The organism is Polymorphobacter multimanifer, assembly GCF_014205635.1.
In the GTDB taxonomy this organism is placed as follows: domain Bacteria; phylum Pseudomonadota; class Alphaproteobacteria; order Sphingomonadales; family Sphingomonadaceae; genus Sandarakinorhabdus; species Sandarakinorhabdus multimanifer.
On record NZ_JACIIV010000007.1, the window covers coordinates 123052 to 163732 of the forward strand.

General features: G+C 64.8%; 34 protein-coding genes. 15 read left to right on the forward strand and 19 right to left on the reverse strand.

Features of this window, described 5'->3' with window-relative positions; all coding sequences use genetic code 11:
• From FHS79_RS06010 to serB, 9 genes are all read right to left on the reverse strand, one after another.
• Positions 1-9879: autotransporter-associated beta strand repeat-containing protein (locus tag FHS79_RS06010; RefSeq protein WP_184196876.1), on the reverse strand; the 9879-nt coding region annotated here is incomplete at its 3' end.
• A gap of 262 nt (positions 9880-10141) precedes the next feature.
• A complete protein-coding gene (der, locus tag FHS79_RS06015; protein WP_184196879.1) occupies positions 10142-11581 on the reverse strand; it encodes a ribosome biogenesis GTPase Der in 1440 nt (479 codons plus the stop codon).
• Between the two features lie 16 nt (positions 11582-11597).
• Positions 11598-12926 carry an outer membrane protein assembly factor BamB family protein gene (locus FHS79_RS06020; RefSeq protein ID WP_184196882.1) on the reverse strand — a complete coding sequence of 443 codons (1329 nt, stop codon included), beginning with the start codon at positions 12924-12926 and terminating at the stop codon, positions 11598-11600.
• A 3-nt stretch (positions 12927-12929) separates the two neighbouring features.
• Positions 12930-13703, reverse strand: a complete 774-nt coding sequence (locus FHS79_RS06025) for a tetratricopeptide repeat protein (RefSeq protein WP_184196885.1) — start codon at positions 13701-13703, stop codon at positions 12930-12932.
• A 73-nt stretch (positions 13704-13776) separates the two neighbouring features.
• Entirely contained in the window at positions 13777-14628 is an 852-nt protein-coding gene (gene panB, locus FHS79_RS06030) for a 3-methyl-2-oxobutanoate hydroxymethyltransferase (RefSeq protein ID WP_184196888.1), read from the reverse strand.
• Positions 14628-15872 (reverse strand): acyltransferase family protein, encoded by a 1245-nt coding sequence (locus FHS79_RS06035; protein WP_184196891.1) that lies wholly within the window; start codon positions 15870-15872, stop codon positions 14628-14630. Before FHS79_RS06035 ends, panB begins: the two co-directional genes overlap by 1 nt.
• 52 nt (positions 15873-15924) lie before the next feature.
• On the reverse strand, positions 15925-17067 hold the full coding sequence (locus FHS79_RS06040) for an acyltransferase family protein (RefSeq protein ID WP_279380426.1): 1143 nt from the start codon (positions 17065-17067) through the stop codon (positions 15925-15927).
• A gap of 154 nt (positions 17068-17221) precedes the next feature.
• Complete coding sequence (locus FHS79_RS06045) at positions 17222-17581, reverse strand: arsenate reductase (protein WP_207792235.1); 360 nt, start codon at positions 17579-17581, stop codon at positions 17222-17224.
• Positions 17575-18459, reverse strand: coding sequence for a phosphoserine phosphatase SerB (gene serB / locus FHS79_RS06050; protein WP_243452700.1), 885 nt, complete (start codon positions 18457-18459; stop codon positions 17575-17577). Before serB ends, FHS79_RS06045 begins: the two co-directional genes overlap by 7 nt.
• Here serB and miaA point away from each other — a divergent pair.
• The 5 genes from miaA to ilvC all read left to right on the forward strand — a co-directional run bounded on the left by miaA (position 18458) and on the right by ilvC (position 24012).
• Positions 18458-19348, forward strand: coding sequence for a tRNA (adenosine(37)-N6)-dimethylallyltransferase MiaA (gene miaA / locus FHS79_RS06055; RefSeq protein ID WP_243452701.1), 891 nt, complete (start codon positions 18458-18460; stop codon positions 19346-19348). The genes serB and miaA overlap by 2 nt on opposite strands.
• A gap of 94 nt (positions 19349-19442) precedes the next feature.
• Positions 19443-20204 carry a PEPxxWA-CTERM sorting domain-containing protein gene (locus tag FHS79_RS06060; protein WP_243452702.1) on the forward strand — a complete coding sequence of 254 codons (762 nt, stop codon included), beginning with the start codon at positions 19443-19445 and terminating at the stop codon, positions 20202-20204.
• Positions 20205-20388: 184 nt separating this feature from the next.
• Positions 20389-22164, forward strand: a complete 1776-nt coding sequence (locus FHS79_RS06065) for an acetolactate synthase 3 large subunit (protein WP_184196903.1) — start codon at positions 20389-20391, stop codon at positions 22162-22164.
• 286 nt (positions 22165-22450) lie between these two features.
• Positions 22451-22960: an acetolactate synthase small subunit gene (gene ilvN, locus FHS79_RS06070; protein ID WP_184196906.1), complete on the forward strand. Its 510-nt coding sequence runs from the start codon at positions 22451-22453 to the stop codon at positions 22958-22960.
• Positions 22961-22992: 32 nt separating this feature from the next.
• Positions 22993-24012, forward strand: a complete 1020-nt coding sequence (gene ilvC / locus FHS79_RS06075; protein ID WP_184196909.1) for a ketol-acid reductoisomerase — start codon at positions 22993-22995, stop codon at positions 24010-24012.
• A 117-nt stretch (positions 24013-24129) separates the two neighbouring features.
• Here the strand turns inward: ilvC and FHS79_RS06080 are convergent, their stop codons facing one another.
• The 3 genes from FHS79_RS06080 to FHS79_RS06090 form a co-directional block, all read right to left on the reverse strand.
• Positions 24130-24600, reverse strand: a complete 471-nt coding sequence (locus FHS79_RS06080) for a TspO/MBR family protein (protein WP_341534420.1) — start codon at positions 24598-24600, stop codon at positions 24130-24132.
• 77 nt (positions 24601-24677) lie between these two features.
• Complete coding sequence (locus FHS79_RS06085) at positions 24678-25172, reverse strand: DUF2721 domain-containing protein (RefSeq protein ID WP_184196912.1); 495 nt, start codon at positions 25170-25172, stop codon at positions 24678-24680.
• Complete coding sequence (locus FHS79_RS06090; RefSeq protein WP_184196915.1) at positions 25172-26323, reverse strand: aromatic ring-hydroxylating oxygenase subunit alpha; 1152 nt, start codon at positions 26321-26323, stop codon at positions 25172-25174. The genes FHS79_RS06085 and FHS79_RS06090 overlap by 1 nt, the downstream gene beginning before the upstream one ends.
• A gap of 77 nt (positions 26324-26400) precedes the next feature.
• Between FHS79_RS06090 and FHS79_RS06095 the strand changes: the two genes are divergently transcribed.
• From FHS79_RS06095 to crtI, 4 genes are all read left to right on the forward strand, one after another.
• Positions 26401-27711, forward strand: coding sequence for an AmpG family muropeptide MFS transporter (locus tag FHS79_RS06095; RefSeq protein ID WP_184196918.1), 1311 nt, complete (start codon positions 26401-26403; stop codon positions 27709-27711).
• 50 nt (positions 27712-27761) lie between these two features.
• A complete protein-coding gene (locus tag FHS79_RS06100; RefSeq protein WP_184196921.1) occupies positions 27762-28607 on the forward strand; it encodes a GNAT family N-acetyltransferase in 846 nt (281 codons plus the stop codon).
• 10 nt (positions 28608-28617) lie between these two features.
• The gene (locus FHS79_RS06105) at positions 28618-29268 is read left to right on the forward strand and encodes a DsbA family oxidoreductase (RefSeq protein ID WP_184196924.1); all 651 of its coding nucleotides are present in this window, start codon (positions 28618-28620) and stop codon (positions 29266-29268) included.
• 99 nt (positions 29269-29367) lie between these two features.
• Complete coding sequence (gene crtI / locus FHS79_RS06110) at positions 29368-30993, forward strand: phytoene desaturase family protein (protein ID WP_184196927.1); 1626 nt, start codon at positions 29368-29370, stop codon at positions 30991-30993.
• Position 30994: 1 nt separating this feature from the next.
• Here the strand turns inward: crtI and FHS79_RS06115 are convergent, their stop codons facing one another.
• Positions 30995-31933, reverse strand: a complete 939-nt coding sequence (locus tag FHS79_RS06115; protein WP_184197006.1) for a GDP-L-fucose synthase family protein — start codon at positions 31931-31933, stop codon at positions 30995-30997.
• A gap of 48 nt (positions 31934-31981) precedes the next feature.
• Positions 31982-33223 carry an MFS transporter gene (locus FHS79_RS06120; RefSeq protein WP_243452704.1) on the reverse strand — a complete coding sequence of 414 codons (1242 nt, stop codon included), beginning with the start codon at positions 33221-33223 and terminating at the stop codon, positions 31982-31984.
• 97 nt (positions 33224-33320) lie between these two features.
• Here FHS79_RS06120 and FHS79_RS06125 point away from each other — a divergent pair, with 97 nt between their 5' ends.
• The gene (locus FHS79_RS06125) at positions 33321-33857 is read left to right on the forward strand and encodes a DnaJ domain-containing protein (protein WP_184196933.1); all 537 of its coding nucleotides are present in this window, start codon (positions 33321-33323) and stop codon (positions 33855-33857) included.
• Positions 33854-34927, forward strand: a complete 1074-nt coding sequence (locus FHS79_RS06130) for a DmpA family aminopeptidase (protein ID WP_184196936.1) — start codon at positions 33854-33856, stop codon at positions 34925-34927. Before FHS79_RS06125 ends, FHS79_RS06130 begins: the two co-directional genes overlap by 4 nt.
• Here FHS79_RS06130 and FHS79_RS06135 read toward each other — a convergent pair.
• The 5 genes from FHS79_RS06135 to FHS79_RS06155 all read right to left on the reverse strand — a co-directional run bounded on the left by FHS79_RS06135 (position 34924) and on the right by FHS79_RS06155 (position 37144).
• Positions 34924-35421, reverse strand: coding sequence for an NUDIX hydrolase (locus FHS79_RS06135; RefSeq protein ID WP_184196939.1), 498 nt, complete (start codon positions 35419-35421; stop codon positions 34924-34926). The genes FHS79_RS06130 and FHS79_RS06135 overlap by 4 nt on opposite strands.
• A gap of 265 nt (positions 35422-35686) precedes the next feature.
• Positions 35687-35992: a hypothetical protein gene (locus FHS79_RS06140; RefSeq protein ID WP_243452705.1), complete on the reverse strand. Its 306-nt coding sequence runs from the start codon at positions 35990-35992 to the stop codon at positions 35687-35689.
• A complete protein-coding gene (locus FHS79_RS06145; protein WP_184196942.1) occupies positions 35992-36363 on the reverse strand; it encodes a hypothetical protein in 372 nt (123 codons plus the stop codon). The genes FHS79_RS06140 and FHS79_RS06145 overlap by 1 nt, the downstream gene beginning before the upstream one ends.
• Positions 36364-36372: 9 nt before the next feature.
• On the reverse strand, positions 36373-36585 hold the full coding sequence (locus FHS79_RS06150; protein WP_184196945.1) for a hypothetical protein: 213 nt from the start codon (positions 36583-36585) through the stop codon (positions 36373-36375).
• 28 nt (positions 36586-36613) lie between these two features.
• Positions 36614-37144: a GNAT family N-acetyltransferase gene (locus FHS79_RS06155; protein WP_184196948.1), complete on the reverse strand. Its 531-nt coding sequence runs from the start codon at positions 37142-37144 to the stop codon at positions 36614-36616.
• 75 nt (positions 37145-37219) lie between these two features.
• Here FHS79_RS06155 and FHS79_RS06160 point away from each other — a divergent pair, with 75 nt between their 5' ends.
• From FHS79_RS06160 to tcmP, 4 genes are all read left to right on the forward strand, one after another.
• The gene (locus FHS79_RS06160; RefSeq protein WP_341534421.1) at positions 37220-38086 is read left to right on the forward strand and encodes a polysaccharide deacetylase family protein; all 867 of its coding nucleotides are present in this window, start codon (positions 37220-37222) and stop codon (positions 38084-38086) included.
• A gap of 483 nt (positions 38087-38569) precedes the next feature.
• Positions 38570-38782: a DUF5131 family protein gene (locus tag FHS79_RS19500; protein WP_274603667.1), complete on the forward strand. Its 213-nt coding sequence runs from the start codon at positions 38570-38572 to the stop codon at positions 38780-38782.
• Positions 38779-39306 (forward strand): DUF5131 family protein, encoded by a 528-nt coding sequence (locus FHS79_RS06165; RefSeq protein ID WP_274603668.1) that lies wholly within the window; start codon positions 38779-38781, stop codon positions 39304-39306. Before FHS79_RS19500 ends, FHS79_RS06165 begins: the two co-directional genes overlap by 4 nt.
• Positions 39306-40466 (forward strand): three-Cys-motif partner protein TcmP, encoded by a 1161-nt coding sequence (tcmP, locus tag FHS79_RS06170; protein ID WP_184196951.1) that lies wholly within the window; start codon positions 39306-39308, stop codon positions 40464-40466. Before FHS79_RS06165 ends, tcmP begins: the two co-directional genes overlap by 1 nt.
• The last annotated feature ends 215 nt before the right edge of the window (positions 40467-40681 follow it).

A 40681-nucleotide genomic window follows, 5' to 3' on the forward strand; every position in this document is an offset into this window, starting at 1 on the left:
GAAGACGTTGTTGCCGTTCAGCACCAGATTGCCGAGCGTGACATGGCTGATCGAGCCAGCGCCACCGACCTGGCCGTTGACCGTGAAGGTGCCGCCATTGGACGCGATCTTGCCGCCGTTTGTGGTTTCGATCCGGTTGGCAATGACCAGTCCGCTCACCCCCGAAGCAAGCGTGGCGTTGTCGTTGATGGTGATCTCGCCGACGCCGGCGGCGGTGTTGGTGCCCAGCGTCACGGTGCCGGCATTGATGCCGAGGCCGTTGAAGACGTTGTTGCCGTTCAGCACCAGATTGCCGAGCGTGACATGGCTGATCGAGCCAGCGCCACCGACCTGGCCGTTGACCGTGAAGGTGCCGCCGTTGGACGCGATCTTGCCGCCGTTGGTCGTCTCGATCCGGTTGGCAATGACCAGACCGCTCACCCCCGCTGCAAGCGTGGCGTTGTCGTTGATGGTGATCTCGCCGATACCGGCTGCGGTGTTGGTCCCCAGCGTCACGGTGCCGGCATTGATGCCGAGGCCGTTGAACTGGTTGTTGCCGTTCAGCACGAGGTTGCCGAGCGTGACATGACTGATCGAGCCAGCGCCACCGACCTGGCCGTTGACCGTGAAGGTGCCGCCGTTGGACGCGATCTTGCCGCCGTTGGTCGTCTCGATCCGGTTGGCAATGACCAGACCGCTCACCCCCGCTGCAAGCGTGGCGTTGTCGTTGATGGTGATCTCACCGACGCCGGCGGCAGTGTTGGTCCCCAGCGTCACGGTGCCGGCGTTGATGCCGAGGCCGTTGAAAACATTGTTGCCATTCAGCACGAGGTTGCCGAGCGTGATATGGCTGATCGAGCCTGCGCCACCGATCTGGCCGTTCAGCGTGAACGTCCCGCCATTGGAAGCGATGCGGCCACCATCGGTCGTTTCGATCCGATTGGTGATGATCAGGCCATCGATAACCGTAGCCAGCGTAGCACGGTCGTTGATGGTGATCTCGCCGATGCCCGCTGCGGTGTTGGTGCCCAGCGTCACGGTGCCGGCGTTGATGCCGAGGCCGTTGAACTGGTTGTTGCCATTGAGCACGAGATTGCCGAGCGTCACATGGCTCAGCGAGCCGGCACCACCAATGTTGCCATTCAGCGTGAAGGTGAAGCCGTTTGACGCGATCAGGCCGGTATCGGTCGTCTCGATACCGTTGGCGATGGTCACGTTGCCGCCAGCAGCCAGCGTCGCAAGATTGTTGAGGGCAATGTCGCCAATGCCCGCCGCCGTGTTGCTACCCAGCGTCACGGTGCCGGCATTGATGCCGAGGCCGTTGAACTGGTTGTTGCCGTTGAGCACCAGATTGCCGAGCGTCACATGGCTCAGCGAACCCGCGCCACCGATGTTGCCGTTCAGCGTGAAAGTAAGGCCGTTCGAGGCCACCAACCCGGTGTCGGTCGTCTCGATGCCGTTGGCGATCGTCACATTGCCGCCAGCGGCAAGCGTTGCGAGATTGTTGATCGCGATGTCGCCGATGCCGGCCGCTGTGTTGGAACCCAGCGTCACAGTGCCGGCGTTTATGCCGAGGCCGTTGAAGCCGTTGTCGCCGTTCAGCACGAGATTGCCCAGCGTCACATGGCTCAGCGAGCCCGCACCACCAATGTTGCCATTCAGCGTGAAGGTGAAGCCGTTCGATGCCACCAACCCGGTGTCGGTCGTCTCGATGCCATTGGCGATCGTTACATTGCCGCCAGCCGCAAGCGTTGCGAGATTGTTGATCGCGACGTCGCCGACGCCGGCCGCTGTGTTGCTGCCCAGCGTCACGGTGCCGGCGTTGATGCCGAGGCCGTTGAACTGGTTGTTGCCGTTCAGCACTAGATTGCCGAGCGTCACATGGCTGAGCGAACCAGCGCCACCGATATTGCCGTTCAGCGTGAAGGTGAAGCCGTTTGACGCGATCAGGCCATTGGCCGTGGTCTCGATCCCATTGGCGATCACCAGGCCATCGATACCTGCCGCAAGCGTGGCGTTGCCGTTGAGCGCAATGTCGCCGATGCCGGCGGCGGTGTTGGTCCCCAGCGTCACCGTCCCGGCATTGATTCCGAGGCCGTTGAACTGGTTGTTACCATTGAGCACGAGGTTGCCCGACGTCACATGGCTCAGCGAACCCGCACCACCGATGTTGCCGTTCAGCGTGAAGGTAAAGCCGTTCGATGCCACCAACCCGGTGTCGGTCGTCTCGATACCATTGGCGATCGTCACATTGCCGCCAGCTGCGAGCGTTGCGAGATTGTTGAGGGCGATGTCACCGATGCCGGCGGCGGTGTTGCTCCCCAGCGTCACGGTGCCGGCATTGATGCCGAGGCCGTTGAACTGGTTGTTGCCGTTGAGAACCAGATTGCCGAGCGTCACATGGCTGAGCGAGCCCGCGCCGCCGATGTTGCCGTTGAGCGTGAAGATGTTGCCATTCGAAGCAAGCAGACCCGTTGCGGTCGTCTCGATGCCATTGGCAATCGTCACGTTGCGGTTCGCGGCGAGCGTCGTGTTGTTGTTGATTGCAATGTCGCCGATACCGGCCGCCGTGTTGCTGCCCAGCGTCACGGTGCCGGCGTTGATGCCGAGGCCATTGAAGCCGTTGTCGCCATTGAGCACGAGATTGCCGAGCGTCACATGGCTGAGCGAGCCGGCACCACCGATGTTGCCATTCAGCGTAAAGGTGAAGCCGTTCGATGCGATCAGGCCGGTATCGGTCGTTTCGATGCCGTTGGCGATCGTCACATTGCCGCCAGCAGCCAATGTCGCGAGATTGTTGATCGCGATGTCGCCTATCCCGGCCGCCGTGTTGCTCCCCAGCGTCACGGTGCCGGCGTTGATGCCGAGGCCGTTGAAGGCGTTGTCGCCATTGAGCACCAGATTGCCGGACGTCACATGGCTCAGCGAGCCCGCACCGCCGATGTTGCCATCCAAGGTGAAGGTGAAGCCGTTCGATGCAATCAGGCCGGTATCGGTCGTTTCGATGCCGTTGACGATCACCAGGCCATCGACCCCTGCCGCGAGCGTTGCGTTGTTGTTGATCGCGATGTCACCGATGCCGGCAGCCGTGTTGGTCCCCAGCGTCACGGTGCCGGCATTGATGCCGAGGCCGTTGAAGCTGTTGTCACCATTGAGCACGAGATTGCCCAGCGTCACATGGCTGAGCGAACCAGCACCACCGATGTTGCCGTTGAGCGTGAAGGTGAAGCCGTTCGACGCAATCAGGCCAGTCGCGGTCGTTGCAATGGCGTTGGCAATCGCCAGGCCATCGACACCTGCCGCAAGCGTGGCGTTGTTGTTGATCGCAATGGCGCCGATGCCGGCCGCGGTGTCGGTCCCCAGCGTCACGGTGCCGGCATTGATGCCGAGGCCGTTGAAGCTGTTGTCACCATTGAGCACCAGATTGCCCGAGCCCTGCTTGAGGACATTGCCCGCGCCGGCAATCGTCGTGGCGATCGTCGCCGTCACACCCGGGTCGGTGTAGAGGAAGCTTGTCGTCCCGACACCGAGGCTGCCGGCGCCGTTCAGAACATAGCCGTCTGCAAGGAACTGCAGGCCCTGGAAGCTGAAGGCGTTGTCGACCGAAACGGTGCCGGCTGCGCCCTGGAACACGGCAACGCTGTTCGGCTGCCAGCTGGTGTTGAGAGCGCTCGGCGGCCCGCCGGGGGTCGGAACCGACGAAGGATCAATCGGTGAGCCGGTCCAGTTGGTCGCCGTGGTCGTCCAATTGCCCGAGCCGCCGTCGATGTCGCCATTGCCGACCTGATCGGCGCTGTCCCAATATTGGATGAGCGTGCCCGGCGAGGTGATGATCAGGTTGATCTGCTGTGCAGCAGCGTTGTTCTGCACGAACCCGGCCAGCGCATTCGGCAGCGGCAGCAGCGTCAAGCCGTTGTCGGTGAGCGTGCCATAACTGAAGATGTTGTACACACCCAGCCCGAGCGCCCCACCCGCCGACTCCGACACCGTGAGCAGGCCATCGAGAACGAGGTTGCCGGTGACGACAACCCGATCATTCAAGGCACCGCCCAGCACGAACGCTTGGCCGAACTCGAACTGGAGGTCGGTGCCCGCCGACAGGTTCAAATCGCCCATCACCGTCAGGGTGCCCGGCGAACTGCCTGGCGACAGGATCGACGCATTCGCCATGTTGACAGTGCCGACGATCGTGCCCGTGCCGCTCAAGGTGGCGCCATTGCGCACATTGGTCGTCAGGGCCCCTGCCCCAAGCGTGGCCCCGTCACCGAGGCGCAGCGCGCCATCGTTCACGTTGAGCGTGCCGGTGAAATTGTTGGTCGCGTTGGTGACGGTGACGATGTTCGTTCCCGCCTTGTCGAGAACGCCGCCACCGCTGATCTGGCCGGCAAGCGTCAGGTCCGAAGACCCGCCGACCACCGCGCCGAATGCCGGCGAAGCATCGATCTGGAAGGCATTGGCAAGTGTGAGCGCGCCGCCCGACACATTCTGGACGCTGGCGAAGTCGTTCAGCGTCACCGTGCCGGTGCCGAGGGCGGTGTTGCTGCCGACAAAGACGCCCGCGCCGGTCAGCTCGGTGCCGCCGGCGTAGCTGTTGTCACCGTTGATGAAGACCGTGCCGAAGTTCTGGCTCACGACGCCGCCCGCACCCGAAATGCTGCCATCGAGCGTGAGCGTGGTCCCCGTCGTCAGCACGCCACCGGTCGTGGTATTGACCAGGCCGAGGTTGCCGACCAGATCCAGAGTCGTCGTCCCATTGGCAAAGACGATGTCGTTCGACACGGTGATCGCCTGGTTGGCGCCGATGCCGGCAGTGAAGGTCGTGCCGCCCTGCGTCGTCAGCACGCCGGTGCCGATGGCGCTGCCATTGTCGATCCGCAGCGTGCCCTGGTCGAGGTTGGTGCCACCGGCATAGGTGCTGACACCGGTCAGCGTCAGCTGTGCGGCGCCCTGCTTGGTGAGCGCATTGGCGCCCGAGATCACGCCGCTGAAGGTCGAATCGCCGGCAATCGTATCGATGGAACCATCGGCATTGAGCGCCACGGTCTTGGCCGAGGTGACGGCCGCGGTCAGCGCCAGTGTGCCGCCATTGTTCTCGAAGCGGATGTCGCCGGCGCCCATGGCACCGTCGGACGCAACCGAAACAACGCCGTCGTTGATGACCAGATCGCCGCCGAAGCTGTTGCCGGCATTGCCGAGCACCAGCGTGCCGGTGCCGACCTTGCGGAGTTCACCTGCGCCGCTCACCACGCCGGTGGCGGTGAGAATCGTGGCGCCGATCACGTCGAGCTCGCCGAAGCTGCCGGCGAGCTCGATCGAACGCGCCGTGCCGATGTCGGTGGTGGTGCGCAGCTGGCCGTCCGCAAGCGTGAGGCCGCCGGCGGCCGCGCCGAGTGCGCTGTCGGCAGCGATCTGCACGGTGGTGCCGGTGACGATGGTCCCGCCGGTATAGGTGTTGACGCCGGTCAGCACGAGCGTGGTCGCCAGGTTCGCACCGGGTGTGTTGACGACGAGCAGCGGGCCCGCGCCCGAAATCACGCCATCGAGGGTGAAGGCGGCAGCACCATTGTTGTCGATGGTGGCCGATGCCAGCAGGTCGACAGCATTGGCGACCACGAGGCCGTCGATTCCCGCGCGCAAGGTGGTGCCACCGGCGAGCGTCACCGCGCCGATACCGGCTGCGGTGTTGGTGCCGAGCGTCGCGATGCCGGTGTTGACGACCAGGCCACCCAAGCCGTTGTCGCCATTGAGAACGAGTTCGCCGTTGCCGACCTTGGAGAGGATGCCGCCACCCACGGTGCCGTTCAATGTGAACACATTGCCGTCATCGTTGATCGTGCCGGTGCCGGTGATCTCGATGTCGTTGGCAAGCGTGCGGGTGCCGCCGGCACCGACCAACTCGGAGCCATCGGCCATGGCGAGCAGTCCGGTGCCGAGCGCCAGATCATTGTTTGCCGCGATCGATCCCATGTCGAGGGTTGTGCCGCCGCCATAGGTGTTGGAACCGGACAGCCGCAGCTGGCCGCCGCCGATCTTGTTGAGGGCGCCGCCGCCGATCAAGCCCGTCAGGCCCAGGATGCTGCCGTTCGAATCAAGGATGCCGGCGCCAGTGATGATGACCTGGTTCGCCAGAATACGATCGCCCATGTGCCCGCGCAGCGTGGTGCCATCGGCCATCGACAAAGCGCCGGCGCCCAGCGCCGCATTGTCCCCGACCATGATCGTCCCGGCCGTCAACGCCGTGCCACCGGCATAGATGTTTGCGCCGTTGATCACCAAGGTCCCGGCACCGATCTTGCTGATGCTGCCGCCGCCGGAGATTTCGCCATCGAGCGTGAAGGCCGACGTCGCAGGACCGAACGGCCCGATGAACGATATGCCCGCGAGCGTGATGGCGTTGCCGATTTCGATACCATCGGCGCCGATCAGGGTTGTCGCAGCCGACATGGCAAGCACGCCGGTGCCGAGTGCATTGTTGTTGGCGACAAAGATGGCGCCTGCTTGGAGATTGGTGCCGCCGGTGTAGCTGTTGTTGCCAGCCAGAACGAGCGCATTGCCGCCGCCCTTCGTCAGCGGGCCTGCGCCATCGATGCTCCCGCTCAGGGCCATGGTTGCAACGCCGGTCAGCACGCTCGCGCTTCCGAGCAACGTTACATCGTTCGCCAGATCGAGATCGGCTGCACCCGACGCCAGCGTCGTGCCGCTCGACATCACCAGGCTGCCAGCACCGAGCGCCGTGCTCGAGCCCAGGCGGATCGTGCCGCCCTGCAGCGCAGTGCCGCCGAGATAGCTGTTGAGGCCGGCAAGAACCAGCGTGCCCGACCCGTCCTTGGCGATGGAACCGACGCCGTCGATCACACCGGCGATCGTGAAGGTGCCAGCGCCGCCATCGACCGATGCGACACCCGCCGTCGAAACGTCATTGGCAAGCACCAGACCGTCAGTGCCGGCTGCCAGCGTGGCGCCATCGGCAATCGTCAGGCTGCCGGACCCGATCGCGTCGTTGTCGCCGATCTGCAGCGTGCCGGCATCTAGCGTGGTGCCCCCCGAGTAGAGGTTGGGCGTGCCGAGGATCAGCGTGCCCGCGCCGGCCTTGCCGATCGAACCCGTGCCCGAAATTTCACCGCCGAGGGTGAACGTGCCGGCGCCGCTGTCGACCGTCAGTGCGCCATCGGTGACGATGGCGTTGCCGACGACCAAGCCATCGACTCCGGCCTCGATCGCAGCGTCGCCGCCGGCTTCGAGGGTGATGGCGCCGGAACCCGCGGCCGTGTTCGAGCCGAGGCGCACCGCGCCTTCGCCGAGGCTCAAGCGGGCGAAGCTGTTGTTGCCGTTCAGCACAAGCGTTCCGGCCTGCGCCTTGTCCATCTCGCCCGCGCCGCTGATCGCGCCATCGAACGTGAGCGTGAAGCCATTGGTGTCGATCGTCACCTGATCATTGGCGCCGTTGATCGAAATGCCGTTGGCGATCACAAGGCCTTCGGCACCGGCGCGCAGGCCACCATCGACCGAGAGCTGGACGGCGCCGAGGCCGAACGCCGTGTTGCTGCCGAGCACGACAAAGCCGCTGTTGATGTCGAGCGTCTGGAAGCTGTTGTTGCCGCTCAGCGCCAGCTCGCCGCCGTCCAGCGCGAGATTGAACGCACCGGTGATGTTGTTGGCGATCGAGGCAGCGCCGGCCACATTGATGGAGGCATCCTGGGTGAGCCGGATGTCGTCGCCGGTCAGCGCATAGCCGGTGACCTCGAAATCGATGCCGGTTACATCCTTGGCGCCATCGACCAGGACATCGCCGCCAATCGTGCCGAAAACGGCCCGGGCTTCGGTCGAGGCGAGGTTGGCGTTGCCGCTGGCAACCGTCCAGTTGGTGGCCGCATCACTCCAGGTACCGCTACCGCCGGCAATGATCCCATCGCCCAAAGGCGCACCCGCGCCATCCCAGAACAGCGACGTGCCGATGAATGCGCCCATCACCTGGATGGCGTTCGGCGTAAGCGCCGGATCGACCAGCGTGAACTGGAATTCGGGCTCTGCCGCGAGGACATCGAGGCCATTGTCGACGAGACTGCCAACATAGGTGATGAAGGTGAAAACGCCCGGCACGAAGGTCGGCACCGCCGCGAAGGTGGCCGTGCCATCGAGCGTGAGGCTGCCGCCGACCTCGATCAGGTCGTTGATGCCGCCACCGACCACGCCCGGCATGGCCAGCTCGATCGACAGGGTGGAGGCTGCGTCGAGCGTCAGGTCGCCGACGACCGTGAGGGTGCCCGCCGAATTGCCCGGCGACAGATTGCCGCCGTTGACGGTAAGCGAACCCACCGACCCGTCGCCACCGACCGATGCGCCAGCCGCGACGGTGACCTGGTTCTGGACGGCGCCATTGACGGTCACCGAACCCTGGTCGACGAACACGCCGTTCGTCGCCGTCACGGTGCCATCGAGCACCAGCGACCCGCTGCCGATCTTGCGCAGGCCGCCAAGGTCGAGCTCGCGATCGGCGTATGCGCCGGTCAGCGTGTAGGTGAATCCCTGGGTGTCGATCTCGGTCGTGCGGCGCGAGCTGATGTTGTTCGCTGTCGTCAGGCCATCGGCCATGACGCGCAAGCGGCTGGAATTGGTCCCCATGACGAGCGCGCCGGTCCCGAGCGCGGTGCTGGTGCCGATATCGAGGCCACCGTTGTTGACCGTGACACCGCCGCTCAGGCCAACGTTGTCGCCATACAGCCCCAGCGAGCCGGTGCCGGCAGCGAGGAACACGACACCCGTACCGGAAATGTCGCCAAGCAGGTTGATGCTGTTGCCGACCATCGGCAGGTCGAAATTGATGTTGGCATTGGCGACGATGTCGTTGCTCAGCGTAACGGTCTGGTTGACCAGCGTGCCAAAACGCACCGTGAAGGTCGATGTGCTGACCGTGCCGGTGCCGAGCGCCTCGTCGGCGTTTGCATAAAGCCGGCCGCGCTCGAACAGGATATTGCCGGAGAAGCTGTTGTTGGCGGACGACAGGATAAGCCGGCCACTGCCGACCTTGTGAATGCCGCCGGTGCCAGCGATAGCGCCGCTGATCTCCCTAGAGCCGGTGCCTGAATCGAAGGTCACATCGGCATCGAGCTGCAGGGCATTGGCAAGCAACGTGCCAGCCGCCAATGGACGGAGCGTCGTGCCGGCCTGCGCGACGGTTAACGTGCCGGTGCCGAACGAGTTCACGACACCATAGCGCAACGTGCCCTTGTTCAGCGTGATGCCACCCGAAAAGGTGCTGGCAGCATTGTTAAATCCTTGCACACCGCTGCCGTTCTTAACAATACTAATGACACCTTGGTTCTGGGTGATGACACCATTGTAAGTTGGACTATTGTCACCCGTCACCGTCAATGTCGCGGCGGTCGACGATTCGTTGAAGATCTGGCCACCATTGACGCCGGTGATGCCTTTGACGACTTGGCTGAAGCCGCCGAGGTTCATCCGCCCGGTAATGCCGAGGCCAAGCCGCGAATTGCCCGATAGCGTGTTGGTGGCCCCGGCAATCAGCAGACCGGCATTGAAGTTGGTGTTGCCTGAGTAGGTGTTGGACGTGCCGGTGAGCATCACCGTGTGGAAGCCCAACTTCGAGACCGAGAACACACCGAGGCTATCGCTCATCGCCAGCCCGACCGACAAGGGACTCGAATTGATGCCGGGCTGAAGATTGAGCAGGCCGTTGCTGATTTCTGTGAAGTTCGCGGTCGGCGCAGGCGTCGTGAGGATCAACGTGCCACCTTTCTCCGCCGTGATGTCGTAGACCTGTGCGCTGGCAGCGGCAGGGACCAGCGCCGTGCCAACCAGAATCGCCGCAGTGACCGAAAGGCCGAGTGCAGACTTGTGGAGCGACCGGCGAGGCGCGCCAACGATTCCAGAACGCAAAAAAAGCGCAGAACTGCGCGAATTCTTTATTGTCATGTAAACGCCCCCTAAAACTATGCTCCAGTCAGACTGGGTAGTTAACGGAAACGAGATACTCTGTGTATGTGCGAAATCAAGGGGTTTTAGCGTTGCATCCGCGCCCGGAAGACGCGGCAGCGTGCAAATTCGATCCAAAACGGAGTTGGCTGCTTAACGGCTTCGGGGCCACGTCAGAAATTTGCAACGGCTGCATTAAGCGAGCAGATGCCAGCCGTTCGCAGGGTCAATCCTTGACGTAGGGGTTCTTGCCGCCGCGGAAGCTGAGCCGGATCGGCACGCCTTCGAAGTCCAGCGACTCGCGCAGACTATTGACCAGATAGCGCCCATAGCTTGCCGGCAACATGTCGGTTCGATTGCCGAACACCAGGAACGTCGGCGGCCGCGCCGCCACTTGCGTCACATATCGCAGCTTGATCCGCGTCCCCGAAGGGGCGGGCGGCGGGTTTTTCGCCACCACATCCTCGAACCAGCGGTTGAGCGCCGATGTCGGCACCCGGCGGGACCAGCGCGTCCGCGCCTCCCCTGCCACTTTCATCAGCAAGTCGAGCCCCTTGCCCGTTGCCCCCGAGATTGCCACCAGCGGCACGTTGCGGATCTGGCTCAGCCCGTCGTCGAGCGCCTTGCGCACCCCCTGGAACAGCCGGCTCTGATCCTCCGCCACATCCCATTTGTTGAGCGCTATCACCAGTGCGCGGCCTTCCGAAAGCGCCAGATCGGCAATTCGCAGGTCCTGCGCTTCCAGCCCCAGCGTCGCATCGAGCAGCAGCACCACCACTTCGGCCATGTCGATCGCCAGCCGCGTGTCGGCGGTGGCGGCCTTCTCCAGCCGGTCCTGCACCCGCGCGCGCTTGCGCATGCCGGCAGTGTCGACCAGCCGCACCTTCTCCCCCTGCCACTCCCAGTCGATGGCGATCGAATCGCGCGTGATCCCCGCCTCGGGGCCCACGACCAGCCGCGCCTCGCCGATCAGCGTGTTGATGAGGGTCGATTTGCCGGCATTCGGCCGTCCGACCACTGCCAGCTTGAGTGGCCCCGCCGGCGGTTCCACCCAATCGGCTTCCAGCTCGACGCCATCCGCAGAGAACCGCTTCTCGGCCTCCACCACCACCGGCACCACCGGCCCATCGGGCTCGATATAGGGCAGCAGCACCTCGAAGAGATCGGCCATGCCTTCGCCATGCTCAGCAGAAATCGCCACCGGCGCCCCCAGCCCCAGCGCATGGCCCTCGGCCAGCCCGGCTTCGGCACTGCGCCCCTCGGCCTTGTTGCCGATCAGGATGAGCGGCGTGCCGCGCTTGCGCAGCCATTGCGCGAAATGCCGGTCGAGCGGGGTCACACCGGCGCGCGCATCATAAACCAGCAGCGCCACATCGGCCGCACTCACCGCGGCATCGGTCTGCGCGCGCATCCGGCCCGAGAGGCTCGCGGCATCGGCATCCTCGAAGCCGGCGGTGTCGATCACCGTGAATTCGAGGTCGTGGAGGGCCGCACGCCCCTCGCGCCGGTCGCGCGTCACCCCGGGCGTATCGTCGACGATCGCCAGCTTGCGCCCGACCAGCCGGTTGAACAGCGTCGATTTGCCGACATTGGGCCGGCCGACGATCGCCACCCGGGCGGCACCATCGGCGAGCGCTGCCATGGCCTTGCGGGGACGCCTGGCCATTGTCAGCGCTCTCTTTTCATCGCCACGCCGTCAGCTTGCCGTCGTCGGTCAGCACATAGGCAAGTCCGCCCGCCAGCACCGGCGGCAGATAGGCGGCCGCCGAAAGCTTGCCGCGCGCCAGCACCTTGCCCTCATAGGGATCGACCGTGACGATGGCTTTTTCCGAGCTCACCATCAGCAGCTTTTCCGAGCCCAGCACCGGCCCCGACCAGACGATCGGCCCGGTCTTCTTCTTCATGTTCTTCCAGCGCTCGAGCTCGGTCACCCAGCGCACCTTGCCCTCGCTGCGCGTCAGGCACAGCAGCTCGCCTTCCAGCGTGACGGCATAGATGAACTCGCCCGCCAGCCAGGGCGTCGAGATGCCGGCGAAATTGCGTTCCCACACCCGCTGGCCGGTCGCCATTTCCAGTGCTGCCATGCGGCCACCATGGCCGATGGCGAATACCCGCCCGCGGTCGATCACCGGCGAGGCGTCAATGTCCGACAGCGCCGACATCGCCGTGGCGCGCCCGGTGCGCGCCAGCGCGTCGGACCAGACGGTGCGGCCATTCTCGGCACGCAGCGCGGTCAGTTCACCCGAAGAAAATCCGACAACCACCGTCTCCTGCGAAATCGCCGGTGCGCCCGTGCCGAGCAGCCCGGCGACTTCCACCGTGCCGGTCACGCTCCACGATTGCTCGCCGGTCTCGGCCGAAAGTGCAAAAAGCTGGTTGTCCTGGCTCAGCACGAAGACCCGATTGCCCTCGACGGTCGGCGCACCGCGCAGCGGCGCCGGCAAGGTGCGGCGCCAGAGCTCGACGCCCTGCTGTGCATCATAGGCCACAACGATGCCAAAGCCGGTGGTGGCAAACACACGGCCATTGTCGGCGCTCACGCCGCCGCCAAAAGCAATATTCTGCGCCTGACCTTCAAGCTCGATCTGAGCGGACCAGGCCGGAGCACCGGTGCGCGCATCAAAGGCTGCCACCCGGCCCATCGTGTCGATGGTGAACACGCGGCCATCATGGATCACCGGTGACGCGTTGAGCCGCCGCGTCTTGGTGCTGCCCGAGCCGATCGACGCCGACCAGACCTGCTGCAGCTCGCCCGACCAGGTGAGATGGCCGTTGAGCTTCGACGGCGTGCCGCCCGGCTGGCCCCAATCGGCATTGGGCGATTCCAGCGGCAGGACCACCGTGACGCCCTGAAGCTCCGCCTCGGCCTCGGCCTTGCTTTCATAGGTGAGCACCGGGATGCGCTCGCCAACGGTGGTGATCTTCTTCTTGCCGCCCTTGAAGACCCCGCAGCCGGACACGCCCAGTGCCAGCACGGTGATGAGGGCAATCGCTGCACGCCGCGTCTGCATGGCCTAGTTCGCCTCTGGCTGAGCGGGAGTTTCGGTGGGGGTTGCCGGCTGGTCGAGGCCCGGATTCAGGCCAAGTGCCGCTTCATCGATGCCGAGCCCCTGTGCCAGCTGCGCCGCACGGTTGCGCAGGCTCGGCGGCAGCGCATCGTCCTTGACGATCGCGATGAGCAGCGGCTTCGCCGGCTCGGGCGTGCCGGCCTTGATGTGCGCAAGCGCTGTCATCTCGCCCGCCAACCCGAACCAGGGGTTGCCCGGCACCGCCAGCGGCTTGAGCATCGCCACGACCTGTGGCGGTGTCATCGCGTCGAAGCGCAGCCGTGCCAGCCGCACGCGAGCGGCATCGCGCAGCACCGGTTCCAGATCGGCATCGTCCACCAGCGCCTGCAGCATGGTGGCGGCCTTTTCGTTTTCGCCCACCGCCATCTGGTCGGCGGCCTGCATGAAACGCGCCAGCGGCGCATAGGCGCCGGGGCCCTCGGCAGCGAGCTTCTCCAGCACCGGGCGCGCTGCGGCATTGTCACCGACGCTGATCTTGTCGAGCGCCGTCGCGAATTCCTCGCCGGCGATCCCGGCGTTCTTCACCTGCTGGTCCTGCCACCAGAGCCAGCCGCCAAGCGCGCCCAGCAACAGCACCACGGCGCCGACCAGGGCAATGCCCCAGCGCTTCCAGAAGCTGGTCAGCTGGTCACGGCGAACCCCCTCGTCCACTTCGCGCAGGAAGGGATCTTCAGGGGTCGTGCTGTTCTTGCCGATGGTGTTGCTGGGGGGCAGGGCCAAGGGGTTTGGGCTCCGGATACGGCCAATGGGGACCTGGCAGATGGATCAAGCCGGGTGAATGCCCGATGACGCCTCAGGAATAAAGCTGTTTCTCGGTGGGGAACCGCCGGGTGCGCACCTCATCGGCATAGCGCGCGGCCGCAGCATCGATCCGCTCGGCCAGATTGTCGAAGCGCGCCACGAAGCGCGGCACCCGCTCGAACATCCCCAGCATGTCGTCCACCACGAGCACCTGGCCATCGCAGGCCACCGATGCGCCGATGCCGATGGTGGGGCAACTGACAGCCTCGGTGATCGCGCGGCCGAGGCTTTCCACCACGCCTTCGACCACCAGCGCGAACGCCCCGGCAGCTGCCACGGCGCGCGCATCGGCAAGAATCTTGGCGGCCTCCGCCTCGCTGCGGCCGCGCGCACCATAGCCGCCGAGCGAATTGACTGCCTGCGGGGTGAGCCCGACATGCGCCATAACCGGGATGCCGCGCGCCGCCAGGAAGCCCACGGTGGGCGCCATCGCCTCGCCGCCTTCGAGCTTCACTGCAGCGGCCCCGGTTTCCTTCATCACCCGCGCCGCGGTGGCGAACGCCTGCTCGGGCGAGGCCTCATAGCTGCCGAACGGCAGGTCGATGACGACAACCGAGCGGTAGCTGCCGCGCACCACGGCGGCGCCATGCGCGATCATCATCTCGAGCGTCACCTTCACCGTGGTGTCGAGGCCATAGATCACCTGCCCCAGCGAATCGCCGACCAGCAGCAGGTCGCAATGCTTGTCGAGCAGCTGCGCCATGCGTGCGGTATAGGCGGTGAGCATCACGATCGGCTCGCCACCCTTGCGCTTCTGGATCGCCGGCACGGTCAGGCGCCGTACCGGTTCGGGCAGCGGGTGCGCGCGGCTCGTGCTGGTATCGAGGGTGAAGGTGGTCGACATCAGGCAGGTCCTTGCGCGGGCGCCGGGCGGCGCGCTGGCCGCTTGCCGTTGAAGATGAAGCGAAGTGCGGGCACCGGCTTGATGATGAAGGCGTGCAGGCTGAGCGTGAACAGCGGCACCAGCACCAGGATGCCGGCATAGGTGCCATGGATGGAGAGCCCGAGCGGCTGCAGCAACAGCGCCACCGCGAACACCGTGCCGAGATGGAATATATAGAAGGAAAAGGCCGCATCGACCGCAAAGCTGAGCACCGGGCTGGGCTTGTTGAACCAGCGCTCGAAGGCCCACATCAGCGCGCTGATGATGAACAGGATGAGCATTCCGCGCATCGTCCAATAGACCGTCCGCTCGAGGGCGCGCGGCAGCAGATCCCCCCAGAGGTTGATCGCGGCATAGCCGCCCCCGGCGATGAGCAGCCCGGAGATGCTGAGCCGGTGCAAGGCCGCGAACAGCCGCCGGTCGAGCATCGCCAGCCCGCCGAGCGCGAAATACGGAAGGTAGTTCATCGTCGCCAGTGCAATCCAGGCGAAGGGCGTGTCGGCGACCACGGGCTTCAGCACCACATCATGCGCGGCACGCAGCGCCACCACGGCCGCGGCGACGAGCAGCGCCAGCGCCCAGAGCGTCCAGCCGGTGGTGCGGGCGTTGAACCAGTCGAGGCCTGCCCTTGCCGGTTTCGAAATGGCCAGCGTCACCAGCAGCGGCGTCAGCACCGCATAGATGCACATCGAGATCAGGAACCACATGTGCGCATGCCACTCGAGCTTGCCGTTCGGCGGCGGCAGGCCTTCGAAATCGAACAGAAATCGCGTCAGGCTCACCGGCTCGTTGTGCCAGCAATAGTTGAGCCAGTTGGTGAGCGGCACGACGATTATCAGCGACGCCAGGAGGGGCACCACCAGCAGTTGCACGCGGCTGCGCATATAGTCGCCGCCCTTGGCACGCTGATAGACCATCACCGTGAAGAAGCCGCCGATGAGGAAGAAGGTGGCCATGCGGAACAGGTCGCTCGCTTCGCGCACCGTCTCGAACAGAAGGTCGGGATTATAGTCGATTGCCGAGCCATGCACGAAAACGCCGAAGAACATGGCGAAAGCCCGCAGTGCATCGAGGTGGAACATGCGCCCGCCGCTTGCGCCGATTGCGGCTGCAGGGGCGGCACCGGCCAGCACCGGGCCTGCCGCATCGGCTGCAGCACTGGTCCCCGCCATCGCCGCCGCACCTTGGATTGCTTCGTCCGCCACGGCCTTGCCCTAGCTGTCGCAGGCTGCGCTGTCGAGCGCAGGCGCGGCGTTCTCAACCAAAGCCGGCGCGCGCGCCATGGCTTCCCCGCGGGGCCGTGCGCTTGCCGCGAAACAGCAGGTCGAGCACCGGCACCCGGCCTACCACCAGCGCATGCACCGCCACGCCGAGCGGTGGCACGACCAGCACCAGCAGCACGAACAATCCGAAGATCCCGATGCTGTCGGCAGCATCACGGCCGATTAGCAGCGCCAGCAGGAAGATGAGCGCAATATGGATCAGATAGAAGGTGAGCGCGGAATCGACGAACATCCGCAGCAGTGGCGTTTCGCGGTCGAGCCAGTGGCGGCAGAGTTGCACCAGGCCAGCAAAACCGAACACCACCATGCCGCTGCGGCTCGGCCAGAACAGCGCGCGCCTGAGCAGGCCGGGCCAGCCGTCCCCGAACTGCAGCGCCAGCGTGAAGATGCCGGCGCACAACAGCAGCCCGCCGAGCAGATGGCGCACCGACACCGTCTCGAAGGCATCGAACAGCCAGCGATACCGGAAGGCCAGCGCTCCGAAGCCGAACCAGGGGGCATAGTGGAACAGCATCGACACCAGCCAGCCGAAGGCATCGCTTTCCAGGTCCGGCCCGAACAGCGCCAGATACGCCGATCGGCTGAGCATCATCAGCAGGGCGATCACTGCAACATGGCCCCACAGGCCCAGCCGCTGCGTAAACGGCCGCAGCGCCTCGATCGGCACCGCCACGACCGGGGTCCGCAGCACCGCCATCAACGGCGGCAGCAGCAGCGTGAAGCCGATCAGCACCACCAGAAACCACAGGTGCAGCAGCGGGCCGACGGGATCCGGCAACGATTCGAGCCAGCCCGGATCCGTGAGCCAGGCGACAACGCCGATCGGGCCATGATGCCAGATCGCCATCAGCCAGAGGGTGAAGGGCACGACAACCACCGTGCCCGCCGCCAATGGCCAAAGCAACGCCGGCAGGCGCGCCGACAGGAACTGCCCGGCACTCCGACGCGACAGGACCAGCGCGCCGAAAAATCCGGAAATCAGGAAGAAAGCCTTCATCCTGAACAGACCACTCACAAATGTAATGGCATCGAAGACTGCATTCGACCCGATCATCGTCGCGTGCGTCACAACGCCGCAACTCATCAGCACAACACGCACAGCATCAAGATGAATCATGCGGCCACGGCCGGCTTCGAATACCACTTTCCAACCCCACGCAACTGAAACGGAACCAAACAGGGACTTCCAGCCGTTTGCGACAAACACGCGAGTTGGTCAATATTGTGCAAGTCGCCGCGCACGACTGGCCGCAGCGAAATGTCAGCTTGCCTCAATCGGCCAGCGCGGCCGCCCAGTTTTCGGGCTTGAAGCTGACCTGCAGCACGGGCCTGCCGCCGCCGCTCGTGCCGCACAGCACCGGCCGCTTGATCATCGCGGGTGCCGTGCGCATCAATGCCAGCGCGCGTCCGGCGTCGAGGCCGGTCCGCTCCGCTTCGGGCAGCGCGCGAAAGCTGGTGCCGGCGCGGTTGAGCAGCACCTCCCAGCCAAGTGCCGTCACCCAGTCATCCAGCGCCTCCGGCACGCCATCCTTCCGGAAATCATGGAAGCGCGCCTCGATGCCCGCGGCAGCCAGCCAAGTCCGCGCCTTCTTCACCGTGTCGCAATTCGGGATGCCGTGCAGCGTCAGCATGCCGCCCATTCCGCCCGGCTCAGCCCCTGCGCGCGCAGCAGCACGGTCAGATCGCCAAAACGCACCGCGCTGTCCGCGGCGGCAGCGGCCCTGGGTTTGGCATGATAGGCAATGCCCAGCCCTGCCGCCTCGATCATGGGAATGTCGTTGGCGCCGTCCCCCACCGCAAGTGCCAGCGCCGGATCGATGCCGGCACCCAGCAAGGCGGCGCGCTTGGTGGCGGCATCGACGATCGGCGCTGCGACCGTTCCGGTCAACCGGCCGTCCTCGACAAGCAGCACATTCGCCTGCTGCGAGGCAAAGCCGATCTCGGCGGCAACAGGCGCCGTGAACGCCGTGAACCCGCCCGACACCAGCAGCGTGCGTGCCCCCCAGCCGCGCATCGTCCGCACCAGCGCCGCAGCGCCCGGCATCAGCCGCACCCGCTCGCGCCGGCATTCCTCGAGCGTTTCCACCGGCATCCCCGCCAGCAGCGCCACCCGCGCCCGCAGCGCCTCGGCAAAATCCAGTTGCCCAAGCATCGCCGCCTCGGTGATCGCCGCCACCTGCGGCTTCAGCCCGGCATAATCGGCGAGTTCGTCGATGCACTCGCACTGGATCATTGTCGAATCCATGTCCGCCACCAGCAGCATCCGGCGCCGCCCGGCAGCCGCGGATTGCAGCACGACATCCACCGCCGGGAACGCCGCTTCCAGCGCGCCTCGCAAGCCTTGGCCACCCGCCATCCGCAGATCGAGCGCATCGCCGGCGTCGATCCAGTCCCATCCCTGCGGCTCGCCGCCCTGCGTGCGCACCACATCGCTTGCCAGCGCCGCATCGGCAGCCGACAACCTGCCCTCCGCCACGAGTGTCACCAGCATGTCAGAATCGCGTCCCATGGTCGCCGTGCTAGGCGGCCCCACCGCCAGCGGCAAGTCCGGCCTGGCGCTGGCCATTGCCGAGGCGCGCCCCATCACCATCATCAATGCCGATGCCAGCCAGCTTTACGCCGATCTGCGCCTGCTCAGCGCCCGCCCCTCGGCGGCCGAGGAGGCGCTGGTCCCCCACAAGCTGTTCGGCATCCTCGACGGCGCCGAGGCGGCCACCGCCGCGCATTACGCCACCCTCGCCCGCACCGCGATCGCCGAGACGCTCGCCGAAGGCCGGCTGCCGCTGCTGGTGGGCGGCACCGGCCTCTATATCGAAGCCCTGCTCCACGGCCTCGCTCCCCTGCCCCCGATCGATTCCGCCATTCGCGAGGCCGTGCGTGCCCTGCCCGCCGCCGATGCCGCCGCCGCCCTCGCCCATGAAGACCCGGCAATGGCCGCCCGCCTCCGCCCGTCCGACACCACCCGCCTCCACCGCGCGCTCGAAGTGATCCGCGCCACCGGCCGCTCGCTGCTTGCCTGGCAGGCCGCGCGCGAAGGCGGCATCGCCGAGACCCATGATGTCCGCGGCATCGTCCTGCTGCCACCCCGCGCCGCGCTGCACATCGCCGCGGAACACCGGCTCGATGCGATGCTCGCCGGCGGCGCGCTCGAAGAAGTGGCCGCCCTGATCGCCCGCCAGCTGCCGCCGGACCGGCCGGTTCTCAAGGCATTGGGCGTGGCGTCACTGGCGGCGCACCTCGCCGGCATGATCGACCTCGGCGAGGCGCGCGCACGAACCTTGTTCGCCACGCGACAATATCAGAAGCGCCAATCCACCTGGATGCGCGGTCGGCAATCGGGCTGGCTGCACCTCGAAACGGCAGATCGGCAAGCGGCAAGAAACGCAGTGAAATTGTAAAGTTAAAAAATCGCAAATTAACCATAGGTTTTGTTTACACGTCCAATAGTACTGCTAGTAACCAATCGTTAACCCTCGACGATTGGACACCCTGATGCGCCAGATTTCCCTTGCCACCGCCTTCCTCGCCACTGCTGCAATGGCTTCTCCCTCGCTTGCCGTGACCAACCTCATCAAGAACGGCAGCTTCGAGCAGGGTCCTGCCGGCGCGGACGGCTTTGTGGGCTGGACGCTCATCAACACGCCGGACGGTGTGCCGTCGCAGGACCAGCGCGCATCGGTGATCAACTACAACAGCACCGCGCAATATCCGACGAGCGCCTTTGGCGAGTCGGTGGCTCCGGACAACACAGCCTCGGCCAGCCCCGATGCCGTCGGCACCAAGGCCGCCTATTTCGTCGGTGACTTCTCGCTCAACGAGACCATCGCGCAGTTGACCTACCTCAACCCCGGCAACTACCGCGTCGGCTTCAGCTATTATCTCACCGAGAACGGCCTCGCCAATGTCGGCAACAGCACATTCCAGGCGACAATCCTCGATATTCCGGTTGCCTCGACGATTATCGATGCCAATTCGCCGTCGCGCGTCTGGCAATATGCCAGCGGTGTCGGCCAGATCACCGCCGCTGGCCACTACAACACCTCGTTCGTCTTCAACTCGAACCAGTTCCCCTCCAAGGACATCGTGATCGACCGCGTCTTCGCCATCCGGACCACCGACATGGCCGATGTCATCATCCCCCCCACGCCGTCGTTCGTTCCCGAGCCAACAACCTGGGCGATGCTCGTTCTTGGCTTCGGCCTCGTGGGCACCAGCCTTCGCCGCCGGGCCACCTTGCAGACCGTGGTCGCCTGATCTCCCTGTTCCAGGCAAGACCATCGGCATGAAGAGCAGCGGGCGCCCATCGCCCGCTGTTTTTTTGCCTGAAACCCGGCAGACTTGTTCTTTTATTGCGTGAATATGGGTTGACAGCGCAACTTGTGGTGCTTAGGTCGCCGCTCTCCCGGCAATTGCCAGTAGCCCGAGTTCGAGCGTCGTCATGTCAGCCATCCAGCCAGCCGATACAAGCCGTGAAATGACGGGCGCCGAAATCGTCGTGCAGGCGCTCATCGACCAGGGCGTCGACACTATCTTCGGCTATCCCGGCGGCGCCGTGCTCCCCATCTACGACGCGCTCTTCGCGGAAGGTCGGATCAAGCACATCCTCGTCCGCCACGAGCAGGCCGCCGTCCACGCCGCCGAAGGCTATGCCCGTTCCTCGGGCAAGGTCGGCGTGGTGCTCGTCACTTCGGGCCCCGGCGCCACCAATGCCGTTACCGGCATCACCGATGCGATGATGGACTCGATTCCGCTGGTGGTCATCACCGGCCAGGTGCCCACCCATCTCATCGGCACCGATGCCTTTCAGGAGTGCGACACGGTAGGCATCACCCGCCATTGCTCGAAGCACAATTACCTCATCAAGGAGACGGCGCGCCTCGCTTCGGCGCTGCACGAGGCCTTTTACATCGCGCGCTCGGGCCGCCCCGGCCCGGTGGTGATCGACATTCCCAAGGATGTGCAGATCATGCGTGGCCCCTATGCCGCCCCCACCGCCGCCGGCCACAAGACCTACAAGCCGCAGACGAAGGGGGACCAGACTGCCATCGAAACCGCCGTCGAGATGCTCGCCGCCGCCGAGCGGCCGATTCTCTACACCGGCGGCGGTGTCATCAACTCCGGCCCGCATGCCACCACGCTGCTGCGCGCGCTCGCAGCACTCACCGGCGCTCCCGTCACCTCGACGCTGATGGGCCTCGGCACGATGGAGCACCGGCACAAGCAGTTCCTCGGCATGCTCGGCATGCATGGGTCCTACGAAGCAAACATGGCGATGAACCGCTGCGACCTGATGCTCTGCATCGGCGCCCGCTTCGATGATCGCGTGACCGGCCGGCTCGATGCCTTTTCGCCGCATTCGAAGAAGATCCACATCGATATCGACCGCTCGTCGATCAACAAGACCGTGCGTGTCGATCTCGGCATCGTCGGCGATGTCGGCAGCGTCTTGGAAGACATGCTGGCGCTGTGGAAAGCCCGCGGCCACGCCGCACAGGACCTCGAACCCTGGTGGGCGGACATTGCCGGCTGGCGTGCGCGCGATTGCTTCGGGTTCAAGCAGCAAGGCCCTGCCCTGCTGCCGCAAAAGGCCATCCAGCGGCTGTGGGAAAAAACCCGCGATCAGGCGCCGATCATCTCCACCGAAGTCGGCCAGCATCAGATGTGGGCCGCCCAGCACTTCGGCTTCGACGCCCCCAACAAATGGCTCACCTCGGGTGGGCTGGGCACGATGGGCTATGGCCTGCCCGCCGCGATCGGCGCCCAGCTCGCCAACCCGGGCGCGCTCGTCATCGACATTGCCGGCGAAGCCAGCATCCAGATGAACATCCAGGAGCTCGGCACCGCCACCCAGTACCGGCTGCCGGTGAAGATCTTCATCATCAATAACGAATACATGGGCATGGTCCGCCAGTGGCAGGAATTGAACCACGGCGGCCGCTACAGCGAATCCTATTCGGACAGCCTGCCCGATTTCGTCAAGCTCGCCGAAGCCTATGGCTGGAAAGGCATCACCATCAACGGCCCCGACGATCTCGACGCCGGGATCGATGCGATGCTCGCCCATGATGGCCCGGTCGTCGTCGATTGCCGTGTCACCAAGCTCGCCAACTGCTTCCCGATGATCCCGAGCGGGGCTGCCCACACCGACATGATGCTCGAAGGCGAAGCCCCGCCCACTTCGGAGCCTGATGAAGACGCGAAGGCGCTGGTGTGAGCGCCAGTACCGCCACCTTCGTGGGTAGCTATCACTACGTGATTATAGAGAGTTATGTGAGCAGACACGGAAAAATTCAAATGCGACCAGCACTTGGTCAAGCGTTTGGACCTGATCTAAATGTTTCCTCCTGTAAGCAGATGCGTAACCTTCGGCGGTACCCTTTGGGCACTCAATTTCGAGTTAGAATGAAATTATCCTGTCAGCCATCTGGAACCGAGTTTCTGTACTCGAGCCCGACATGGGGTTTTGATGTAGTGGTACCAGTCCCTCAGGTGGCAGTCACATGAAGCACGCTCCCTCCGAAAAGCACACGCTGTCGATCATCGTAGACAACGAAAGCGGCGTCCTCGCCCGTATTGTCGGGCTGTTCTCGGCGCGCGGCTACAACATCGACAGCCTCACCGTCGCCGACGTCAGCACCGATCATGCCGTCAGCCGCATCACCATCGTCACCAGCGGCCCACCGCCGGTCATCGACCAGATCATCGCCCAGCTCGACCGGCTGGTGCCCGTCCACCGCGTCCTCGACCTGACCGAGCTCGGCCCGCATGTCGAACGCGAGATGGCCCTGGTGAAAGTCGCCGGCACCGGGGACAAGCGCGTCGAAGCGCTTCGCCTCGCCGACATTTTCCGCGCCCGGCCGGTCGACACCAGCACCAACAGCTTCGTGTTCGAAGTCTCGGGCAGCACCGAAAAGGTCGATCAGTTCATCGCACTCATGCGCGAAGTCGGGCTTGTCGAAGTCGCTCGCACCGGCGTCGTCGCCATTGCCCGCGGCGCCGAAGCCGCATAACCCCCCATCAAGATCAAAACAGGGAAACTCCAATGCGCGTTTACTATGATGCCGATGCCGATGTCGGGCTGATCAAGGGCAAGAAGGTCGCCATTGTCGGATACGGCAGCCAGGGCCATGCCCATGCCGCGAACCTGCGCGATTCGGGTGTCGGCGAAGTCGCCGTGGCACTCCGCGCCGGCTCGGCCACCGCCGAAAAGGCGCGCGGTGCGGGCTTCAAGGTGCTCTCCAACGCCGAAGCCGCCGCCTGGGCCGATGTCATCATGGTCCTCGCCCCCGATGAGCATCAGGCCGCCATCTACGCCGAAGATCTCGCCGCCAACATGAAGCCCGGCGCCGCGCTCGCCTTCGCCCACGGCCTCAACGTCCACTTCCAGCTCATCGAGCCGCGCGCCGATATCGATGTGTTCATGATCGCCCCCAAGGGCCCCGGCCACACCGTCCGCTCCGAATATGCCCGCGGCGGCGGCGTCCCCTGCCTCATCGCCATCCACCAGGATGCCAGCGGCAACGCGCATGACGTGGCGCTTTCCTATGCCTCGGCCATCGGCGGCGGTCGCTCGGGTGTCATCGAAACCACCTTCAAGGAAGAGTGCGAAACCGATCTCTTCGGCGAACAGGCGGTGCTTTGCGGTGGCCTCACCCACCTCATCCAAGCCGGGTTCGAAACGCTCGTCGAAGCCGGCTATGCCCCCGAAATGGCCTATTTCGAGTGCCTCCACGAAGTGAAGCTGATCGTCGATCTGATGTACGAAGGCGGTATCGCCAACATGCGCTACTCGATCAGCAACACCGCCGAATATGGGGACATCACCACCGGCCCGCGCATCATCACCGCGGAAACCAAGGCCGAAATGAAGCGCGTCCTCGCCGACATCCAGGGCGGCCGCTTCGTCAAGAACTTCATCCTCGACAACCGCGCCGGCCAGCCGGAGCTCAAGGCATCGCGGATTGCCGCAAAGGCGCACCAGATCGAGGAAGTCGGCACCAAGCTGCGCGCCATGATGCCGTGGATCAGCAAGAACGCGCTGGTCGATAAAGCCAAAAACTAAGAGCCTCCGGCGGGCAGGGGGCGGCGCCCCCTGCACCCCTGACTTGGCGCCAACACCAACCTCTCCGTCGCCCCGGGCTTGTCCCGGGGCCCAAGGACAGGCTTCCCCTCAGCCTCCTCACCGCGGGTTGAGGTCGACAACTTTCCAGTTCAGCGACGCCGCAAACGCCACCCAGCCGAGATAGGGCAGGATCAGCAGCGCTGCGAGCTGGTCGATCGGCCATAGCCCGATCACCATCGCCAGCACCGAGGCCCAGAGGAACGGCACTTCGATAAGCGCCCAATCGGGCCGTTGCAGCTTGAAGAACAACGGGCTCCAGAGCAGGTGGAAAAGGCCGTTCACCCCGAACAGGATCAGCACATCGGCCTGCTGCGCCGGGGTGCCGGCGTTCCAGGCGCGCACGGCGGCCCAGGCGGCGAGTCCGAGGATGATCGTCCACCCCGGCCCGAAGGCCCAGCCGGGTGGTTGCCATGATGGCTTGCGGAGCTTGGCATACCAGTCCGCGCGCGGCGTCATCAGCCCGCCGATCAGGCATAGCGCGACCATCCAGGCGATGGCGGCGATCAAGGGCAGGTTGAGATCGGCCACGGACGCGCCTCGCTTTCGTCGGCCACTATGCCGGACGCCCACTCAACATGATAGGGCAGCGCGCCTCACCAGCGACCTCATGCCTCGCGCTGCCCCTTCGGCGTGCGAGGGCGGCGCTGCGCCAGCAGGCCGGCGCGCACGCGCACGCTGGTGAGCGCGATGCGGATTTCGAAGAGGAACAGCCCGAGCCCGCCGGCGAGCAGCACGATTGCGCCAAGAAAAAGCCAGATCACCGCCTGCGCCCAGCCGAGATCGGCGATTTCGCCGACGAACAGGATGGCGATGACGATGCACACCAGAAACGCCGACGCCGTGCACAGCGCGATCGAGATGTTGACCGCCCCCATCCGCCGATCGAGGATCGCGAGATCGTCAAGCGCCACCAGCCGCCGCTCGTCGCCCCCCGCCTGCGTCGCCCCCATCAGCTCGGCCTCGAGCGCGCGGGCGCGGTCGACGACCCGCGCCAGCCGCGAGATCAGCACGTTGAGAATGGCACCGATGGCAGTGAGCAGGAACACCGGGGTGACGGCCAGCTGGATATTCTGGGCGATGCCCGCGATCGGCTCGCCCATCAAGCGATCAAGCCATCGATCGTGGCGGCGAAGCGCGCAATGCCCTGCTCGAGCCCGCCCAGCGTGACATGCGCCACCGCGCCCGACGCCAGACCCTGCTGGCCGAGGGAAGCGGCACGGAAATCCTCGCCCGCAAAGACTTGTCTGTCGAGCAAGGCCCAGCTCTTCGCCCAATGCGCTTCCTCCTCCGGCGTGGCCGGCGGGCGCGGGATGAGCATGAAGTCCTCGACCAGCGTGCAATCGACCGCTTGCGGCATCAGCACCATGATGTTGAGATAGTCAGGCGAGGCGACGATCACGCAAGCGGGCACAAGCTGATAGGCGAAGGTCACCGCGCGGCGCACCTGCGCCATGTCCTCGAAATCACACCCTCCGAGCGCCGCCAGCCGCCCGACCGCCGAGCGTGCGTGCGGGCCGATGGTGTCCCCGGTCGTCACCCCATCCTGGAAGAAGCGGCCGATCGACCCCGAGTGCAGCCGCGCCACATGATAGCTCTCCAGAAACGCATCCATGATGAGCTTCCAGTTCGCCGCCACCTTGTGCGTGGCGCGGGCGTAAAGATGCTGGCCGGCAAACCCGAGCGCATCGAAATCCGCCGCCAGATCGCCGGCGGCATGACCGAAATCATAGTCGCGGGTCCGGTCGAGCCCGGCCCAGATCAGCCCGCCCGCCTCCATGCTCGGCAACGGCACCAGTCCATGCGCCGCCTTGTCGAGCCCCGGAAAGGTCTCGCTGCGCGGCACCCCCTTCAGGCTGCCGTCCATCGCATAGGACCAGGCATGATAGGGGCAGGTCATCAGCCCCTTCACCCCCTCGCACCCCTCCACCAGCCGCGTGCCGCGGTGCCGGCAGACATTGAGGAACACGCGCGCCACCCCCTGCCTGTCGCGCGCCAGCAGCAGTGGCAGGCCGAAGCCATCGTGCGGCACCGCCATCCCCGGCTCGGGCAGCAGCGCGGAAGGAGCGAGCACCACCGGATGCGCGCGGAACAGCCGGTCGATCTCGCGCGCATATCGGTCCGTGCAAGTATAGGCACTCGCCGGCACCATCGTCAGCATCGCCGGTGCTGCGACCCCGGCGGCGGCGGGCATCGCGGCCGCCAGCCGGGTCTGGCCCGGCGTGGGGCGGGCAATGGGGGCGTAAACGTCCATGCCAGCCATCCTAGACCTTTCGGGCGTGCCCGCAAATGCCGTCTGGCGGTGCGCAATTCGCCCGCTACAGTCCCTGCATGACCCTCGACACCCCCGAAATACCCTCCGACTGGCGCCGGCACCTCCCGCAATCGGTTCGCCCCTATACCGAAGCTGCCCCGCTCGCGGCCCTGGCGCTGGGCATTTCCTCGGGCTTCCCCTTCGCCATGATCGGCGCCACCCTCACCACGAGACTGGCGCAGGACGGCATCGACAAAAAGGCCGTCACCGCGTTCAGCCTCGCGTTTCTGGTGTATAATTTCAAATGGTTATGGGCCTGGATGGTCGATGGCGTCCGCCTTCCCCTCCTCGGCCACCTTGGCCAGCGCGTCTCCTGGCTCATCTTCTCCGGCTTCCTCGCCATCGCCGCCGTCACCAACCTCGCCCTCGCCGACCCGGCCGCCAGCCTCTTCTACACCGCCATCGCCGCCGTGCTCGTGGGTGCGGCAGGCGCCACCTTCGACATCGTCATCGACGCCTATCGCATTGAATTGCTTGAGCCTCGCCAGCTCGGCGTCGGCTCGGGGATGAGCCAATATGGCTGGCGCATCGGCAGCGTGGCAGCCGGCGCCCTGGCGCTGGTGCTAGCCTCGCGGGTGGGGTGGAGCATCGCCTATCTCGCCTGCGCCGGCTTCGCACTTCCCGCCATGATCACCGGGCTCATCATGAAGGAGCCGCCGCGCCGGCTGATCGTGCAGGCCAAGCGCGGAATAACCGAGGTCTGGCAATCGGTTATCGGCCCCATCGCCGAGTTTTTCCAGCGCGCGGGTGCGGGGCTGGTGCTGTTGTTCATCCTCCTTCACAAGATCGGCGACACGCTGGCCAACCTCACCTTCCGGCTGCTGTTCGATGATCTGGGCTACACCAACGACGAAATCGCCATATACGATGTCGGCATGGGCTTCTGGGCCTATCTGATCGGCATCTTCATTGGCGGAATCCTCTACACGCGCATGGGGTTGCGCCGTTCGGTGCTGCTCAGCCTGGTGCTGATGGGCGTCTCCAACCTGAGCTTCGCCGGGCTGGCGGCGGCGGGGCACAACAATTGGGCCATGGCTGCAGCGATCGGCTTCGAGAACATTGCCAGCGGCATCGGTGGCGTGTGCCTCGTCGCCTATTTCTCGGTGCTGTGCGACCTCCGCTTCACCGCCAGCCAATATGCGATGATCTCGGCCGCCACCTCGATCGTGGGCCGCTTCCTCACCGGCACCACCGCCGGCGGCCTCATCGAAACAATGGGTTACGTCAACTTTTACCTGCTCACCACGCTGGCCGCACTGCCGGGCATCCTGCTGTTCCTCTGGCTGATGCGCACCGGGCTGGTCGAGGAACCTCCCACCAGCCTGTAACAATTCTCCGCTAGGGGCTGCGCAGGGGCAAACCAACGGAGCCGCATGCCATGGGCCTTCCTTTCAGCCGGCCGACCGCCGTGCCATCGCAACTGCTGGCGCAAGCCCCCGCCATCCACAGGGTGGGGCAACTCGATGTGCGGCTGGCGGTTTCAGAGGCGGAAGTGGCAGCCGCACAGGCGCTGCGCTACCAGATTTTCTATGACGAGATGGGCGCCCTCCCCAGCGCGCGCATGGCGGCGGTGCGGCGCGACATCGACGATTATGACGCGATTTGCGACCATTTGCTGGTCGTTGATCACGGCCTTGATGGCAGCCCGCAGGTGGTCGGCACCTATCGCCTGCTCCGCCAGTCGGTGGCGCAGGCACACCGCGGTTTCTACTCCGCAAGCGAGTATGATCTGGCGCCGCTTATCGCCAATTCCGGCCCGGCGAGCCAGTTGCTCGAGCTGGGGCGCAGCTGCGTGGCGCCGGCCTGGCGCAACAACACCACCATCACCCTGCTCTGGCGCGGCATCGCCACCTATCTGCAACGCCACAGCATCGGCCATATGTTCGGCTGCGCCTCGCTGCACGGTGCCGAGCCGTTGCTCCACGCCGCCGAGCTGAGCTATCTCTATCACCATCATCTGGCCCCGCCCGAGCTGCGCGCTACCGCCCATGCCGGCAACCATGTGCCGATGAACCAGCTCGATCCCACCGCCATCGACAGTCGCGCCGCCGCCCGCGCGCTGCCGCCGCTCATCAAGGGCTATCTGCGGGTCGGTGCAATGGTGGGCAATGGCGGGTTTGTCGATGCCCAGTTCAATACCGTCGATGTGTTCGTGGTGATGCCCGTCGATCGCATCACCAGCCGTTATGCGGGGAAATTTGTCGGCGTGGGCGACGCGGAGTAAGATCGCCGCCATGCGCTTGAGAATCGACTTCGTTTCCGATGTGATGTGCCCCTGGTGCGTGGTGGGGCTGAAGTCGCTCGAAACCGCCCTTGCCGATGCCGCCGACGTGGTGACGTCCGAGCTCCACTTCCAGCCGTTCGAGCTCAACCCCGGCATGGCGCCCGAGGGCGAGAACACCGCCGAGCATATCGCCCGCAAATACGGGTCGGACCAGGCACGCACCGCTGCAAGCCGCGGCGCACTCAGACAGGCGGCCGAAGCCGCCGGCTTCACGATCAATTCCGGGCCCGACAGCCGCATCTGGAACAGCTTCGATTGCCACCGCCTGCTGCATTGGGCGGGGCTGGCGTCTCCCGCCGCCCAGCGCGCGCTCAAGCTGGCCCTGTTCACGGCGCATTTCACCCAAGGCGCGCTGATGAACGAGAGCGAGACGCTGGTGGCGGCAGCCGCTGCGGCCGGGCTTGATGGCGGAGCAGCGCGCGAAGTCCTGGCTTCGGGGCGCTACGCCGAAGAGGTGCGCAGCGCCCAGGCGCAGTGGCGCGCGGCGGACATCAACGCCGTGCCCGCTATCGTCTTCAATGGCCAGTATCTGGTGCTCGGTGCGCAGCCGCCTGAAACCTTCGAGGCGGTGATCCGCAAGATTGCCGCAAAGGCTGCCTGACCGGCTTTTGCCGGCCTGCCCTTGCATCTGCGACAATTTCAGGCTTTGCCGATGCACCGCCAAGCGCCTAGCGGAGAGGCGCACTATCAGGACAGACACATGACCCGCAAATCGGCAATCGTCATCGGCTCCGGCATCGGCGGCATTTCCTGCGCGATGCGGCTGCAGAGCCTCGGCTTCGACACGCAGATTGTCGAAAAGCTCGATGCACCGGGCGGCCGCGCCTATGTGCGCCGGGTCGATGGCTTCACCTTCGACATGGGGCCGACGGTGCTCACCGTGCCGCACTTCATCGAGGAGCTTTTCAGCCTTGAGCGCGACCATGCGATGCTCGGCGAGCCCGATTTTCCGGCGCATGTGCTCGACGAGAACAGTCGCATCCGCGAGGGCAACAGCGGCGGCCCCAATACCAGCAAATATCTGGACGTGATGCCGATCCTGCCGTTTTACCGCATCTATTTCGATGACGGCACTTTCTTCGATTATGATGGCGATCCGGTGAGCACCCGCGAGCAGATCAAGCGCCTCGCCCCCGAAGATCTGGAAGGGTACGAGGCGTTTCACGAGCAGGCGCGCGCCATCTTCAAGCGCGGCTTCCTCGAGCTCGGCTACACCTATTTCGGCAGCCTGGGCTCGATGCTCGGCGTGGTGCCCGATCTGCTCAAGCTGGGCGCGGTGCAGCCGCTGTTCAGCCTGATCAGCAAGTATTTCAAGTCCGACAAGATGCGCCAGGTGTTCAGCTTCGAGCCGCTGCTGGTGGGCGGCAACCCGCTCAAGGTGCCCGCCATTTATGCGATGATCCATTTCGTCGAGAAGACCTGGGGAATCCATTATGCCAAGGGCGGCACCGGGGCGCTGGTGGCGGCGATGGTGAAGAAATACGAGGAAATGGGCGGCAAGCTCCACCTCAATGCCGAAGTGGGGCAGATCGATGTCGAGAAGCGTGCCGGCAAGCGCGTTGCCACCGGGGTGACGCTCCGCGATGGTCGCACCATGACGGCGGATATCGTGGTGTCGAACGCCGATTATGCGACCACTTATCTCAAGATGGTCGACAAGAAATATCGGACGATCAATCGCGACGCGCTGGTGAAATTCCGCAAGCAGTCGATGTCGCTGATGGTCATCTACTTCGGTTACGAGAAGCGCGACAATGATCCCGAGCTGCGCCACCACAACATCATCCTCGGCCCCCGCTACGAAGCGCTGCTCACCGAGATTTTCGACACCAAGGTGATGAGCAAGGATTTTTCGCAGTATCTGCACATCCCCACGCTCACCGATCCGAGCATGGCACCCGACGGCCATCATGCCGCCTACACGCTGATCCCGGTGCCCAACAACCAGTCCGACATCGACTGGTCGGTGGAGGGCGACCGGCTGTGCGACCGGGTGATGACCTTCCTCGAAGAACGCAATTACATTCCCGACCTCAAGGCGCGGCTGAAGCACAAGAGCTTCGTGACGCCCGACTATTTCGAGCAGGTGCTGGGCTCCCATGTCGGCAATGGCTTCGGTGTCGAGCCGGTGCTTACCCAGACCGCGTTCTTCCGCCCGCACAACAAGTCCGAGGATATCAGCAACCTCTATCTCGTCGGCCAGGGCACCCAGCCCGGCGGCGGCACGCCGTCGGTGATGATGTCTGCCAAGATGACGGTGCGCGAGATTGCCCGCGATCTGGCAATCGACGCGAGCATCGTCAACGGAGTGCCGCAGGCGGCGTAAGTCAGCGCCGCCGCTGGCCCGCCAGATAGGCCTGATACGCGGTTTCGAGCCCCTCGCGCAGGCCGATGCGGGGTTTCCAGCCGAGGCCCAGCAAGCGCGCCGAGTCCATCAGCTTGCGCGGGCTGCCGTCCGGACGGCTGGTGTCGAACACGAGCTTGCCCTTGAAGCCGACGACATCGCAGATCGTCTGCGCCACTTCGGCGATAGTCAGCTCCTGACCGGTGCCGACGTTGATGTGATCATGCTCCGAGTAATTCCGGAGGAGAAACACCAGCGCATCGGCGAGATCGTCGACATGCATGAACTCGCGCAGGGGCGTGCCGGTGCCCCACACGGTCATCGTTTCGGCGGCGGAATCGCGAGCATCGACGGCCTTGCGGATGAGGGCCGGAATGACGTGGCTCGATTCGAGATCGTAATTGTCGCCGGGTCCGTAGAGATTGGTCGGCATGGCGCTGATCATGTCGAGCCCATGCTGCTGGCGATAGGCCTGGGCAAGCATGATGCCGGCGATCTTGGCGATGGCATACCATTGGTTGGTCGGCTCGAGCGGGCCGGTGAGCAGGGCATCTTCGCGCATCGGCTGCGGGGCCAACCGCGGATAGATGCACGACGAGCCAAGATAGAGCAGCTTTTCTACCGGCACGGCCGCACACGCGGTCATGATGTTGGTGCCGATCTGCAGGTTGTTGGAGAGAAAATCGACCGGCTTCGACGAGTTGGCGGCGATGCCGCCGACAGTTGCGGCGGCGATGATAACGACTTGCGGGCGGTTGGCGGCTACCCAGCCCTCGACCTCTGCCTGTCGCATCAGATCGACTTCCGTGCGGCTGGTGGTGAGCGGCGTGTGGCCGTCACGTTCCAGCCTGCGCACCAGCGCGCTGCCGACCATGCCGAGATGTCCGGCAACCCAGATGCGTTTTCCGTCGAGATCAAACATCGCCACGCCTTAGCTCCTGGCCGGGGCGGTGAAAAGAGGCGGCAGCGTTCAGGGGAGTTGCCGCAGCAGCGGGATGAGCAGCAGGCCGGTGAGCCCGGCTGCGGCGAGCGCCAGCGGCACCGGCGCGCCGCCGCCGAGCACCGAGCCGATGATGAGCACGCCGCCCACCTGGAAGATGGCATTGACGATGTTGTTGGCTGCGATGGTGCGGGCCCTGGCCTGGGGCCGCGTTGCGGTTTGCAGGATGCCGTAGAGTGGCACCGAAAAGACGCCGCCCGCCAGCGCCATCGCCAGCAGATCGAACATCAGACGCCAGCCTGCCGGGCGTGACAGCAGGCCGGAAATGCTGCCGGCCGGCGCTCCGGAAAAGGCGCTTTCGGCAAAATACAGGTCGAGTGCCGCCAGCGCCATCACCAGCACGGCAGGGGCGGCCAGCCGCGCCGAGATGCGGCCGCGCAGCAGCCGCGCCACGCCGGCCGAACCGACCGCGATGCCGACAGAGAAGGCTGCGAGGAAGAAGGTGGCCAGCGCCTCGTTGCCACCGAGATAGTTGCGCGCCAGCGGCACGAACTGGCTCGTGTAAATGGCGCCCAATGCCCAGAACCAGCTGATTGCCAGTGTGGCGATGGAGAGCGGCCGGCTGGAAAAGGCATGGCCGAGTGCTGTCCGGGTGCTGGTGAGGGGGTTCCAGTCGATGCGCCCCCGCTCGCCGGCGGGTGGTGCCGGTGGAATGAAGCGCGCCGAGAGCAACCCGGCGACCGCGATACCGATCGCCACCGGCCCGGCGAGACCGGTGGGCAGCAGGCCGCCGGCGATCTGGCCCAGCAGGATCGCCACGAAGGTGGCCCCCTCCACCAGCCCGGTGCCGAGGAGCAGCTCCCGCTCGGCGAGGTGCTGCGGAAGGATGGCGTATTTCACCGGGCCGAAGATGGTCGAGTGCAGACCCATGAGCGCCAGCACGCCCAGGCAGAGTGCCTCCGAATCGAGCGCCAGCGCCAGCGTTCCAAGGCCCATGAAGGCGATTTCGGCAACCTTCACCCAGACGGCGATCAGCGCCTTGTCGAGCCGATCGGCCAGGTCGCCGGCGAGGCCGGAGAAGAGGATATAGGGCGCGATGAAGACGCCGGCCGCTACAGTGGCCAGCGCCGCAGCCCCCGCCGGATCATCGGCGCGCAGCCGGAAAGTGACCGCGAAGATGAAGGCGGTCTTGAACAGATTGTCGTTGAACGCCCCCAGGAACTGGGTGACGAACAGCGGGCCGAAGCGGCGGGCAGCGATGAGGGCGAGCATTCGAGGCCGAACATGCGGCGACACGGCGCTGGCGTCCATGGTGAATCATGGGGTGCGGCGGCTGGCCATGATGGCCCCTGTGGCGTATCCATGGGGGATGACGCGGCATCGGCGATCAGACGATTGGGGTTTCCCGCGGTGGCGGGATTATGGCAGCGGCGCCAGTGCGCCGGCGCAGGTGCGGCTGTGCGACCGCGAGGGGTGCGGCAATGTGGGAGACCGCCCCGCGCCCAAATCCCCCAACCGGCCGGAGCGCTGGTATTTCTGCGAAAAGCATGCCGCCGAGTATAATGCCGGCTGGGACTATTTCGCCGGGTTGAGCGACGAGGAAGCTGCGACGCGGGCCAAGGAGGAAGAGGGCCAGCGCCATTACAAGCGTGCAAGCCATTGGGATTGGGGCGGCCCCGGTGATGGCTCGCGCAGCCGGGCGGAGCTCGATGCGCTGCATGCGCTGGGGCTCGATGCCGATGCCGACATGGATGCCGCCAAGGCAGCATGGCGGACGGCGGCCAAGGCGAGCCACCCCGATATTGCCGGCAATGATCCGGAAGCGGCAACGCGCTTCCGCACCGTGCAGGCGGCGTGGGAAGTGCTTAGCGCTGCCGACGCTGCTCGTAACGCTGCCCGCGAATGAGGATTTTGCTGGCGCTGCTGCTGGTCGCCGGGTCTGCTGGTGCCGCCGAGCGCCCGCGCTTTCGGGAGACCGGGCGGGTGGTGGGCAGCCTGCCGACCGGGCCTGCCAATGCGATCACCGATGTGGCGGGGGTGCGGGTCGGGCATGTGACGCTGATCGAGGGGACGAGGGTGCGCACCGGCGTGACTGCGATCCTGCCGCATGCCGGCAACCTGTTCCAGGACAAGGTGCCTGCCGGCTTCTTCCGCGCCAATGGCTTCGGCAAGCTGGCGGGATCGACGCAGATCGAGGAGCTGGGCGAGATCGAGGCGCCGATCATCCTCACCAACACGCTGAATGTGGCCGAGGGGATGGCGGGGTCGGTCGAGTGGACGCTGGCGCAGCCGGGGAATGGCGAAGTGCGCTCGGTGAATGCCGTGGTGGGGGAGACCAATGACGGGTTTCTGAATGATATTCGCGGCCGGCATGTGACCATTGGCGATGTGCGTCGTGCCATCGAGACAGCGAAGGCCGGACCGGTTGCGGAGGGGAATGTGGGGGCTGGCACCGGGACGCGGCTGTTTGGCTGGAAGGGTGGCATCGGGACTTCCTCGCGGTTGGTGGACGGGTTCACGATCGGGGTGCTGATCCAGGGAAATTTCGGCGGGAAGCCGGTGATTTTGGGTCGGCCGGTGGCGGCGGCACCCGAGCAGGCGGGGTTGGCGGCGGCGGTGAGCGATGGCTCGATCATCATGATCGTGGCGACCGATGCTCCCTTGTCTGACCGCAATCTGCAGCGGCTGGCGCGGCGGGCGGTCGTGGGGTTGGCGCGGACTGGCAGCACGATGGACAATGGCTCGGGGGATTATGTGATCGCCTTTTCCACCCATGCCGGGGTGCGGCGGACCGAGGCGCGGCGCGCTGCCGTGACGGCCTATCCCGAGCTGGCCAATGCCGCGATGACGCCACTTTTTGCGGGTGTGGCGGAGGCGACCGAAGAGGCGATCTACAATGCGATGACGGGTGCTGCGGCGATGGATGGCAATGGCAATCGGCTGGAATCGCTGCCGATCTCGCTTTTGCCGAACTAGGCCAGGCCGAGCGCCAGCAGCAGCCGGCAATCGATGACCAGTCCTGCCGCACGCTTTTCGGCGAGAAAGGCCGGCAGCGCCGCCAGGGGCACGACATGCGGGGTGATGTTCTCGCCATCAACGCCACCGCCGGGGCCGATGCGGCGCAGGCCATGGGCGCGGAACATTGTGAACATTTCCGACGACATGCCCGGTGAAGTGGCGAAGTCTCCGAGGTTCTCGAAGTCGTCGGCAGTATATCCGGTCTCTTCCTCGAGTTCGCGGCGGGCGGCATCGGCGGCGGTGTCGGTCGCCGATGTGTCCCCGATCAGTCCGGCGGGGAGTTCGATCGTGTGAGCGCCGTGCGAACGGCGCAATTGTTCGACCAGTATGATCTCGCGATCATCGGTAATGGCGAGGATGACGGCAGCGCCGATGCGGGAAACGCGGGACGCATATTCCCAACTGCCATCGCAATGGACTTCCAGATATTTGCCCTGCCATTGCAGCGTCATGGGCGGCCTTTCGGGTGCAGCGAAGATGACGAAGTTTACACGAAAGCGACTTTTTTGAAGCCTTGTTTTACCGCGATTGCGGTAAATCTATCTTTAATTCAGCAGCTTAGCCATTGAGGCCCAAATAGGCAAGGGCGGAATGTTGTGCGGTCCGGTCGTTGTGCCGGCGCCCATGGCTGCAGCCGCTCGATGCGGCGGAAAGGGGGCGTCAGGGGGTCGTCCGGGGGCGAAAAGGGGACATTTCAGGCGTGTCGAAGGGCGTGATTCAGTATTGCATGCCCGGCACATCGCCCGTGCCCAAGACTTCGTCCTGTTCAGGATCGTCGTGCGGGGTGCCGAGGGCGGCGGCGATCATCCGTTGCCAGATGACCACGTCCCCGACCGCAGCCATGTCTCCATCGGGGGCGCGGAGCGTGCGCAGAACGGCGAGGGCATCATCGATATGCTCGCGCCATGAGGCGTCGACCTGCTGTGATGCCGATTCGAGCGTGCCCTCGGCGTTGATGCTCAGCCGCTGCCCCGCGAGCACCCGGGCCACCCGCTCGACGGCGGCAACATGCGAAATGTCCATCACTCGCCCTTTCCGCGGTGGTCCTCACGGGTCATCGCCTGCTTGAAATCGGCATTGTCCTGACCGGTTTTCTGGCTGGGATGATCCTTGTAGCTGCTGTCGCTGTTCGTTTCGGTGCGCCGGGCAGCATGGTGATCGCTGTTGCTGCTGTTCTCGTCTGCAGCCTGGCCGCCGCCATAATAGCCGGGCTCGGTCTGGCCGCCCTGATCCTTGTCCGCAACCGGGTCGGTGGTCTGCCGGGCGTTGGCATAGGCGCCGCCGCCGGACTGGCCGCCGGCGAAGCTGCCGCCATATTGATCGGGCCCCTTGCCCTTGCGCACGCCGAGGATGTTGGTCTTGTCGTCGGCGCTGTCATCTTGCTTGTCAGTCATCGGTCGTCCTTAGCCTACGCCCTGGCCGGGGGGATCGCTGGCGGGAAAACTTTCGTCACCGCTCTGGTCGATCTCGTCCCACCCTTCCTCAGGCGGGTCTTCCATGTTCTCGGGGCCGGCGGGGCGGACACGGTTGATGCTGTCCACCTTGTCGGCAAGCGGGCGGCCGGTGACCGGATCGGTCTTGCCCGGTGTGGTATCGGGGGTGTCGGGGTTAGCCATGCGCGTTCTCCGGATAGTCTCATCGGAATCAAGCGCCGGCGGTGAAAGCGGTTCCCTGTTCGTGGCAATCGAGAAGCATGGCGCAGCGATGCTGCATGGGGAAGCCGTCGCGCGCCTGTTGCGCCAGCCGCGCGCGGAGGGTGGGCGGGATAGCGTCGTCCACCAGCACGAACCCCAGCCGGGCATAAAAGGGGGCGTTCCACGGCAGGGTGCGATCGGTGGTGAGCAGCACCCGGCCCCAGCCTAGCGCGCGCGCATGGGCGATGGCGGTGCGCATCAGCGCGGCGCCCAGCCCGCGCTGCTGGGCGCGCGGGGCGACCGAAAGCTCGCGGACATAAAGCCCCTCGGGGCACGCCTCCCCGAACACGAAGCCTGCAGGCACGCCGTCCTGCTCGGCGATCCAGAGCAGGCCGGCCCGGTGGGCGCGGGCGAAGGTCTCGGGTCGGTTGGGCCAGGCATCGGCAAAGCCATCGACATGGGTGCCGCGGAACAGCATGGCGGCGGCCGCCTCGATGGCGGGCAGCAACGGGATGTCGGCATGGATGGCGGGTCGGATCATTGCACGACTCTAGCATGAGGCATGACATTGCGTGGCGCAGCCCTTAGCTTGTCCGGACAAATCGGGAGGGACTGGGTGGAACGCGAGCGGATGGAATGGCCCGATGGGGCGGTGTGCGCACTGTCGATCGTGGTGAATGTGGAGGAAGGCTCGGAAATGACCGTGGCGCGCGGCGACCGGGGCATGGAGCCGGTCGACGAGCTCGGCATCCACATCAAATCGCCGATCCGCAACTATGGGAATGAATCCAATTATCTCTACGGCATCAAGGCCGGCGCGCCGCGCGTGGTCGATCTGCTCGACCGCCATGGCTTCGAAGCGAGCTGGACGGCAGCGGCGATGAGCCTGGAAAACCACCCCGAGCTCGCCGCCGCCATCCGCGAGCGCGGCGACGAGCCGGTGAGCCATGGCTGGCGCTGGGTCCACCAGTTCAAGATGGACGAAGCCACCGAGCGGGAGTTCATCGCGAAAGCCACGGCGAGCCTCGAGGCTTCGTGCGGGGCGCGGCCGTTCGGCTGGCTCTCGCGCTATTTCCACACCGACAACACCCGCCGGCTGCTGATCGAGGCGGGTTATGATTATCACATGGACGATTATTCGGGCGATGTGCCCTTCCTCGACCGCGCCACCGTGCCCGAGCGACCGATGGTGATCATGCCCTATCAGCTCGACACCAACGACATGAAGATGTGGACCGACCCCGCCTATACCCCGCGCGCGTGGCTCGACTATGCCCGCGACAGCTTCGACTGGATCTATGCCGAAGGCCTCGCCGGCCACCCGCGGATGATGAGCCTCGGCCTGCACCTGCGCATCATCGGCCGCCCCGGCCGCATCGGCGCGCTGGCGGCGTTCCTCGAGCATGTCGCGCGGCATGACCGGGTGTGGGTGACAACGCGCGGAGCGATTGCGCGGCATGCGCGGGGGGTGCTGGGGGGCTAGGCAGGGGTGCCTCCGGCGGCTGGGGCCTCGGGCCCCAGACCCCTTTTGTGGGTGGTCGTGTGCATTGACGGGTCCGGGTTTTGGGAAGGCTGATTGGGCCGTAGCCTGATAGACGTGAATGACTGGAATCGGGTATCAAATGGTCATTCAAAATTCTTAAGCCGAGCGGCAGCTTGTGGGCCGTCAGCCGAAGGACTGGTTCTGATCGGCAGGAAATGGAAAGCAGCCGTTTGTCAGCTAGCTAACAGGGTGGAGTGACCCACGCGTGGCTCTTCAGGCTACCCTCTGAGCTCCTCAGCCGCATCGGTCCGTTTATGTCGGTGACCGATAGGGTATACTATCATTGATCACCGACAAACTGACCGCCGACATATCGTTGCTTCTGCGGGGCGGCTGTGATCTCGTCACGATGAGTGCGTCGGGCTCCAGATTGCAGTCCGACCGTTCCCGGTGTATGTTCTTGAATCGTTCTAGGGAAGCGACATGGCTGATGGAAGTGCAATCGAGTGGACGGATGCCACGTGGAACCCTGTAACGGGGTGCACAAAGATCACAGCGGGCTGTGACAATTGCTATGCCGAACGTTTCGCCGAACGCTGGCGAGGCATTCCGGGCCATCCTTTCGAACATGGTTTTGACCTACACTTAGGCCAGACCGGCTCGATCAACCGCTCCGTTGGAAACGTAGCCGGATGATATTCGTCAATTCCATGAGCGATCTTTTCCATAAGGAAGTGCCGTTCCCGTTCGTCGAGTCCGTGTTCGACACGATGGAGGAGGCCCATTGGCACGTGTTTCAGGTGCTGACGAAGCGGAGTTCCAGGATGCGCGACTATCTGCAAACGCGTTATGCGGATCGACAGCCCCCTGACCATATCTGGCTAGGAGTGTCCGTTGAGGATGCGAAGGGCGCCACGCGCATTAACCACCTTCGCGAAGCTCCGGCCGGTGTTCGCTTTCTCTCTGTTGAGCCGCTGATCGGTCCAGTTGGGCCAGTCGATCTGTCAGGCGTACATTGGGTCATCGCCGGCGGTGAGAGCGGCCCGGGAGCGCGTATCCTCAACATCGATTGGGCGCGCGACATTCGTGACCAATGCGCGCGGCAAGGCGTGGCGTTCTTCTTCAAGCAATGGGGCGGGATCAGACCGAAGAGTGGTGGTCGCGAACTTGATGGTCGCGAATGGAACCAGTTTCCCTCGAACAAGCATGCGTTGGGCTAATGGCAATCGACGCCGCGCACTACGAGGGTCGCGAACAGGCGTTCGTTAAACACACGTTCTTAGACAAATACCTGCCCGCACTCATCGGAAAAATTTGTTCGAGGTACGACGAATTTGTTTATGTCGACGGATTTGCCGGACCTTGGAAGTCCGCGGCGGGTGAAAATTTCGAGGACACGTCGTTCGGCATCGCGCTCAATCACATGACCAGTCAGCGCCTGCTGTATTTATCCCGCGGGCGCAATGTGCGCATGCGGGCGTACCTCGTCGAAAAAGACCCTGCATCCTTTGCACAGCTTCGACAAGCTGCAGCGCGCTACCCAAAGATCGAGGTCACTCCCCTCCAAGGTAAGATGGAAGACCATGCGGCAGCCATCGCTGCCTCTATCCCTCAGCAATCGTTCTCATTCACGTTGATAGACCCAAAAGGGTTTCCCGCGATCAGTTCGATGATGCCGCTCTTGCAGCGGCAGAACGCCGAAGCGCTCGTCAACTTCATGTTCGATTTCGCAAACCGCTTCGGGGGCACTGATCTCATCCCCACTTTAGAGGCGTGGCTTTCGACGGGCGCAGCAGATGATTGGCGCGAGCAGATCAGAGCGGTGAGCGGTGAGCAACGTGAGCAGCTTTACGAGGAGTTGGCAGTAGAGGCCCTTAGACGAACGCCAGGCTATGTCTACGCTCCCGTCATTACGGTCGATAAGGTCTTGCACAACCGCGCCTTATACAAACTCATTTTTCTGACCCGGCATTCGGAGGGGCTGAAGGTGTACCGCGATAGCGAGCGCCGCGCCCTTGACGCCCAAGCTGCCACGCGGTCGGCATCGAAAGCGAAGAGGAGAGAAACTGGCACGTTGATGGGCGATTTGTTCGCAGACGGTTCTGACGCCGTGCCCAACGACCGCAGTACCCAGGTTATTCGACGAAGTCAGGAAGAGGCATCCCGCCGCCTCCAAGCAATGTTAGCGAACGCCGATTCTGGCTTTCGGACATTGAAAGAGTGCTGGCCGCTGATACTTGCGGAGCTTTCGGTTACTCACTCTTGGCTGGGCAGACAGATAAACGATTGGCGTAAGGCAGGGCAGATTTCAGCTCCAAGTTGGCCGAGCGAAAGAACACAAATTCCTAGCGATGAGCAAAAGTTAAGATGGAACGCGTGACTAGGCTGGCGCTTAGCCAAACGGCAGCTCACAGGTGCTACTGCATGCGCTCTAAATGGCCGATAAGAGAGCGCGAAGCCGACATTCTCAAGCCCAATCCAATTTGACTGCAATTGGGGTGATTCTGTTGAAAAACCCTGCTTGATCGATGGTTGATGGCGTGATTCACTCTGCTTGAGGCGAGCGGAGACGGTCTCATGATGGGTGAGCGAACG

What these genes read in the sequence shown, in the direction of transcription:
- FHS79_RS06140 (WP_243452705.1), bottom strand. Translation starts at nt 35,992, where the DNA reads ATGGACATTTCGCATGTTGCCGCCGTCGAGCGGGTGGCCCGGGTGCTC.
- FHS79_RS06065 (WP_184196903.1), top strand. Translation starts at nt 20,389, where the DNA reads ATGTCAGCCATCCAGCCAGCCGATACAAGCCGTGAAATGACGGGCGCC.
- FHS79_RS06135 (WP_184196939.1), bottom strand. Translation starts at nt 35,421, where the DNA reads ATGACGCTGCAATGGCAGGGCAAATATCTGGAAGTCCATTGCGATGGC.
- FHS79_RS06090 (WP_184196915.1), bottom strand. Translation starts at nt 26,323, where the DNA reads ATGGACGTTTACGCCCCCATTGCCCGCCCCACGCCGGGCCAGACCCGG.
- ilvC (WP_184196909.1), top strand. Translation starts at nt 22,993, where the DNA reads ATGCGCGTTTACTATGATGCCGATGCCGATGTCGGGCTGATCAAGGGC.
- FHS79_RS06120 (WP_243452704.1), bottom strand. Translation starts at nt 33,223, where the DNA reads ATGCTCGCCCTCATCGCTGCCCGCCGCTTCGGCCCGCTGTTCGTCACC.
- FHS79_RS06085 (WP_184196912.1), bottom strand. Translation starts at nt 25,172, where the DNA reads ATGGGCGAGCCGATCGCGGGCATCGCCCAGAATATCCAGCTGGCCGTC.
- FHS79_RS06145 (WP_184196942.1), bottom strand. Translation starts at nt 36,363, where the DNA reads ATGACTGACAAGCAAGATGACAGCGCCGACGACAAGACCAACATCCTC.
- tcmP (WP_184196951.1), top strand. Translation starts at nt 39,306, where the DNA reads ATGGCAATCGACGCCGCGCACTACGAGGGTCGCGAACAGGCGTTCGTT.
- serB (WP_243452700.1), bottom strand. Translation starts at nt 18,459, where the DNA reads ATGGGACGCGATTCTGACATGCTGGTGACACTCGTGGCGGAGGGCAGG.
- FHS79_RS06045 (WP_207792235.1), bottom strand. Translation starts at nt 17,581, where the DNA reads ATGCTGACGCTGCACGGCATCCCGAATTGCGACACGGTGAAGAAGGCG.
- FHS79_RS06115 (WP_184197006.1), bottom strand. Translation starts at nt 31,933, where the DNA reads ATGTTTGATCTCGACGGAAAACGCATCTGGGTTGCCGGACATCTCGGC.
- ilvN (WP_184196906.1), top strand. Translation starts at nt 22,451, where the DNA reads ATGAAGCACGCTCCCTCCGAAAAGCACACGCTGTCGATCATCGTAGAC.
- crtI (WP_184196927.1), top strand. Translation starts at nt 29,368, where the DNA reads ATGACCCGCAAATCGGCAATCGTCATCGGCTCCGGCATCGGCGGCATT.
- miaA (WP_243452701.1), top strand. Translation starts at nt 18,458, where the DNA reads ATGGTCGCCGTGCTAGGCGGCCCCACCGCCAGCGGCAAGTCCGGCCTG.
- FHS79_RS19500 (WP_274603667.1), top strand. Translation starts at nt 38,570, where the DNA reads ATGGCTGATGGAAGTGCAATCGAGTGGACGGATGCCACGTGGAACCCT.
- FHS79_RS06100 (WP_184196921.1), top strand. Translation starts at nt 27,762, where the DNA reads ATGGGCCTTCCTTTCAGCCGGCCGACCGCCGTGCCATCGCAACTGCTG.
- FHS79_RS06095 (WP_184196918.1), top strand. Translation starts at nt 26,401, where the DNA reads ATGACCCTCGACACCCCCGAAATACCCTCCGACTGGCGCCGGCACCTC.
- FHS79_RS06130 (WP_184196936.1), top strand. Translation starts at nt 33,854, where the DNA reads ATGAGGATTTTGCTGGCGCTGCTGCTGGTCGCCGGGTCTGCTGGTGCC.
- FHS79_RS06105 (WP_184196924.1), top strand. Translation starts at nt 28,618, where the DNA reads ATGCGCTTGAGAATCGACTTCGTTTCCGATGTGATGTGCCCCTGGTGC.
- FHS79_RS06060 (WP_243452702.1), top strand. Translation starts at nt 19,443, where the DNA reads ATGCGCCAGATTTCCCTTGCCACCGCCTTCCTCGCCACTGCTGCAATG.
- FHS79_RS06040 (WP_279380426.1), bottom strand. Translation starts at nt 17,067, where the DNA reads ATGATTCATCTTGATGCTGTGCGTGTTGTGCTGATGAGTTGCGGCGTT.
- FHS79_RS06020 (WP_184196882.1), bottom strand. Translation starts at nt 12,926, where the DNA reads ATGCAGACGCGGCGTGCAGCGATTGCCCTCATCACCGTGCTGGCACTG.
- FHS79_RS06155 (WP_184196948.1), bottom strand. Translation starts at nt 37,144, where the DNA reads ATGATCCGACCCGCCATCCATGCCGACATCCCGTTGCTGCCCGCCATC.
- der (WP_184196879.1), bottom strand. Translation starts at nt 11,581, where the DNA reads ATGGCCAGGCGTCCCCGCAAGGCCATGGCAGCGCTCGCCGATGGTGCC.
- FHS79_RS06150 (WP_184196945.1), bottom strand. Translation starts at nt 36,585, where the DNA reads ATGGCTAACCCCGACACCCCCGATACCACACCGGGCAAGACCGATCCG.
- FHS79_RS06125 (WP_184196933.1), top strand. Translation starts at nt 33,321, where the DNA reads ATGACGCGGCATCGGCGATCAGACGATTGGGGTTTCCCGCGGTGGCGG.
- FHS79_RS06165 (WP_274603668.1), top strand. Translation starts at nt 38,779, where the DNA reads ATGATATTCGTCAATTCCATGAGCGATCTTTTCCATAAGGAAGTGCCG.
- panB (WP_184196888.1), bottom strand. Translation starts at nt 14,628, where the DNA reads ATGTCGACCACCTTCACCCTCGATACCAGCACGAGCCGCGCGCACCCG.